Here is a 56,994-nt window from a genome sequence, read left to right as displayed (position 1 = left end):
AGCCAGACGCTGAAGGACGATACGGGTTCGTACTGGCACGGGATTATGCACCGTCGCGAGGGCGATTTTTCGAACAGCCACTACTGGTTTAACCGGGCGGGCCAACATCCAGCGATGGCGGCGTTGCCGGGCTATGACGGGCACGCGCTGGTGGACGAGGTGGCGGCGGCGCGGCCGGCGAATCCGCGGGATGTGGTGCGCAAGCAACAGGAAGAGTGGGCCAATCTCTTTGCCTGGTGCGCGAACCAGTGACCACAAGGGGAATGGATGGGGTCTCGGCGTTGTTCTTTCTTTATGAGGTCAATGACCTGTAATTTTCGTTATTTTTTAGCCGTCTGAAGTAGTCACCCTCGTCGCACCCAACGGTGGCGGCTCTCGGTGACCGAACACCGTCATCCCCACAAAAGTGGGGATCCAGAGAACATGCAACGTTAACCTTGCAAACCCTCTGGATTCCCGCCTTCGCGGGAATGACGAAGACATCCCGTGTAAGTAAGGCATCTCTCGTATCGGCGAACGCCTTACTTCAGACGGCTAGAGTATTACTAATTCTCCAATGTACCGGAGGTAATTTCCATGCCATCCTGGTTTTCCAAGGTGTTTAATACGGATGCCGACGAGGCGCCGGCGGCGGTTTCGGATGCCGTCGCCGAGCTGGACGACGATGAGCCGATGCCGGCGCCGCGCCGCGTGGTGAGCGCGCCGGTGATCGCGGCGGAAGGCGGATCTCGCGTGCCCGGCGACCAGATCGCCATCAAGGCGCGGCTTGAACCGCGCGCGAACGCGTGTATCCTGCTAGTTGACCGCCCGCTGCTTACGCGGATGTCGTTCTGGGCGCCGGAGGCGGACACGGCGTATGCCGCGTCGCCGCTGGCGGCGTCCCTGTTTGATCTGGGCGGTATCGGCACGGTGCTTATCCACGACATGACGGTGACGGTGACGCGGGATGGAAGCGATTTCAGCCCGTGGGAGGAATTCGCGAAGAAGGTGGCGGAACAGATCCGCGCGCACCTCCAGAGCGGTCTGCCGGTGCTGGATCCGGCGTACCAGGACTCGATTCCGAGTGAAGACGAGATCCGCACGCGGCTGCAACGGGTCATCGACGAGGAGATCAATCCCGGGATTGCGTCGCACTCGGGGGTAATCACCCTCAACCGCGTGACGGGCAACACGGCGTACATCACGATGGGCGGCGGCTGCCAGGGCTGCGCGGCGTCGACGATCACGCTGCGATCCGGCGTGGAAGGGGCGTTCCGGCAGGCGGTCCCCGAACTCGGGGCGCTGCTCGACGAGACCGATCACCTGTCGGGCACGAATCCGTATTTCAGTGAACTACCCGCCGGGATGGGGATGTAGGCGATGCCGCGACTCGATACGTTTCACGTGGTGCTCCGGACCGGCGAGGCGGGTCCGGGCGGCGTTCCCCAATACACCATCAACGGCTTCCCGCTGGACTTTGACGAGCAGAAGGGCGGGACGGGCCCGGGCGAGACGCTGGAGGCGACGGGGCATCCCCAGAGCTTCCCGCACACGCTCATTCTCAGCGGCCCGGAATCGGGCGACTGGGAGATCCTGGGCGGGGAAATCCGCTACCAGTGCGACGGCGAAGAATCCTACACGATCCGGCTTGGCGCGGTCACGCTGGATGATCGCGCCGACCTGAACCTGTGGTACGCCCGGCCGCCGAAGGTATTCGACGTCTGAGCGCGCAACCCGACAAGGAGGAACCCATGCTGGATGGATGTGAAGTGCTTGCCGCGAAGGATTGCGTTCCCTGCAAGGGCGGCGTTCCGCCGCTGAAGGGGCATGAACTGCACACCTACCATGCGCAACTCGGCAGCGACTGGCGCCTGGTGGAGGAACACCACCTGGAGAAGGAATACCAATTCAAGAATTTCCAGGAGGCACTCGATTTTACCAATCGGGTGGGCTATGTTGCGGAGGCGGCGAACCATCACCCGGACATTCTGACGGCGTGGGGCAAGGTGGTGGTGACGATCTGGACCCACAAGATAGACGGGCTCACCGAGAGCGACTTCGTGTTTGCGGCGAAGGTAGAAAAAGCGTACGAAGATGCCGTGTAGCGATATTACCGAGATCATGGACGTGACGGTGGATGGCCGCGATTGCCTGGTGGACTACCATTTTCGCAAGCGCACGTGCGGCCAGGGGGTGGGGGTGGAGAGCCTGTTGCTTGGCGCGTTCCAGGGCATGCCGGCGGAGGACCTGCTGGGCATTACGCCGGAAGTTTTTCTCGAATCGTGGCCCGTGGAGGATCCGCTGGAGGAATTTCTCGGGCTGAAGCACCTGATCGCGATCCAGTCGGCGCTGGCGGTGTTGCTGGGCCGGGAAAGCGGCGGTCCGGGGGAGATTTGCGCGGCGGCGGAGGTCAGTTGCGATGGGGACGCCACGACGATCACGGCGCGGATCGCCGTCGATCTCGTGACGGAGAAGATCAAATCGTGTGGGGGCTGCAAGGGCTGCGGAACCTCCCGCAAGGCGCGAAAGATGGTGGTCTTCAACTAGCGGGCGCCCCGATTGCCGGGGAATTCAACGCAACCGCAACACCCGCCCATGGCGGAATTCCATTGAGCCCGCGGCGGCGCTATGCGGGCACTCACCGCCGCAAATAGACCAGCTCCGCCTCGGGATACGAATCGAAATCGGTGTGGCTGTGAACGTGCGTGGCTCCGGACGCGAACTCCACAGCCACCAGGCGCTGCGGCGAATCTCGCGCCGGATCGCGGACTTCGGGATCGTCCTGCCGATATTCGATCCCGAATAGAAGAACGGCGGATTCCGCCCGCACAACCGAGTATACCCGGGTCAGTGGGAGCGCCGTTTCCCACACGGCGCGGCCATCCGGCCGGGTGACGCGAGCGAGGCGCAAGGCGGCGGTTTCGCCGAGGCGCTCCCGGTGAAGCACCAGCACGCTGTCTGGATCGGCGAGGTGAATGGGCGGGAGGCCCTCCAGCGTGCCGCACTCCCGAAGCAGCCCTCCATCCAGAAAATCGGGCGCGCCCGGAACGGGATTGAGATCGAAGTAATCGGGCAGCGCTCCGAAACTGTCGCCGGGGGGGTGGGAACGTCCGGCCCACAGGCCCCGCCGGGTATCGGAAGTGAGCCCACCCAGGGCATTGTTCTTCTCGAAGGTGACCGCTTCCTCCGGGGTCAGGAGGCCCATCCACTCACCGGGAGTGTCGATGCCGCGCACCAGGTGGCTCCAGGTGATCACCGTGGAATAGAACACGGGCGGAAACGCCGCCGCCGGAGTCGAAGACTCTGCTACATCCAGATGGGCCTTGAAGGTGTCCGGATCGAGACGCCAGTTTCGCGCGTCTGTGGCCGTAATCTGAAGGCCGTTCTTATCGAAGGCAAAATAACGCGTCTCGTCGGGAATCATCCCCGCAAGCTGGGGGTTGATCGACTCGAAATCCACGCGCGTGGCCTTCAGGGTCCCGCTCTTGGCGCCGAGCGCGATGAGTTCGCCGGACGCCAGCAGCCAGACCGTGTCGCCATGCACCCCCAGCAGCGAGCCGGAGGCGATTGTGGGAGGCTTTTCTTCTTCAAGCCGTTTTCGCCAGATTGTAGCGGCGTTGGCGGGGTCGATGGCCCACAACTCCACCCGTGGGTTTGAGCGAAAGAGCTTCGATTTTGGCTGCATGGCCGGCCGGAAGTAGGTCCGGTGACTTGTGAGGAGGTACATCCGTTCGCCGGCATCGATCCGGGCGTATACCGGGGGACTTTCAAGCTGAAGCGGGGTGTAGCCCGATTCCGAATAGCGCCACATGGCCGCAAAGAGCGCCGGCAGCACGAAGAAGAAGAAGGCCATCGCCCACGCGATATGCGGCGCGGCCTTTCCCAGACAGGCCTTGCCAGGCCGCTGGGCGGTCACTGCGAGGCGCCTCGCCTGGCCTCTTCCATAAAGGGAAAGCGGTGGATGGCGTGAAGGTGGGGGGATGGGGCGACGGGGCCAGCGTGGATCTGGACCGCGCGGCGGGCTTCGAGCGAGCGCAGGGTGAACTGCTCCCAGGGCGCGCGGCCCCGTTTGCGGCGCCAGTAGATGGTTTCGTCCTGACTGAGGCCCAGTCCGGTAGCCGGATCCACGAGGATTTCCCGGGTTGAGCCGCCGCGATAGCGGGTCCAGTCTGAATCGGCGGGGGGGTCGAATTCACCATCAATGCGGATGTAGTACTGATCGCCGCGCCGGTTGATCAGGCGGGTTTCCTCGGTGACGGGGAGGAAGGGCCAGGGGGCGTCGGCGTCGGGGGGCGGCCAGGTGTCCCCCAGGCGGACGGGGCCTTCGGGCAGGAATCCGTAGGCCTCGTGGATATGGCGGCGGATGGGGCGTTCGTCGATGTGCGCCATGAAGGCGCGGCGCCACGCATGCTGCTCGACGGGGTCCATGTCCGGGAAGGCGATATCGGCGCGGGAGATGACGCCCGCGATGGCGTTTTCCAGCGCGTTGAGGCCTTCCACGTGGGTTATCCGGCCATTGGCGCCGACGGTGAAGCGGAAGGGATGCAGGCGGATGGCCTCTTCCATGACCGCAAAGAGGTTTTGGACAGCGGGGGGGCGCTGGCGATCGCCGCGCGGGGTGACGACCTGATCCTTGACTTCGTAGATGTGCGGGGTGACGGAGAACTCGGTGTCGCCGGAGCGGCTGCGCTGGAGCGCGCGGAGTTCGTAGACGAAGCGGGTGAATCCCTCTATCCGGATTTCCTCGCCCATGAATTCATAGCGCCCGAGGGAGCGGGCGGAGGAATCCACCCGTTGGACGGCGCCCGCGGGCACGTTCACCCGCAGCGCGAGCGGCTCGCCCTTCCGCAGCGGCGGGCGCTCGCTGGCCTGGCACGCGGGAAGGCATGCGGCGGCGGCGAGCGCGATGGTGAGGAAAGCGAAGTGTCTCAAGCGAAAATCCCTGGTTCGTTGCCGGGCTCAGGCTACGCAATGGGGCCGGGGATAGTCAACCGTTTTCTTCAACCGGACTGGCGCAGGTCATAACACCGCAGGACATCGCCATGGCGCAGGTAGAGGCGTCCGCCCGCGATGGTGGGGTGGGCCCAGTGGGGTCCGCGGCCGGCGTTGACGCGAAACTCCGACGTGACCGCGTGTTCCCCGGGGATGGCGGGGACCAGCCCGAGCGCGCCCTTTTCACTGTAGCAGTAGAAGTGGCCGTCCGCGTAGGTGATGGAGCCTTTGCCGACGCCGCGGGCTTCGTATTGGAGGGCGCCATCCTCCGCCGCGAGGCAGACCCAGCGCCCGTTCAGCGTGGCGCCGTAGAGGTAGCCCTCCCGAAAGATCACGCCGCCGTGGTGGTTGTTCAGGATTTCGTCGCGCCAGCGCTCGGTGATGGATTGGCCATCGGGGGCGAGTTCGTATAGTACGCCGCCCTTTCGGTGGCCGCTGGTGGCGTAGAGGAGGCCGTTCTCGTAGACGGGGGCCACGGCGTGGTTTTGCAATTCTTCGTTTTCGTCGAAGGGGACGCGCCAGATCAGGGCGCCGGTTTCGGGGTCGAGGGCGGCCAGGGTCGCGGCGACGAGGGTGACGATCATGCGGGCGCCGCCGCGTTCGATCAGGATGGGGGAACAGTAGGCCGACTGGTCGCTGAGGCCGGCGCTGGTCCAGCGGGTTTCGCCGTTTTCCCGGTTGAGGGCCACGACACTGGCGTCGGGGCCGCCCGGCGTAACGATCACGTGATCGCGGTCGATCAGGAGGGACTCGGCGAAGCCCATGGCGGGGGCTTCGCCGCCGAAATCCGCCGCGATGTCCCGCTGCCAGATGATTTCGCCGGTGGCGGCGTCGATTGCGGTGACTACGCCGCGCCCGCTGAGGAGGTAGGCCCTGCCGCCGGCGAAGGTGGGCGGGTAGCGGGATCCGGGGTGGGCCTGATCCCATTCCGGGCCGTAGGGCGTGGACCAGCGGCGGTTGCCGTCGAGATCGAAGGCGTGAAGAAGGCCCTCGGCGCCGTCTTCGCGCATGCCGGTGACGTAGACGGTGTCACCCGACACGACGGCGGACGAGAAGCCCGCGCCGAGGCCTTCGGCGGTCCAGAGGAGGGGCGGGCCGGATTCGGGCCAGTGTGTGAGGAGTCCGGTTTCGGGCGATTGGCCGTTTCGGTCGGGGCCGCGGAATTGGGGCCAGTCGGACGCGCTGGCGGGGCAGGACGCGGCCAGAAGGGCAAGCGGAATGATGTACAGAGAGAAGCGTGTGGGGAATCGCACGTAATGATCTCCTTCCATCTCGAGGGCTGATCCGGCTTGTTTCGCCGGGTGGCGCGAGGTCCGGGGTGAATGATAGCGGGATCGTAGTGGCGGGGCAAATGTACGTGTGGAGGGGCTGGGATGGCGCCGCTCGCCGGCGCGTCTGGTGAGGGTCCGGGGGGGTTGGAACACGGGCACACGAATCGGCGTTGCCGAATCGCGTGGCACATGCCTGGGGGGCCAAAGGAGGTTGGCCGTCCTGGCCGACACAATGGGAGTCGAATGAACGGAATTATGCCGCTCGCCGGCGCGTCTGGTGGTGGTTCGGGGGGGCCTGGAACACGGGCACACGAATCGGCGTTGCCGAATCGCGTGGCACTTGCCGGGGGGGCTTCTTGCGGCTTGTCTTGCGGCAACTTTCCGGGACAACGTATCATAGAGGTAAGGCAGCGGCGCGTGAACCTTTCCCCGCATCCGCCCGCGCCGGCAATCCAGCACACCGCGCCCGGATGGGCCTTTGGAGTTCCCACGATGTCCCTCAGTCCCCGAAAAGAAACCATCGGCGTCAACGTTGGCGGCGTGCAGGTCGGCGGCGGCGCGCCGGTGGTGGTGCAGTCGATGACCAACACCGACACGGAGGACGCGGCGTCCACCGCGCGGCAGATTGTGGCGCTGGCGGAGGCGGGCTCCGAGCTGGTGCGCATTACGGTGAACACGCCGAAGGCGGCGGAGGCGGTGGAGGAGATTGTGCTGCGGATGCACGACGCCGGGGTGAACGTGCCGATCATCGGCGATTTCCACTACAACGGGCACCGGCTGCTGACGGGGAGCCCGTCGTGCGCGCGGCTGCTGGCGAAATACCGGATCAACCCGGGGAACGTGGGGAAGGGGCAGAAGCGGGACGAGCAGTTCGCGACGATCTGCAAAATCGCCATGGACCACCAGAAACCGGTGCGAATTGGCGTAAACATGGGCTCGCTGAACCAGGAGTTGGTGGTGGAGCAGATGCAAATCAATACCGACGCAAACCTCGGCAAGACCTCCGAAGAAATCATAAACGACTGTATGATTCTCTCCGCCGTCCAGTCCACGGAGCTGGCCCTGGCGGCGGGACTCCGCGAAGACCAGATCATCATCTCCTGCAAGACCAGCGTCCCGCTCTACCTCATCGACCTGTACCGCCGGCTCAGCGCGCGGACGCGCCAGCCGCTGCACCTCGGCCTGACGGAGGCGGGCATGGGGATGAAAGGGCAGGTCTGGTCCGCCGCGTCGATGGGCGTGTTGCTGGCGGATGGGATCGGCGACACGATCCGGGTCTCGCTCACGCCGCAGCCCGGCGGGGACCGGCGGGAGGAGGTGTACGCGTGCCAGGAGCTGCTGCAGGCACTGGGCATCCGGCAGTTCGCGCCGAGCATCACGGCGTGCCCCGGCTGCGGCCGCACCACGAGCACCACCTTCCAGGAGCTCGCCGCCGAAACCCAGGACTACGTGCGCCTGCGCATGCCCGCGTGGCGGAATGAATTCGAAGGGGTCGAGGCGCTCAAGGTCGCCGTGATGGGCTGCGTGGTGAACGGCCCCGGGGAATCGAAGGCGGCGAACATCGGCATCAGCCTGCCGGGGAACGGGGAAGACCCGGTGTGTCCGGTGTACGTGGATGGGGAGAAGTACGCGAGCTACTCCGGGACGAAGGACGAACTGGCGAACCAGTTCCGGCTGCTGCTGGAGGAGTACGTGGGGCGGACGTATAGCCGGAGGTAGGGTGTACTTGAAGGAGCATAGCGATGAGCTTGTCGCCGCATGGCAACAGCACTTTGGCGGTTGAGATCACCAATATTTCGGCCCATGGTGTCTGGATACGGGCGCGCGGTAGGGAACTGTTCATGTCCTACCAGGACTTCCCCTGGTTCAAGCGCCAGCCCGTGGAAGCTATCATCAATGTGGTCGAAGTGTCACCGGGACACTTCCATTGGCCTGATATCGACATCGATCTGACGGAAGAAATCATAGAACATCCCGAACGCTTTCCGCTCAAGGCGAATGGAACAGCGGAGTAGCACTGAGTGGGCTATCGCCCGGTGCAACACCTTCGAAGGCGGAAAGGCCCAAGAGTCGCCGCCCATACGTTTCGTGCAGCAGCAGCAAGTCGTCTCCCATCACTTCAGTCGCTCAAGCTGGCCTTTCCGCTTAACCAGGTTCCGGTAGTCCCATTGAATCTCCCTGGCCTTCTCCAGCCAGCGCTGTAGATCGCTCTTGTCGATTTCCAATACGTTGTTGTAAAAAATCGACGCATCCTTGAATTTCTTGCCTACTACGCTCAACCCCTTTTCTTCAAAATCCGCCCCGCTCCAGAACATCAATCGTATCCCCGGTTTCTGCTTGCTGTATCCGACCGTCGGATTGCCTTCCAGAAACCAGACCGGATGGGCGTGCCAGATCTTATTCTCAGCCTCGGGCAGATTTCGATCGATTTCACGGGCAAGCACACCGCATACATCCTTGTGGTCAGGCGCTTGCTGTTCGTTGTACCTCAGAATGTCTGGGTGCATCCCCTTCTCCACGTTGTATAACGGCTTGCGCTGGAGCAGCGTCCCACGACCGCTCCCTTGTTCGATGCCGCTTCAAACCGCGTCCTTTGCGAAGTGCCGTTGGAGGAAGTGTTCGGCTTTTGCGAGGCCTTCTTCGGTCAGGACCACGGACTTTGCTTTGCCCTTCGGGTCTCGTATCCAGCCGCGCTCATAGAGCATGTCCATGAGGTCCCAGTCCATCCCTTTCCAGGCGCGCATGACGGGGTCATCCTGAAAGGCGGTCAAACAGAGTATCGCCAGGGCCGCTTCGGCGAGTTTTTCTGCGTCGATATCGTCGGGAATCGCCATTTTCGTTGATCCATTCTTTCAGCCCGGCAGCGCCGGAACGCCGATAAGACAGGTGTTCTCCCACCACGGAGCGGAATAAGGCGCCTGATGGACTTTCCGATGCTCCCGTAGCGTTCCATCAGCTCCCTATTGATCGGAGGGAAACCGGGTGGGTGGGCGTCAGCCTCGGCGGCCCGTGTTATCCGCATCCCCAAGCTGGCGACTGCATGGGGCCGGAGCGCCGCGAAGCAATCCCTCCGTGCTCAAGTCTTCATCAAGATCCGGCCAATGGATGCCGTAGCCGCCACCCGCGACTTGCCAATTCTTCCGCTGGGCCGCTGTCGCGTTAAACAAGCGCGGATACCAGGCCAGCGGGACGGTGATGGTCCGCCCGTCCCGCAGTGCCACACTCAACGTGTCTCTTGCGAATTTTACGTCCGTGACGCGCTCGTCAGCCGTCAGCGCCAAGATGCCCATGCCAAGCCTCCAGGAATGCCGTTTGATGTTGAATGACCAGTTTCTGAAGCCGCCGCAAATCTCTGGGCGAGAAGCCGAAGTTCCGGGCGAGGCCAACCGGCTGCAACCAGAACTTGGCCGACAAATCGTTCCCGTCAACGTGAACATGCGGCGGCTCATTGGGTTCATGGCTATAGAAGTAGATGGGATATGGACCGCTTCGCAACACGGTCGGCACTAGCTACTTATCCTCCGCGCGCCAGGTTTGTACACCCAGATCCTCGTACGCTTGATCGCCTGTGATCAAGCGGATTCGCCCGCGCTGACGCCCTTGCTGAATCACGATACCATCTTACTGGCGGGCCATTCCAATCACTGCTGTTCGTGCTGCCGTCACACCCCGCTTACACCATCTCGAAGCGCACGACGTGTATTTCGTCCTCGTGCTTTCGGGCCTCGGCCAGATCATAGGCCGCCTGGAGACGCAACCACATATCGGCGTTCGACCAGCCGGCTTTTTCGAGCCGGATGGCCATTTCCGCCGATATGCCGGCGCGGCCGTTGATGATCCGGGAAAGTGTGTTTCGTGTTACCCCCAACACCTTGGCCCCATCCGTTACATTCAGCCCCAATTCGTCCAGGCAATCGTGTTTGATTACTTCGCCAGGGTGGGGGAGAGGCATATTGATTTTCATCGCTGCTTATCCTTTATTAATGGCAATCCACCAGATCGATGTCGAACACGTCGCCCTTCTCCATGCGAAATATCAGGCGGTAATTTCCCGTTATCCGAACCGACCAGAAGCCCTGTAAATCTCCCCGGAGGGGGTGCAGGTGATACCCGGGGATGTCCAAATCCTGGGGCGTGGTTGCCCGATCCAGCAGAGCAATCACACGAACGATTCGGGGGAGTTGTTCGGCATTCAGTCCGCTCCTATCGTTTCTTTGGACGAGCCTTTTAATTCCCTTGTGCCGTATCGTTCGTAGCATGCCTTAAGTGTATCGCGTAACGATGCGCGTTGCAATACAATGAATTGCGCCCCGCTTCTCCAAATCAGACTGCGGGCGCTGGCGCATGAGTTGCACGGCAAGCGAAAGCTGGTGGAGGAGTACGTGGGCGGACGTATGGGCGGAAGCGGCATGGGTACACATGGGGGCGCCATCCGGACTTCGAAGTCGCGCAGGCCATTGCTTGAGCCAGATCCCCAAGGATCGCGGGCGTTCGTGATTGCGTTAAGACTGGCCTTGCTCCAGCGGGTCCGATGAACCGGAGCAGAATACGGCGCCTGACTGCGGCAGCCGAACCGGGAATAGAAGCCAAACTCGCGCTAATTTCCCCGCAGCACATACCGCCCGCTCTTTTTTCCGCCGACCTTCTCGACGAGGCCGGCGTCCAGCAGCGGATTGAGCAGGTCCATCGCGCCCTGGCGCGAGACGCCGAGGGCCGCCCACAATTCCTTCGGCGCCATGCTCCCGTGGTCGCGCAGGGCATCTCGTGAGCCCAAGGATCGCGGACATTCTCGCCTCCGGCGCGTCTTCGTTTGTCCGCGGCAAGGTGCGCCACTGTGTGGAAGCACGCGTATGGCCCTGAGGAAGCCTTTCGGGGATGCGATGTTAGTCTTGGTACTCGGCGTGCGCGGCTCCGGTTCATCGTGCCCGTTGGAATTTGAGCGTGCTTTGCCGCGGAGTGTCCACGATCCTGCTATTCACGCCCGTCTTGACCGAGAATCGCCTCCAAGGCGGTGGGTGCTTCATTCCGCCAACGTGATACCATTTCCCAATTCGTGTGCGGTTGTGGTTCACCGGTCTTCAATTGCACGCGCGGGCGGCTTTCGGGCAATTTCGCGGTTTACGCCAGCGTGTGCGCCCCGTTTACGGCGATATTCTGGCCGGATACGTACGACGCCTCGTCGCTTGCCAGGAAGACCGCCGTGTCCGCGACCTCTTTCGGCACGCCCCAGCGTTTGGAGGGCAGCCCCGCCAGGTACTCGTCCTTCATCTCCTGCGGGTCCTTCTCGTGGCGCTCCACGGGAATCCAGCCGGGGGAAATCATGTTCACCGTGATCCCAAACGGCGCCAGCTCGCTCGCGAGGCTGCGGTTGAAGCCGTTCTGGCCGCCTTTCGCGGCGCAGTAGGCCGTGAAATTCGGGACGCCGCGGGTAAAGACTTCCGACCCGATGTTGATGATCCGGCCCCAGCGCTGGGCCTTCATATGCGGCAGCACGGCGCGCGTCAGGAGATAGGGGCTCTTGATAAAAAAGTCCAGCATGGACTGGTAGAATTCCCAGGTATATTCCTCGATCGGCATCTGCGGCTGATCGGGCGTCGCGTTCACCACCAGGATATCCACCGGCCCCAGGGAATCCGCGATTTCGCGGGCCATGCGGTTGACCTCGGCTTCCTCGATCACGTTGCCGCGCAGCAGGATGCCTTCGTGGCCGGCGTCCTGGAATTCCTTAAAGGTCTGTTCCGCTCGCGCCTGGTTGTTGGCGTAGTTCAGCGTCACCTTCGCGCCCGCCGCGCCCATCTGCATGGCCATGACCTTGCCCAGGCCCGTGCTGCTGCCCGTAATCCACGCCACCTTTCCCGCCAGGGAAAAGGGCTGCTTGGCGTTTGTTGTCATTGTGCTCCTCCGGAGATGTGTTTACAACATATCAAGAAAGAAGCCGCGCCGCGCCGATGCGGTCACGCAGCGGCCAGCTCGGCGTAATTCGTGTCTCTGCTGTCCCTGCCGTCTCTGTCGTCCCTGAAGCACGCAAGCGCCAGCCGGAATCCCGCACAGCTCACGACAGAATATCGTGCACCACGTGTCCGTGCACGTCGGTCAGGCGCATGTCGCGGCCGCTGTAATGATAGGAAAGTTTCGTGTGGTCGAAGCCGAGCAGGTGGAGCATGGTCGCGTGCAGGTCGTGGATCTCCACCTTGTTCTCGATGGCCTTGTAGCCGTATTCGTCCGTGGCCCCGTAGATGATGCCCGGCTTTACGCCGCCGCCCGCCATCCAGATGGTAAAGCCGAAGGGGTTGTGATCCCGGCCCACGGTCCCCTGCGCGAACGGCGTCCGCCCGAACTCGCCCGCCCAGACCACCAGCGTGTCCTCCAGCATCCCGCGGCACTTCAAATCCTTGATCAGGCCCGCGATCGGCTGGTCCACCGCCTTCGCGTTCAGGCTGTGGTTGCTCACCAGATCGCCGTGCGCGTCCCAGCGGTCCTGGCCGTCGATAGGCGGACATGTGAGCTCGATGAAGCGCACGCCACGCTCCAGCAGGCGCCGCGCGATCAGGCACTGCATGCCGTAGGCCCGGGTGTGCTCGTATTCCGCCTCCAGCCCGTAGAGCCGCTTCGTGGCGTCGGACTCACCGCGCAAATCGACCAGGTCCGGCACGGTCACCTGCATGCGGTAGGCAAGCTCGTAATTCGCGATGGCGGCCTCGAACGCGTCCAGCCGGCCCCGGTGTTCCAGCGCCGCCGTGTCCAGCCGATTCATCAGGTTCAGGCGCGCCTGCTGCGCGCCCGGCGCGGCCTCGGCGGGGGCGATGTTCGCCAGCGGGTGGTCCTGGGCCTTGAACAGCGACGCCTGGTAGGCCGCCGGCAGAAAGCCCGCGCCGAAATTCTCCACGCCGCCCGACGGGATCAGGCCGCCGTTGAGCACCACGAACCCGGGCAGGTTCTGGTTCTCGCTGCCCAGCCCGTAGAGCGTCCACGCGCCCATCGACGGGCGGCCCACCAGGCCATGTCCCGTGTGCAGGAAGTAGTTGGCCTGGTTGTGCTCGGAGAAGTTGGACACCATCGACCGGACAATGGCGAGGTCGTCCACACACGTCCCGATGTGCGGAAAGAGCTCGGAAACCGGCGCGCCGCTCTCGCCGTACCGCTTGAAGGCCCAGGGGCTTCCCAGCGTCGAGCCGTTGTTGTCGAACTGGGTCGGCTCCATAGTCATGGCGAAGGGCTGGCCGTTCTCGGCGGTCAGGCGCGGCTTCGGATCGAAGCTGTCCACCTGCGACACGCCCCCGTCCATATAGAGAAACACCACGCGCTTCGCTTTCGCCGCGTAGTGGGGCAGGCCCGGCGCGGTCATCTTCTCCGCCGCGCCGTACGCCTTGTCGGCCATCAACGCCGACAGGGCGACCGCCCCGAATCCATTCGCGCAGCGGCGCAACATGTCGCGCCGGGTCATCGGCGCGGGGCTCACGCGGGACCCGCAGGAACAGCCAGATTCATGATGCTTGTACATGCAATCTACTCCCGGCGCGCTAGCCGATATAGATGAATTCCTTGAGCATGAAAACGGTGTGGCAGAGATCCGCGAGGACCCGCGTATCGCGCCAGGCCTCCTCCGCCGCAACGCCATACAGCGCGGCCTGCGACTCGACAAATGCCGCCAGCGCGCCGCGCTCATCGTCTCGCGGCGATCGCGCCAGCGCGGTTTGGAACAGCGCCTCCATGATCGACGCTGGATCGGGATGATGCTCCAGGATCAGCCGCTCGCTCCAGACCTGCGCCTGCGACGTCACAAACGGGTCATTCATCAGGATGAGCGCCTGCGCCGGCAGATTCGAAACCGTCCGCGCGCCAATCGTCGTGTCGGGCACGGGCATGTCGAACACCGCCGCGATGGGCAGCAGGTGATTTCGCCGCACCTCCAGATAGATGGTGCGGCGCCGGTTTCCGTCCATCGGCCCCGAAGCCGGGCTGCGCCGGTTCGCCTCGAACGGGGGCACATAGGCCTGAATCGAGGGGCCGTACATGGTGGCGTCAAGATTACCCGCGACCGCCAGCAGCGCATCGCGAATGGCCTCTCCCTCCAGGCGCTGAACGCGCATCCGGTGCAGGTATACATTGGCCGGATCCGACGCCTCGGCGGCGGCGTCGATGGGCACGCCGCTCATTCGGTACGTCTCGGTCTCCATGAGAAACCTGATCAGCCACTTGGTGGACCAGCCTTCCTCCATGAAACGCGTCGCGAGGTAGTCGAGCAGTTCCGGGTGGGAGGGCGGCTGCCCCAACACACCGAAATTGTCGACCGACGGCACAATGCCGCGCCCGAAGAGGTGGTGGAAGACGCGGTTTACGTAGACCCGCGCGGTCAGCGGGTTTTTCGGGTCGGCAATGCGGTTTGCGAGATCCAGGCGCGTGGGCGTCGGCTGCGGTGTTTCGTGCTCAAGCGCCGCCAGGTAGCCGCGCGGCACTTCGCCCGACACGTTGCGGTGATCGCCCCGAATGAAGAATTCCGCGTCCTGCGGTGTGCCGGCCTCCATGGCCAGCGCCTTCAAGGGCGCCGCGATTCTCTCCCCGGAAGCCGCGATCTCGTCCCGCAGCTGGTCCCGCAGGCTTCGCGACTCGTCGTTCCACCAGAGACCGCGGCGGATCAGCATGGCGGACACCGGATCGCCCGCCAGCGCGGGAAGGGACGCCGCATGGTTGCGCCAGGCGAGGTGAACCATCCGCTCGTAGTTCTGCGCGAGGGCGTCGAGCAGGGCGCCCGGCTCGGTTACGTCGGCCGGGATAAGGCCATCCCGGTGAAAGCGCGCGCCCGGCGAAGGCGGCGTCGGATCGTCGCTGAAGACCACCGTATCGACCGCAATATAGCCATCGCTTTCGTCGATAAACTCGATGTACGCGGTGCGCCCGCGATATTTGCCCACCTGCTTGCCCATCGTGCGCCACGCAAAGGCCCCGAGCGTGTTGCCCACCTCCAGCAGGGTGTCGTCGAAGAGCAGGCCATTGTCAAAGCGGAGCTGATACCCGTCCACCACGAGCCGGATGCGCGTGTCGCGCCCGGCCACCCGGAAATGCATGTAGTCCGAATCGATCGTGAAGGTCGGCGATCGCAGAATGCCCTGCAATTTTCCGGAGACCAGCCCGCTGTGCGCCGCGCCGGGCGCCACGGGGGCGAGTTCGTTCTCCGGCGCGGCCCAGGCATCCGGTGTTGACGGCGCCGCGCCAAACGCGTCGCCCGACGTAAACCAGCCCTCGAAATCGGGGCCGTCAAACGTGGCGTACACCACGCCGGCGTCCGTTTCGGCGGTTGGGTCGGCCGGCGCCGCGGCCAGTTCCGCCGCGATGGCCTGAATCGCTTCCGGGGTCTCCGTGCGTGCGGCGCGGGCCAGCCGTTTCCACGCATGGAGTGGATGCGCGGGCGTGTCCGTGTCCGGTTCGCGTAACGCGGCCACCCAGCGGTGCAGGTGATCGGCGTCCAGCGCCATTTCCTCGGCCACTTTCTCCAGCGGGCGGCCGGCCTGGGGCTCGGGCGCCTTCCCGTCCTTCGCGGGCGGCGGCTCGACGCCATCGGAGGGGATGGGCGCGTCGAACAGGACACGCGCGGCGCCCTGAAGGTACGGCGCTACGGGCATTGCGTCGATATCGGGCGTATTCAGGATCGCCTCGCGCACCGCGCGCGCCTGCCGGCTCAGCAGGGCGCGGTGGGTGAAGGCCGCCGATTGGATCTTCTGGCCCGGATCCAGAAACGCAATGGATTGCCGCGCGCTGTACAGGTGTCCGGCCAGGGAATAGTAATCGCGCGCCGAGATCGCGTCGAACTTGTGATCGTGGCAGCGGCTGCACGACACCGTCATGCCGAGAAAGGTCTTCGACATCACGTCGATCTGGTTGTCGATGCGATCCGCCTGGTCGCGCTTCACGTCCACCGGCGCGTGCGTCGCCTGGTGCATGTACCAGAATCCCGTTGCAAGCACGGATTCGTTGATGTTCTGCTCCGGGTCCCGGCGGGGCTCTTCGAGCAAGTCGCCCGCAAGATGCTCGCGGACAAACTGGTCGTAGGGCACGTCGTCGTTCAGCGCGCGGATCACGTAGTCCCGGTAGGTCCACGAATGCCGGATCGGGTAGTCGCCCTCGTGGCCGTGCGTATCGGCGTAGCGCACCAGGTCGAACCAGTGCCGCGCCCAGCGCTCGCCGAAAGCCGTCGAGTTAATCAGGCGATCGAGGAGGCGGAGGTACGCGTCGGGACTTGTGTCTCGCTCGAAGGCGTCCACAACTTCCGGCGCGGGGGGGAGGCCCGTCAGCGCGAAGGCCGCGCGCCGCGCCAACACCCGGCGATCCGCCTCCAGTGCAGTCGCGAGCCCGCGTTCCTCGCGTTCCGCCTGCAGAAACCGGTCCACGGGATGGGCGGCGAACCGGGCGTCCCGCACCGCCGGCGGCTCGGGGTTCGTCACCGGCTGCCAGGCCCAATGCTCCTGGCGGCGTTGCTCCAGGTCAAAAACTTCCGCTGCCCCCTCCTGCGGGAGCGGTTCGTCCGGCCAGACCGCGCCGCGCTCGATCCACTGCTGTATCGACGCCCGCGCTTCCTCGGGCAGGATGCCCTTGGGCGGCATCTGCAGGTCGACGTTCTCGTAGGATATCGCGTTCCAGATCCGGCTGGCGGCTGGATCGCCCGCCACGAGCCCGGGACCGGAGTCGCCGCCCGTGCGAATGAATTGCCCGTGGTCCATGCGAAGGCCGCCGGACTGCTTTTCGGCGCCGTGGCAGCCGTAGCAATACTGGCTGAGCACGGGCCGCACCGCGCGCTCGAAGAATTCGAGGTCCTGGGGATTTGAGGGCTCGACGCCCCCGGCCAGCCCCGCCGCCACGGCGATCACCCCAACGATGGTACAGCGCAGGAATGGAAGAACGTTCATCGAATGCATACCGCCTTGTTCATAAATGCTGCTCTCGCCCGCCAGTGTACAACAGAGCCCCCGCCGGATCCTACCGCAATGTAATCCGCTACAGGTCCCGGTAGAATCCCGGTGTTTCTTCTCTTCATTCGCGTCAATTCGTGTTCATTCGCGGTTCAAACAATTCAGATTGCGTTCAATCGCTGCGCCGCGAACAATCCGACGCTAGAGCCCATTCGCCATCAAGCGGCCCTCAATGAACTCCTTCGCGCGGGGCACATCGGACTCATCGAGGTGTTCGATGATGATCGGGATATTCGGATGCTTCCGCGCCAGCCGTTGCAGGTACAGGTCATAGTTCAAGACGCCCTTGCCCGGCGGCGGCAGTTCGATCATCCCCACCCCCTGAAGCGCGTGTCCCTCGCCCGCGTCGATATCCGAAAGGACCACGCCCTGGTCGCGCTCCGCCAGCTTTACGTCCTTCGCGTGCGCGATCCGGATCTTGTCCGAGAGCGCATCGAAAATCGCGTTCAACTGGGCGTCCATCTGACCGATATTGTGGGTCTCGAAGTAGTTGGTCGGGTCCATCAGGAGGCCCAGGCACGGATCGTCGATGTCCGCAAACAATTGCAGCGTTTCCTCGATGGATCCAATCACGTTGTTCACATACGTCTCCACCAGAAACACCGCGCCGTGCTCCCGGGCGCACTGCACGAGATCCCCGATGACATCGCGGCACACCTCGTAGCCCTCGCGCGTCTTGTTCTTCGGGTGGTGCACCCAGTCGCTGTCCGGGTCGAAGGTGCCGGTCTCGCTGATCACGTATGGCGAACCCAGCTCGCGCGCGTGGCGGATGATCTGCTTGAGCATCGTCAGGTTCGCCCGCCGCCGGTCCGGATCCGGATGTATCAGGTTGGTGTAGCCGGAAATACAACAGATGGGCAGGTTATGGCGCCGGAAGGTGTCCCGGATGGTCCGGCACTTCGCCGAATCAATCGCGTCAACCCCGAGGTCCATGTCTTTGAACACGAGGTCGAGCTGGACCGTGTTGAAGTCGAGCGCGCGAATGCGCCGGGCGCTTTCTTCGAGCGTGTAGGGGAAGTAGGCGTTCAGTATCCCAACCTGAATCATGATGTCCTCCGGTGGTGTCGTGGTTACCGCGGCATACGCCGTATCGTCCCGGGAATCTGCGGAGCCCGCGTTTCCGCGCTCGCGAGCGCCGCAAAGCACAGCGACAGGCTCTCCAGGTTTTCGCGCGCGCTGTTGAACGGCGCCCGGTCCGCATCGATCGCGCAGAGCAGCTCCGCCATCGTCCCGATGAAGCCCTGCTTGAACCATTCGCCCTCCAGCCGCGGCCGCGCAATGCCTTCGGCGGTGTAGACCGTAAGCGTCTGGTGGCTGATGTCCGCGCCGCTGCTGTGGAGCGCGCCGGACGTTCCCGTAACGTACGTCGTGTCCAGCGCGCCGTACCGGGTGAGCGCATCGAAGACGATGGTCGCCTGCGCGTCCTCATACTCCACGGCCACCTGCGCGAGCATGGGCGGCTTGTTCGTCTGCGCGGCCGTCCGCGCGGTGGAGGCGTACACCCGCACCGGACGGTGGCCCCGCAAGAAGCAGTGCAGCATGTCGAACCAGTGAATGGCGAAATCATAGAGGATCAGGTGCGGCATCTCGTTGAATACCGTCGATTCGGTCCACGAGTGATCCCAGTGCACCGCCAGGTGCGCCGCCTGCACATCGCCGATGAGGCCGCTCGCGATGGCGTTGCGCATGTAGCTGAAGTGGGGGGCCCACCGCCCGTTCTGGTTCACGGCCAGCTTGAGGCCGCGCGCGTCCGCCAGGTCCGCGAGGCGCTCGCCTTCGGCCAGGTCGAGGGTAAACGGCTTCTGGCTCAGTACGTGCTTGCCCGCGTTCAGGGCCGCCTCGATAATGGGGCTCCGGATCTCCACGTGAGTCGCGATATCGACCACCGCGATCGCGGGGTCCGCCAGCAGCGCCTGGTAATCCGTATACACCGCGCCCTTCGGGTTGTAGGCGTCCCGGCGGGCCTTGGCGGTCGCCTCGTCGATATCGCAAAACCCCGCCACCACAAATCCCGCATCGCGATACGCGTCCAGGTGATACGGCGTGATCGCGCCGCAGCCGATCAGGCCGATAGGCGGGGGATTGGATGGAACCGGCGGGCGGTACGGAAGCGCCGGCGCCTCGATTTCCGTGTCAGGCTGTTGGGAGGATACAGTAAGGTCAGCGTCGCCCAAAGTCCAGCGCTCCATTAATTGAAGAAAACGGTTTCACGGCTTGCCCATGCCGGTCAGTGTACACCAATTGCGCAAGTGCCCCGCAATAAACTGGGCGCCGCAAAATGAAAAGCGCCCCGGGAGGTCGCTTGGAGGTAAGCCCGGGGCGCCCGCGTCCACGAGGACGTTGGGGTCAAATTCAGCCTATCGGCGTGCTCGCACTGTCGGCGTCCGCCATGTCGGCATAGCGGATCACGCCCGATGTATCGGTGTAGAACCCGCGATTGCCCGTCACGCCGTACTGTTTCGCGTTGGCGTTCAGTGTGAAGCTGTGGTCCGTGCCCACCAGCACGTACAGGTAACCGCCGTTCGCCGGATCCCAGCTCCCGTCCAGGAACGCGGGGTTGCCGGCGGTCAGTTCGGCGAAATCGGCCGCGAATCGCTGGTTCGCGGTCTGGAACACGGTCTGCGCACCGATCACGGTGCGGATGTTCTGAATCGCGGCGGCCTCGTTGCTCTGCACCCGGGACCGGAGCAGGTTGGGGATGGCGACCGCTGAAAGTATCGCGATTATCCCCACGACGATCATCATCTCGATCAGGGTAAAACCATGTTGACGCTTCATTTTGGAATCTCCTCGCCACGCGCGGTGGCGCGCTGAATTGCTTGTGAGCACGCAAGAAACCACGCATTGACCGTGCCAGAATGCTAAAATGTTGTAATAAAATGATTTACGATAAATGAAGTTGGCTTGAATTGCGCCACGGGCCTGCTGAAGCGGTAACGATGTGACAATTTTTGTCACCGCCGAGAACTTCTTGTCGCAATCCGGAAACTTGAGCGCACCGCCGCACCCTGTGCTACTGTATCGCCCGCTTCCACCGCGGCCGTGCGTGCGCATGCGGTGGTGAAATGCAAGCAGTTTCGTTCCCGACTTCTCTACTGGCTGGTGTTCCCCTCGCATGACCCGAAATCTCCTGACTGACCCCTGCTGGCGCGCCGACGACCTGGGCGCGCCGCTGCCCGATTCCCCCCACGCCACCTCGGTGGCCCTGCCGTGTTGGGATCACGTGGTCGGTTATGAGGAGGGGCGCCCGGAGATCGTGGAATCACTCCAATTGGGTTACCCCCGTTTTGTTTTGCATCCCCAGGTCGCCGAGCTCTTCGCGACCCTGGAGAACCGCCTCGGCCAGCCGGGGGAGCGCTGCTTCGCGTTTCCCTCGGAGAAGGTGGCGGAGCGTTGCGCCCATTTCCTGGCCGTGCGGGGATGGGAGGGGGTGCGGCAGTGTCCCTGGGAAAGCAGCGGGGTGCATGCCGTGTTCTTCCCCGAAGCCGCCTTCCGGGACGCCAAAGCCTTCTGGCAGCACTTCGGGAAGGTGATCAGCTCCCGGCGCGCCGAGGCCGCCCTGTCCCACCGTCCCGCCCCGGCCCACGGCCTGGCCGCCCGCGAAACGGTCCGCCAGCGGATCGCGGCGCTGACCGGCGTCGATGCCGCCGGCGTATGGCTGTTCCCATCCGGCATGGCCGCCGTCAGCCGCGCGCTTCACATGGCCCAGGAACGCCGCCCGGAAGCGCGCAGCATCCAGCTCGGCTTTCCCTACGTCGATGTGTTCAAGATCCAGACCGTGGAAGGCCCCGGCAACTACTTTGTCCCGGACTACAATCTCGACGAAGTGCGCAGCCTCCTTGAGCGCGGCCCGGTATCCTCTATCGTCTGCGAGTTCCCGGGCAATCCGCTCCTGCACGGCTGCGATCTCGTTGATCTCGCGGCCCTGGCCCGCAAGCACGAAGTCCCGCTCATCGTGGACGATACCGCCGCGACCTGCGTGAACATCCAGCCGTTTCCGCACGCGGATATCATCGTCACGAGCCTGACCAAGGCCTTTTCCGGCGTGGGCGATGTCATGGCGGGCGCACTCGCGCTCAATCCGGGCAGCGCGTTCAATGTGCCTTTTCAGATGCACATGGCGCGGCATTTCGAGGACCTCCTCTGGGCCGAGGATGCGGTGGTGCTGGAGCACAATTCGCGGGTCTTCGAAGAGCGGGTGCGCGCGATGAACGCCACGGCGGAGCAACTTTGCGACTGGCTCGCGGCGCAACCCGCCGTCGACCGGGTCTACTACCCGAAATTCACCATCCGCGCCGCCTACGACCGGATCCGCCGCGCGGATGGGGGCTATGGCGGACTTTTCTCTCTGCTGCTGAAGCACCCGGAGGCCAGTGCGCCAATCTTCTATGATCGCCTGCGCATATCGAAGGGCCCGAGTCTGGGCAATGACTTCTCGATGGCGTGCCCCTACACGCTCCTCGCGCACTTCGACGAACTGGAATGGGCGGAAAGCCACGGCGTCTCCCGGTGGCTGGTCCGGGTTTCGATCGGCCTGGAACCGACCGATGACCTCATCGCGCGTTTCGCCGAGGCGCTCGACGGCCTGCCGGCCTGACGCGCGTCCGCCGGGTTGCAGTTCCGCGCTTGAGCGGGTACTATACCGCCTTCACCGGGCGTGGCCGCACGACGGGCGAAGCGCGCACGCGCTTCGGTTGGGGAAACACGCCGCTCGAATTGTCCAGGCGCCGCGCCGGTTCGCGTAGTGATCGCGCGTTCCAGCGTCACGGCCCCTGACCGGGAGTATAGCGTGTCCGTTGCCCTGAAGCCGCTGAATCGCGACCAGCATATCTGGCGCATCAAGATTCTCCTTTCCACCTACCTGGCCTACGCGGGCTTCTATCTGGTCCGCAAGGTGTTCGGTTCCGCCAAACCCGTATTGATGGATGCTGGAGGCGACTACGGCTTCAGCGTGCACGGCGTCGCCTACATCTGGACCGCCTACCTCGTCGCCTACATGATCGGCCAGTTCGTCAACAGCTTTGTCGGGCGAAAATACGGCCCGCGCGCCCTGCTGCTCGGCGGGCTGGGCCTCTCGATCGCGATCAACGTCGTCTTCGGCTTCGCGAACTCCCTCTCCACGTTCATTGTGTTCATGTTTTTCAATGGCCTGGTCCAGGCCGCGGGCTGGCCGGGCGCCGTGGGCGGCATCGCCGAATGGCTGCGCAAGAAAGAGCGCGGCACCATCATGGGCTTCTGGTCCACAAGCTACCTCCTCGGCAACCTGGTGGTAAAAGCCATCGCGGGATACATGCTCTACCACTACGGCGTGCCCTACGCCTTCTGGGGATGCACCCTGGCCGCCTTTTTCGTCTGGTGGATCGTCTATTTCTGGCAACGGGACAAACCGGAAGACGTTGGGCTCGATCCCATCGTCAGCCATGGCGAGGGCGACGAGGACAACGCGGTGCAGGCGTCTACGGAAGAGTCCGTGACCTTCCGCGACTATCTCCACATCGTGATCAACCCCATCGTGCCGATGATGGGCATCGCCTATTTCTGCATCAAGTTCCTCCGCTACGCGCTGGACTCCTGGCTCCCGACCTTCCTGTATATCCAGGGCATGGAGGTCGACAAAGCCTCCTACTACTCCGGCATCCTTGATTTCGCGGGGCTCGGCGGCGCGATCGTCGCGGGCGTCGCCCTGGACTGGCTCTTTCGCGGGCGCTGGGAGCGCATCACCCTCATCATGGCGGTCGGGCTCGTCGCCGGCTACGTTACCGTCCTGCAATTTGGCGCCAACCCCATCATGCTGGCAATTTGCTTCGGGCTCGTCGGCTTCATGCTCTACGGTCCGGACACCCTGCTTTGCGGCGCCGCGGCCGTCTCGGTGGCCGGCGAACGCAACGGCGTGGCGGTAGCCGGCCTGGTCAACGGCATCGGCAGTATTGGCCCGGTGGCCCAGGAACTCGTCATCCCGTATCTGATGGAAGGGCGGGCGCCCGCCGACCAGATTCGAAACGTCAATATGCTCGGGCTCAGCATGTCCGTATTGTTTGTCGTGTTGATGATCTTCCTCTGCTGGCAGATCCAGCGCATTCACACCCGGAACGATCGCCGCCGCAGCGACGCGGCCTCCGGCTGACGCGAACCCCGCCTGAAAAGGCGCCGCCCGCGCGGGCGGAAACGGATTGGACCATTCGATGGCGAAAACTGTCCTGGTAACCGGAGCGAGCGGATTTGTCGGCGGGAGCGTGTTGCACCATGCGCCCGCGGACTGGACCATGCACACGTGCAGCCGCGGCCCGCTCCCGCAACCGCTCGCCAACGTTGTTCATCACGCGATGGACATCTGCGACCGGGCCGCCACCGCCGATCTGGTGGCCGCCGTGAGGCCCGATGCCATCCTGCACATCGCCGCCATCGCGAACATCGATTACTCGGAGGCGCACCAGGCCGAGGCCGCGGCGATCAACACCGAATCCACCCGGCGACTGGCCGCGCTCGCGGCACTGCACGGCGCGCGATTCGTATTCTGCTCCACGGACAACGTGTTTGACGGGAAGGAGGGCCTCTACAGCGAAAACGCGCCCGTGAATCCCGTGAACTTCTATGGCCGGACGAAAGTGGCCGCGGAGGTCCTCGTGCACGACGCCCTGGAGAATCACGCCATCGCGCGCGTGGCGCTCGTCATCGGTCTTCCGCTGGGCGGCGCCGGAAACTCGTTCCTCGCCAAGATGGAGGCAAGCCTGCGCCAGGGCGACGAGATCCACATCCCGGAAAACGAAGTTCGCTCCCCGGTCGATGTCATTACCCTCGGCAAGTCCCTCGTCGAGCTGGCCGAGAACGATTTTCGCGGCGTGATCAACCTGGCTGGATCGACGCGGCTCAACCGCTGCGACATGGCGCGGCAGATCGCCCGAAAACTCGGTTGCAGCGAGAACCTTGTCGTCCCGATCAACTCCAACGACTTCGAAGGCCGCGCCCCCCGGCCCGATGACGTGTCGCTGGACAACGCCCTTGCCAGAGACGTGCTGAAGACCCCCATGTGCGACCTCGACCGGGCTCTCAACCTCATCTTCGGGAATTGAAGCGACTATGCGGGACGAACTCACCATCAAGTTCGGGAGCCAGTACGGCCCGGAAGAGGAAGCGGCCGTGCTGCGCGTATTGCGCGAGAATGCGCCGACCAGCGGGAACGCGTGTGTCGCCTTCGAGAAGGCTTTCGCGGAGTATTGCGGCGTGGAATACGCCCGCTGTGTCAGCAATGGCACCGCCGCCCTGTTCCTGTCCCTGGTGGGCCTCGACATCAAGCCGGGCGATCGCGTAATCACGACTCCGATAACGTGGATTGCGACGGCCGCGGCCCCGGTCACCCTCGGCGCCGAAATCGATTTCGTTGACGTGGACCCCGTTACCTACAACATCAATCCGGCCGAGATCGAAGCCGCGATAACGCCCGCCACGAAGGCCATAGTCCCCGTGCATCTCTACGGCCAGTGCGCCGACATGGACCCGATCCTTGCCATCGCGGAGAAGCACGGTGTACCTGTCATAGAAGATGCCTGCCACGCGATTGGAGCGCGATACCGCGGGCGCGCCGCGGGCTCGATGGGGACCACCGGCTGCTTCAGCTTCCACGAGCAGAAGAACATCTCCACCCTGGGAGAGGGGGGGATGGTAGTAACCAATGACCCCGCGATCTTTGAACGCGTCGCCCTCTATCGCTCCCACTGCACCCGGGTGCACGGCGGGAATACGAAGTATTGCGCGCTCGACCCCGCGAAGTTTCCCATGGATAAAAAGTTCTGGTGGCAGGATTTTGACGATTGCGGCTACAACTTTCGTATGACCGATATCCAGGCCGCGGTGGGCCTCGAGCAGCTCAAGAAACTTGACTGTCTGAACCAACGGCGCATCGACAACGCCGCGTACCTCTCCGAGGCCCTGGGGGATATCCCCGGCCTCTCACTACCTGTGAGCCGCCCGGATTGTACGCACGTGTTTCACCTGTACCCCGTCTGCATCGATCCCGAGCTCTTCGGCCTCACGAAGGAAGACTTTATCTATCGCATGCGCCATGAGCACGATATACAGATTGGATTCCATTACATCCCGCTGCACTGGTCCACCGCTTTCCAGAATCGCGGCTACCGCCGCGGACAGTTCCCCGTGGCGGAACGCCTCGCGGAGCGCCTCGTTACGTTCCCGATAAACCCGCGACAAACGCGCGATCACCTCGATTGTCTGATCGATGCGGTGCGTTCGTTGCGGACGTAGCCTCCAAATCGGGTTTGACGCCTCCCGACAGTGCGTGGTACTGTTTCGCCAGCAGTAGGCCGCGCTTGCCGGACTATCCCCGAGCTTGCGCGGCAACATTCAGGAAGACGAAGGACTTGAGATGCAAAAAGAATGCATTTTTTCTCCCAACGGCAGCCCGGCGGGGGGGCCGTATTCCCACGCGGTTCGCGCGGGCAACCTCCTTTTCGTATCGGGGCAGGGCCCCATGGCGAAAGACGGCAGCGGCGTTGTGCCCGGCACGCTGGAGGAGGAAACGCACCTCACCCTCGACAACCTGCGCGCGGTCCTGGAAGATGCGGGATCCGGCCTGGAGCACGTTATCAAGACCACCTGCTTCCTGAAGGACATGAACAACTTCAAGCGCTTCAACGCGGTCTATTCCACCTACTTCACCGAGAATCCCCCGGCCCGCTCCTGCGTGGAAGTGGCCCGGCTTCCGCTGGACTTCCAGGTGGAAGTTGAGGCTGTCGCCATCATTCCCGAGGCTTAGCGCGCATGCGCCCCGCCGCGATTGGCCTGTTGCTCCTCGCGTTTGCGCCCGCCGCCCTGGCGCGGACGGCGGTCGAGTTCAATAAGCTCGGCATAGACGCCTACGAGGCGGGCCGCTTCACGGAAGCCCTGGCGTATTTCGAAGAGGCCTACGAGCTCGCGCCGGACAACGACACGATCCGCCACAACCTGTGCAATGCGCACCAGGAGGTTGCCCGCGAGTTCGACCTGGCGGGCAAGATGGCCGAGGCGATCCGCCACCTTACCCTCGCGATAGGCATTCACCCGCAGAATCCTTCGCCGCTCGTGCAGGTGGGTTCCTATCACCTCAAACTCAACGAGGTGTCCAACGCCATTTTCCGCCTGGAGGAAGCTATAGAGCTGAAGCCGGGCCTGCTGGATGCGCATTTTCTGCTGGGCGAGGCCTATTACCAGGACAACGACCTTCCCTCCGCGCGCGTGCAGTGGGATTACGTCCTCGAAGTGAAACCCGATTGGCCCGGGCTCCAGGAGAAATACGAAAAGCTTTTTCGCGAGGTGAATGTCGAGCAGCACTTCAACAGCTCCGCCACCCGCCATTTTCAATTGAGTTATCCCGAAGGCGTCACGCAAAGCGCGCGCTTCAAGATTCTATCCATCCTGGAGCGCGCCTACGCCGACATCGGGCGCAAGCTCGGCGGCGTCTATCCGCCGGAAACGGTCAAAGTCATCCTCTACAGCGCCGAACAGTTTGCCGAGGCGACCCAGCTCGACAGCCATGTGGGGGCCGTCTACGACGGCAAGATTCGCGCGCCCATCACGGACGAGAAAGGGCAGTGGCTGGACGAAGAAGAGTTGAACCGCCGCCTCACCCACGAGTACGTCCATGTCGCGCTGCGCCATCTTGTGGGGCCGAACATGCCGTGGTGGCTGAACGAGGGGCTCGCGGAGACGCTTTCGCGGCGTCTGGACGCCCCGCGCCTGGACCTGCTTCGCCGCGCCTACGCCGAAGGGCTCGACTTCAAACTGGCCGACCTGGAGGGGAGCCAGTTAAACCGCCTCGGCCCCGAAGCGCTTACCCTCGCCTACGCGCAGGCCCATGCGACCGCGAACCTCCTCTGGACGCGCTACGGGGGCCAGCGGGTTGTGCCCATGCTAAACCGGCTCAAGGAGGGTATGCCGGCGCAGGACGCGCTGGAAAAGACCTTCCGGAAGCGTTACGCCGCGCTGGAGCAGGAAGTCGCCAACGCCTGCCGCTGAGCGCTCAGGTGCGGCGATCGTAGCATGTCGCGGATCCGCGGATAGACTTCGCGTATTTTTTCACCTGGGCCGCGCGCGCGCTGATATCCGCCACGTGCCGGATCGTGTGGGCCGCCGTGTCCACCACCGCAATCGAGCAGGTCATCAGCGAAAAGACCGTGGCGTTTCCCTGCCGATCGATCGCGTGTATCGCGCCCCGGATCCGGTCCTCCTCATCATAGAAATTCGGGATCAGGAGGTCGAAATTGCGCGTGATCTCGTCACAGGCCGCGCCGATCTGGTCGGAGGCGGCGATCAGCACGAAATCATCTCCGCCCACGTGCCCGACGAAGGAGGCCCCGCCACGGATCGAACGCGCCGCGTTCACCACAATGCGCGCCGTCATCCGGAGCACCTCGTCCCCGCGCAGAAAGCCGTATTTGTCATTGAACGGCTTGAAGTGGTCCAGATCGAGGTAGGCCACCGCAAACGCGTCGCGCCGTTGGAGGCGGGCCTCTATCTCGCGGATGATGGCGATGTTGCCGGGGAGTCCCGTCAGGGGGTTCGCGTTCAGATCGCGCTGCGCGCGCGCCAGGCAGATCTTGACGCGCGCCAGCCATTCCCCATCGGTACAGGGCAGGATGACAAACTCGTCCGCCTGCAATTCCGCCCAATCCAGCCCCTCAAGCCGTTCCGCCGGGAGCGCCGTAATGGCGGGGAGATGCCCGTAGATGCTGTCATTCTTCAGTTCCCGCACGAGCGGCATGTCGCCATCCCGCCCCTGTAGTTCCAGCGGCACGATGAGGCAGGCCGGCAGGACCTCCTGAATCATCGGATGGATCTGAGAGGCATGCTCCGTTACATCGACCGCGAACCCCGCGTCGCGCAGGAGTTTCACGGCATGTGCGAGCGCGTCAAACGGGTCGATAACGAGCAGATGGACCGGTTTCTTTTTGGGCATCTTATACGCCGCCCCCCACGACGAACACGTCCGCCCCGCGCCGATACTGCTCCGCCGCGTCATTCAGGATCGTCTCGATTTGTTCGAGGCTCAGCCCGAGTGAGTCAAACGCCGCGTGATCCAGGGGAGGCATCGTGCCATCGCCCGATTCGCCATAGTTCTCCGCGCGGGCCAGGATATCGGCCAGGTGCACAATAGCGGCCATCTGCATGCCCTCTCGCGCGCGGGAGGGGGTGTGGTGCCAGGTCAGCGCGTTGGTCAGGCGCTCGGGGAGGTTCCAGCGCAGCGCCAGCCACATTGCGACCCGCGTATGGTCCACGCCGAACACCTCGCGCTCCACCTGCGCGATGTGCCGCCCGCTCTCGTGGGCCGCCGCGATCGCGCGGACGTAATCTTCCGGGGCCAGGTGCGACAGAATCACTTTGCCCAGATCGTGCAGCAGGCCCGCGATCATGCACTCCTCCGGATCGAGCGCGCCGATTTCCGTCGCAATGCGGCGGCTGAGCAGCGCGGTGGCCAGGCTATGCTTCCACAGGCCGCTCGTCTGGCGCGCCAGCTCCCCGAAGACCGCCGTCGAGAGCACCAGCCCCTTCACGACGTTAAAGCCGAGCAGGACCAGGGCGTGCGTCACCGACGAGATGCGCCGGGGAAAGCCGTATACCGGGGAATTGACCAGCTTCAGGATCTTTGCGCTCAGCACCTGATCGCGCTGGATAACCTCGGCGATTTCCTGCGCGCTTGTCGTGTCATCCTCCACCATATTCGTGATGGCCGTCACGAAGGCGGGAAGCGTGGGAAGATTCGACAGATCCTCCACTTTGCGCTTCAGCAGTTCTGGTGACATGGCCATCGGTGGCAATCCTGTTTGCGCGCGCGGCAAGCCGCCGGGCAGGCGAGGTTTGGGCGTTTCTCCGGAGCGCCCCGAGGGGCTGGCCGGGCAACGACGCCCGTTACGCGTGTTCTGGGGTAATAGGGAGGAGCGTGGGCCCGCGGTTGTCCCGTCCGCGATCATCCACCATATTCTTCAAGAAACCGTTCGTAGCGCCGCCGGATAAGGGCGCGAATTTCGAGGAGGACCGGGTCTTCCACACCGTTAAAGCGCCGGTCCAGTTGCGTAAGCGACTCCGTGACGTCCACGGGCGGCCTGGCGCTGCCCTCGATCCAGACGCTCTCGATCCGCGCGTTTTCGAGACGTTCTATAGCCTGTTCCGTCAGTGTATACCCGAGCGGGCAGAGTACCGCGCCCGCCGCGTTGCACACCCGATCGGCAAGAACCTGACCGGGACGGAGAAACTTCACATCCACTTGTCGCACGCGTACTCTCCTGTCTGCCCGGGCATTGTAGGCAAGGGGCGCGCCCGGGTTCAATCCCGCCCCGCCGCGAACTTGGATAGCGCGCCCCATTTTCTATACGATGTGGCGCAGCACCTCTGAAGGAAGCGACATGACATCACTCTTACTGGTGGGCGCCGTGTTGTCCGCCGCGCTGGGCGCCTCCACGATTGAAGGCCGCGTTGTGGACGCGAACAATCAGCCGGTCGCGCACGCCCAGGTCTTCCTGGAGCCCGGGCTCGGCGGCGCCTTGCTCGATACCATCACGCCGGAGAGCGGCGCCTTCCGATTCGACGCGGTGGAACCCGGGCCCGCGGGCGTATTCGCGGTCGCCCCGGGCCATGGAATGGGCGGGCGGCACCTCGATCTCAGCGTGGGCGATGTGGTGCCCCCGTTGACGATCACCCTCGGAAAACCCCGCGAGATCTCCGGAACCATCGCCGATCCCGGTGGCAAGCCCGTCGAGGGAGCACGTATCACCCGCATTGGCCTGAAATCGGCCCACAAGGTGGGGATTCCGCTGGCCAAGTTGCGCCAGTTTGGCTATCCGGAGCCGGTGAGCGACGCCGCGGGGCGTTTTACTCTCACCGGACTCCCGGAGGGCGCGCTCATTGACCTTAAGGTCGGGCACGCCAGCTACGCGCAAGAAGGTATCATGGACGTCCCGGTTGGCCAGCAGGGCGTCAAGATCACGATGCATCCCGGTGTTCTGGTCGAAGGCTTGATCTTCGCGCGGGCCAACCAGGCCGCCGTGGGACAGGCCGCCATTCTCATCAAGAACGCGCAGCCCCCCTTCGATACCACGACCAACCGGGCCAACCTGTCCGGCAAGTTCACGATTCGCTTGAAGCCGGGCGTCTATCTCTACCGCGCCGAGGGGGCCGGGCTGCGCACGCCGGGTTGGGAGCGCCTGGTGATTACCGGGGAGCGCCCGATCGAGCAGATGCGCGCCTATGTCGCCGGCACCGGTACGATACGAGGGAACGTGCGGGATGCGCTCAGCGGAGAGCCCGTCCGGAACGTTCGTGTGGTCCTGTCAACCAACGACGCCACCGCCGCCGTTGTTCGTACCGGGCCGGGCGGAGACTTCGCCTTCACCGCCGGCGAAGGAGACAATATTATTCGTATCGACGCGACCCCGGGCTATTTTCCGCCCGATAACCAGAACGTGAAGGTCAGCCTCGCCGAGGGCGCGGATGTCGCGCTTCCGGGGATGTGGCTCAAGCCCCTTCCCGCATACGGAATTCAGGTGCTGGACAGTGCGGGCGCCCCTGTCCCCGGTGCGATAGTCACGCTGCTCCGGCCGCGGCAGCTTGGCTGGTATACCGCCGACGGCGACGGCCGCACAAGCCTTCGTGTACAACACTTTCCCGAAGAGGGCGCTTTGCTCGGGCGCGCCGAGCATCCCGACCGCCCCGAAGTGGCCCTGTTCCGTCTTGAAAAGAGCCAGGATGCTCCGGGATCCGTGCAGTTGTTTGCGGCCGCTTCCGTGAACGGGAAAGTCGTGAACCGGCGTGGCCGGGGGCTTCCGGGAGCATCGATCGGCGCGTTCTTCCCGGGTGAATCCGCCTCGGACGCCGTTTTACTATGGCAGACCTTCAGCGGCCCGGACGGAGCGTTTCAGTGGGAGGCCGTGGCCCCCGGCGTGCCCCAGCGCCTTGCCGCGCGCGATGCGTCCGGCGCGAGCGCCGAGTCCGAAACCTTCAACCTGGCTCCCGGCGAGATCAAGACACTGGGCGACATCCCGCTGGACGGCCCCGGCAAGGGCAAAAGCGCTCTTGGGTCCGAACTCCCTTGGCGGAGTTGGGAATTGCGCTGCGGGCAACTCCCGGCGGGTTCCGGCGAAGCGGCGGCTCGGGCGTTGCTCGTCTTCGCCGGCGCCGCCGAAGCACCCATTTATCTGGAGGCCCTGACCCAGCTCCAGACCCTGGCCGCGGCTCCGGATCTGGTCATCGCGCTGGTCACCCTGGCCGATATTCCCTGTGAGGATTCGCCGCTGCCCGTGTTGGCCGGCGCGGCGCCCGGCGATGCTTCTGTTCTGATGCTGGACACGGCGGGGCGCGTCGTCTTCGAATCCAATGCGCTGCCGCCGCTGTTCTTGTTGCGTAATCGTTGAGCCGCCACACCCGTGGCCGGCAAAGCCTGGACCCGATTCCCATGATTAGAGTTTCCCCGAAATGCCTGCTGCTCGCCCTGGCGCTCCTCTGGGGCGCCGCCGGCGCGGCGTCCGCCGCCACCCTCACTGGAACCGTCCGCGACGAGGCCGGCGCGCCCATCGCCGGGGCCGCCGTCTGGGTGACACAGAACCGCCAGGTGAACAAGTCCACGACCGGCTCCGACGGGCGCTTTAAAGCCGCCGGCCTGGAGGTGGCGCTTACGGAGGTTGTCGCCTACAAGGACGGGTATGCGCTGGGGGGGAGCGCCGCGCCGTTTCACCGCGATCAGGACATTACCATTGTTCTTCGCCCCGCGGACATTATCTCGCTGAAGGTGATCAATATCGATTCGGCCCCGGTGGCGGGGGTGAAAGTGCGCTCCATGTTGATCGAGCGCCGGACCCTGGTGTCGGTGGACGACCTGGAGCCCCACGGCTTCCCCACCATTCGCAGCACCGACGCGGGCATTCTTGTCATCCCCAACCTTCCCCCGGACGGATTCATCCAGCTTGCGCTACAGCACCCGGATTACGCGGATTCGTCCATTCGCTACCTGCCCGTGGACGACGAGCAGCGCAATATCGTCATGGAGCGCGGCGGGCGGGCGAATGGCCGTGTCACCATCGGCGGCAGGGGGGTCGAAAACGCCCGCGTATCCATCTTTAAGGTGGGCCCCCGTGGCCAGAAGGAGTTTGCGGAAGTCTTGACCGATCGCGAGGGGTTCTACAGCGCGCGCATCGCGCCGGGCGAGTATCAGGTCGCCGCGCAACACCCCGAATACGCCTCGCCGCCGCCCGCCGCGCTCGTGGTGCGTTCCCTGGAGGATTCGGAACCGACTTCCCTCGAAATGCTGGAGCCGCGCTTCGTCACCGGGAAGGTGCTGTTGCCCGACAAAAGCCCCTGCCCGGGCGCCGGGGTTCAGTACCGGCTGGGAAGCACGATCTACGAGAATGCCGTGACCGGCTCCGACGGCGTGTTCCGGCTTCGCGTTCCGGGAGGAAAGGGCGCCATCACGATACAGCCCCCGCCAGGCTACATGACGCCGAACTTCGGGCCCATTGGCGTCGACCCGGGGGACCTGCGCAAGATCGATCTCACCCCCGTGGTGCTTGAACGGCTCCCGGTAATTACGGGGACGGTGCGCGATTCCGATGGCCGGGAGCCCGGGGTGACCCTGGTCACCGCGCTGAACCTGCCGGTTCCCCTGAGTATTATCACGGATGTGCCCGTTCCCTTCAGCATCTTGACGGACGCCAAAGGCGACTTTGAATTGCCGCTCACGTTTATGCCCCCCGTGGAGGAGCTGAACTTTCGCGCCGAACACCCGCTCCGTTTCCAGCGCGCGGATTTCTCCGTCAAGATCAAGAACCCCAAGCCCGCCTCCGTGAAGCTCAGCCAATTCACGCCCGATCTGGAAAGGCGTCCGCCCGCGCCCGGGGCCAACAACCTCGCGGGCCTGCTTGATCAGCCCGCGCCGGCGCTGTCCGGCGACAAATGGATCCGCGGCGATGCGGTCAGCCTGGCGGATCTGAAGGGGAAGGTCGTCGTATTGCTGTTCTGGGCCGGTTTCGACGAGTCGATCGGGCCGATCATGCTGCGCGAGCTCCACGTCCTCCACGAACTTCTGAAGGGCGTTGAGGATGTCGCCTTCATCAGCGTTCACGACGCCATCAGCAGCGCCGAGGAAATCGAAGAGTACATCGACTACTTCAATATTCCCTATCCCGTGCTCCGGGATTCAGACGAGCAGACGACTTTTTCCACGTACGGCATCGTCTTCATACCGCAGTTGGTCCTGATCGACAAGAAAGGCGCGCTGCGCTACTACCAGACCGAGGGGCGGCTGCTGGAGCTCATTAAGGGGTTGCGCCGCGAGTAAATGCGAAAACGCAGCCGCCAGTGAGGTGCTGGCGGCTGCGCGGAGTAAACTTGTGGGAACGGGTCAGGAAGACGCCGTTGCTACGCGGTGCTGGATGGACGACTTCTTGCGGGCGGCGCTGTTACGGTGGATAACGCCCTTCGCCGCGGCGCGGTCGATTGCCGAAAGCGCGGCCGGCACCGCCGCCTTGATCTTTTCCGCGTCCTGGGATTCGATCGCGGTGAGCGCGCCCTTGATCATCGTGCGCATCCGCGAGCGCACCGCCATGTTTCGCTGGCGGGCCTTTTCGTTCGTGAGAATTCGTTTCTTCTGGGACTTGATATTGGCCATTGGGGTAAAGACTCTCGCTGAATTTGTTGGCTTGCAAAATGCACAGAGCCGGAAGTATAGCAAACGGTCAGGGCCGGATCAAGGACAAAAATGTCGTTTGAATCGTCCGGGCGCCGCGTTCGCCTCGGCCCCGCCCGTTTGTTAGAATGCATGTGACGCCGCCCGGCGCAACCTCCGTCCAAATCACATCAATCCCCCGGAATCAGGAGCACCGTAACCATGTCCGAGACCGAAATCGTTGACAGCTGGATACGGATCGCGGAACTGGTCCAGGACGCCAACCGCGAATCCCTGCACGAATATCTGGACACCCTGTCGCCCGGTGAAATCGCGCGCGCGCTTTCCCGATTGCCCGAGCAGACGCGCACCGATCTGTTTGTGCTGCTAGGACCCGAAGCCTCCGCCGACCTGATCGAGGGCCTTTCCGATACCCAGGGTTCCGACCTGATCGAAGTGCTGGAGGCCGCGGTGGCGGCGGCAATTGTCGATGAACTCGAAAGCCAGCACCGCGCCGACATTCTCGGGGAGATGGACGAGGAGGACGCCGAGGCCATCCTTCAGGCCATGGACCCGGAGGAGGCGCTCGACGCGCGGAGCCTGCTCCGTTACGACGAAGAGGCCGCCGGCGGCATCATGGTCACCGAGTTCGTGCTCTACCGCGCGGACACCCCGGTCTGGAAGGTGCTGGAGGATCTCCGCGCCAATGCGGAAACCTACAGCGACTATGGCGTTCAATATGTTTACGTTGAAAGTGAGCGCGGGACCCTGATCGGGGTCGTGCGGCTGCGGGATCTTGTGCTTTCGGCGGGCGAAAAGCGCCTCCGGGACATCATGATAGGGAATCCGCTCTACGTGCTGGCCGATACCGCGCTGGAGGAGGTTGTTCAGTTTTTCGACCGTTACCCCTTCTATAGCGTCCCCGTGACCGACGAGAGCCAGCGCATGGTGGGCGTGGTCCGGCGGGCGCACGTCGAAGAGGCGGTGGGGGAGGGGCACGAGCGGAACTTGCTCCGATTCGGCGGCATCATCGGCGGCGAGGAGCTCCGCAGCATGCCCGCGCGCGAGCGGGTGTCCCGGCGCCTGGTGTGGGTCGGGGTGAATCTACCGTTGAGCATGCTTGCCGCCACGACGCTGCCGTTTTTCGAGGCGACCATCCTGGGGCTGCCAGCCATTCTGTTCTTCATTCCGATCATCGGCAATCTTTGCGGGTGCAGCGGCAACCAGGCCGTGGCCGTCAGCATACGCGAGCTGGCCCTGGGGCTCATCAAGCCCGAGGACGGCTGGCGCGTCATCGGTAAGGAGCTACAGGTGGGCCTCGTCAATGGCGCCGTGCTTGCCCTGGCGATAACCTGTGTCGCCCTGGGCATGGACTACGTACGCGGCTATCAGGCGCCCATCGTCGCTCTCCTTATTGGCCTGGCCTTTCTGATAAATACCGTCAACGCGGTGTGCCTCGGCGGCATCGTCCCGCTCGCGCTCCGGCGCCTCAAGCTCGACCCCGCGCTGGGCGCCCCGCCGATTCTCACCACGCTCACGGACATGTGCGGCTTCTTCATCCTGCTTACCCTCGCCACGCTCGCGATTCGCGGCGGCTTCGTCGGGACCGCACTGCCGTGAACTCCGCACCGACACCCGCCGCCCTGCTTCTGGCGCGGGAACGCCTCCGGGCCGCGGTGGAGGCGGGCCGGGACGCCTTATTTGAGGATAGTGATGCCGCCGCACAAGCCGCGCTCCTGCGCGATCTCCTCGGCGGCGGCGCTGAGCGGATTGGGCTGTTTATCGCGGCGGATTTGGCCGGCCCGCTGGCGCTGCGCGTCCGGGATGATGGCCGTATCCCCACTATCCTCGTCCCGCCGGACATGTCCGAAGCCGCGCGGCGCGAGCTGGGCGTCGCCCTGAAGCAGAAGACGTTGCAATTAATCGCCGTCACGCCGGATCGGCTGTCTCAGCCGCGTTTTATCCAGTTCGTGCGCGCGCAATCGCTGGCCTTCGTCGCGGTTGGCGCCGCCCAGCGCCTGCTCCCCGACAATGCCGCCTACCATGCCCCCTACGAATCCCTGCGGGCGTTGCGAGCCCTCTTTCCGGACACGCCCGTACTCGCGCTTGCCGATATGCCTCTCACGCCCGAAGAGCGCCGCGACCTGGTTTCGGCGCTGGGCCTCAGACTGGAGGAGAACGCGGCGCCGCAGCCCGATTCCGAGCCAGCCCCGGAACCGCCCGCACGATGGGCCCCGCCGCCCCCGGCGCTCCCCGAATCACCACGGAAGCCGGCCCCGGAGACGCCCGCCGCCCCCTCCGGCCCGACCGTCGCCACTCCGCATGTGCACGAAACCACGGCGCCTGAACCGCCCGCGGCGCCCACTCGATCCGCGCCCGTGCCGCCGCAAACCTCGGCGATTTCCGAAGAGTTGCGCGCGGTCTTCCCGCTTTTTGACGCGGGGAAGACCCTCGCCGAGGTCGCCGGGGCGGCGTCCCGCCCGGAAGCCTGGGCCTGCGAGGCCCTGGCGGCCTACATTGCCCATACCCGGCGCCCGCATCCCTTCCCATGGATCAGCAAGCCCGATTACCTCCGGGTTTCCATGGCCGCGGGACAGGCGGAGACCGTGGATCCGCGCCTGATCCGGTCCGTACTCGGCCGTGAAGTCGACCCCGGCATTATCCATGTCGTCCTGGCGGCCCTCCGAAACCGCCAGTCTCCGAACCCGCCCGGATCGCGCTAAGTAGGCACTTTTCTTGATTTTATGCGCGCCAGACTGCTAGAGTCACGGCCCGCTTTCGCGGTGAGCGCAGGGCATCCATAGAGGAATTACCAGATGATTCAAGAAGCACTCGCGCGTGTCGTGCGCCGTGAAAACCTCAGCCGGGAAGACGCCGCCGCCGTGATGCGGGAGCTGATGGGCGGCGAAGCCCCCCCGAGCCTGGTTGGCGCGTTTCTCACGGCCCTGTCCATGAAGGGGGAGTCGGTCGAGGAGATCACGGGCATGGCCGAGGTCATGCGCGAGCTCGCCACGCCTATCCCGGCGACCGCGCGCCCGCTCGTGGACACCTGCGGCACGGGCGGCGACCACGCGGGGACTTTCAATATCTCCACCGCAGCCGCCTTTGTTGTGGCTGGCGCCGGGGTCGCCGTCGCCAAGCACGGCAACCGGAGCGCCAGCAGCCTCTGCGGCAGCGCCGATGTGCTGGAGAGCCTGGGGGTCAACATCGAGATTGCCCCGGACAAAGTGGCGGAGTCGATTGATACGATCGGTATCGGATTCCTCTTTGCGCGGGCGCTGCACACCGCCATGCGCCACGTTGGCCCGATTCGCGCCGACCTGAAGCTGCGCACCGTTTTCAACGTGCTCGGTCCGCTGACCAATCCCGCCCGCGCGGACGGACAGGTCATGGGGGCCTACGACCAGTCGCTGATCCCATTTCTCGCGGAAGTGCTGATCAATCTCGGCAGCCGCCATGTCTTCGTGGTGGCCGGCGCCGATGGGCTCGATGAGTTGACCCTCACGGGCCCCAGCCTCGTGGCGGAAGGCACGTTCGAGGGCGTGAAGACCTACGAAGTAACCCCCGAGCAATTGGGCCTTGCCGCCGCGCCGCCGGAATCGCTCAAGGGCGGTGACGCCGCCACAAACGCGGCCATTTTGCGCGATATCCTGGCGGGCGAACGCGGCCCCCGGCGCGATATCGTCGTGCTGAACGCCGCGCCCGCCCTGGTGGCGGGAGGCGCCGCGGCCACCCTGGAAGAAGGCGTTCAGTGCGCGCAGGCGGCCATCGATTCCGGGGTCGCCCTGAATAAACTGGAAGAATTGATTCGCAAATCCCATGATTCTTGATCCCATACTGGAAAACAAGCGCTTGGAAGTCGCCGCGCGGAAAGCCGCCGTCCCGCTGCGCGATCTTGAAGAGCGCATCGGGATGAACCGCCCGCCGCGCGATTTCCGCGCCGCCCTCCGCCAGGAGGGCATCAGCCTGATCGCGGAGATCAAGCGCGCGTCCCCCTCGAAAGGCGATATCCTGCCCGGTGTCGACGCCGTGGAAATCGGCGCCCTGTACGAGCAGTGCGGGGCCCGCGCCATTTCCGTGCTCACCGATGACAAGTTCTTCAAGGGGAAGCTCGAAGACCTGACCAATGTACACCGCCACGTGCGCGTGCCCTGCCTCCGCAAGGAATTCATCGTCGACGAGTACCAGGTGTATGAAGCGCGCGCCGCGGAAGCCGACGCGATCCTGCTCATCGTCCGATGCCTCGACGACGCGGAGATCAAGGCCTTCTACAGGCTCGCCCGCTCCCTCGAAATGGAGGTGCTTGTCGAAACCCACACGGCGGGCGAAATCGAGCGCGCGCTCGAAGCCGGTGCGCATATTATCGGTATCAACAACCGCGACCTCGACACCCTCGAAGTGAACGTCAACCGCAGTATCGAGCTGAAGAAGCTCGTCCCGGGCGGCAATGTTCTCGTGAGCGAAAGCGGCATTTACACCCGCGCGCAGGTGCAGCAACTCGAAGATGGCGGCGTCGACGCCATCCTGGTGGGCGAATCCCTGCTGACGAGCAACGACATCCGCGCGAAAATGCAGGAGTTGCTCGGTCATGGTGAAGGTTAAAATCTGCGGCATCACCAACCTGGACGACGCCCTCGCCGCCTGTGACGCGGGCGCGGACGCGCTCGGGTTTGTGCTCGCGCCGGAAGCGAAAAAACGCAATCGCTACATCGAACGCGACGCCGCACTGGAGATCATCGCCCAGTTGCCGCCCTTCGTAAAGACCGTCGCGGTGACCGTGAACGAATCCATGATGGCGCTGGCCGGGCTGCTGACCTACTTTGACTGCGTGCAGCTGCACGGGGAAGAGCCCCCGGAAGAGTGCCCGCCGGCCCATGTGACCATTAAGGCCTTTCGCCCGGGGCCCGGCTTCTCGCTCAGCGACATGACGCAATACGACGCGCGGGCCTACCTGCTCGACGCCTGGTCGGCCCAGGGCCGCGGCGGCACGGGCGAAACCGGCGACTGGGAGTTCGCCCGGCTCGCCGTGGGCACGGGCAAGCCGATCATCCTGGCCGGCGGGCTGACGCCCGATAACGTGGCCGAGGCCGTGCGCGCCGTGCGGCCCTATGCCGTCGATACTTCAGGCGGGGTGGAAGCAGCCCCGGGAAAGAAAGATCATGACCGAATTCGCGCATTCATCCACAACGCAAAAACATCCCTGGCCTGACGCCCGCGGCCGTTACGGGGAGTTCGGCGGGCGCTTCGTCCCCGAAACGCTCATGTACGCGCTCGACGAGCTGGAGCAGGCCTACAACGCCGCGAAAGACGACCCGGCCTTCACCGCCGAGCTCGAAGATCTGCGCAAACACTTCATCGGCCGCGAAACGCCGCTTTACTACGCCAAACGCCTTACGGAACAACTCGGCGGCGCGAAAATCTATTTTAAACGCGAGGATCTGGCCCACACCGGAGCCCACAAGATTAACAACGCCCTGGGGCAATGCCTCCTCGCGCGCCGGATGGGCAAATCCCGCATTATCGCCGAAACCGGCGCCGGACAGCACGGTGTGGCCACCGCCACCGCCTGCGCCCTGCTGGGCCTGAAGTGCATCGTCTACATGGGCGCCGAGGACATCGAGCGCCAGAAGCTGAACGTCTTCCGCATGCGCCTGCTCGGCAGCGAAGTCGTCTCGGTCAAGTCTGGCAGCAAGACCCTGAAGGACGCCATCAACGAAGCGATGCGCGACTGGGTAACCAACGTGGGGGATACCCATTACGTGCTGGGAACTGTCCACGGCCCACACCCCTTCCCCATGATCTGCCGCGACTTCCAGAGCGTCATCGGCAGGGAAGCGCGCCGCCAGATCCTCGAGATGGAAGGACGCCTCCCCGACGCCCTCGTCGCCTGCGTCGGCGGCGGAAGCAACGCCATCGGGCTCTTCTACGACTTTATCGGCGATGAAAACGTCGCCATGATCGGCGTCGAAGCCGGAGGGCGCGCCATCGTGCCCGGCGAGCACGCCGCGCGCTTCGACGGCGGCCACTTCGGCATGCTCCACGGGGCCGTCAGTTATGTCCTGCAGGATGAGGACGGCCAAATCGGTTCGACCCACAGCGTCTCCGCGGGCCTGGACTACGCCAGCGTTGGCCCGGAGCACGCCTTCCTCTTCAAGAGCGGGCGCGTGAAGTATACCCACGCAAGCGACGAGGAGGCCCTGGACGCCTTCCAGGCGTGCAGCAAGCTGGAGGGCATTATTCCCGCCCTCGAAAGCTCACACGCCATCGCCCACGCCATCAAGGCCGTCCCCGGCATGCCGAAAGACCATATCGTGATTATCAACCTGTCCGGGCGCGGCGACAAAGATGTCACGCAGGCCGCCCGCCTTATCATGCCCGACGAGGAGATCTAGCGTTGAACCGCATCGACAAACGCTTCGAGGAACTTAAGGCCGCGGGTAAGACCGCGTTCATTCCCTACATTACCGCGGGCGATCCCACCCTCGATCAGACGGAGCGCATCGTGTACGCCATCGAGGCCGCCGGCGCCGACATCATTGAGTTCGGCGTGCCCTTCTCCGACCCCATCGGCGACGGCCCCGTCAACCAGGAGGCCGCCCTGCGCGCCCTTAAGAACCACGTCACCCTGCACGATGTCATCGCCCTGGTTCGCCGCATTCGCGAGAAGTCCCAGGTCGCGATCATGCTCTTCACCTACTACAACCCCGTCCTCGCCTATGGCATCGAGGCCTTTGCCCGGGACGCCGCCGACGCCGGGGTGGATGGCGTGCTCTGTGTAGACTTGCCCCCCGAGGAGGCCGGCGAGTACAAGGCCGCCCTCGACGCCAGCGACCTGCGCACCATCTTCCTCCTCTCGCCCACGAGCACCGAGGCCCGCATCCAGCTCATCGCGAAGCAGTCCTCGGGATTCATCTACTACGTCTCCCGCCTCGGCGTCACCGGCGAACAGGCCGATCTCGCCGCCGACCTGGAGCAGGCCGTCGCCAACGTCCAGCGCCACACCGACACCCCCGTCGCCGTCGGTTTCGGCATCTCCACGCCCGACCAGGCCCGAAAAGTCGCCGGCATGGCCCGCGGCGTCGTCGTCGGCAGCGCCATCGTCCGCATGATCGGCCAGCTCGGCGACGCGCCCGAAACCGCCGAAAAAGTCGGCGCCTTCGTAAAGACCCTCGCCGACGCCACGAAAGGGTAGGGGGGGACTGACAACCGCGACAGGACCCACCCCGGCCGCGCAAGCGCCGCGATCACCCCGGAATCGCGGGCGCCTGCTCCGAAAAAAAGCGCCTCAGCATCACCACAACTGCCTCATACAAACCAGATTACAGTTTCTCAAACAATGAAGCGGCAAAGGCTGGGAGCGCAGGCGTCCCCGCCTGCCAGGCGGCGAAGCCGCCGTCCATTTTCATCCTTAGCGGGTGACGCAACGCGTCATAAGCGGCTGCTCCGAGATTTCAAAGCAAGCCACGGGCGCCATCCTCCTGCGGCGGATCTCCGACGTTCAAGCTCCGCGGCTCCGCCGCGAAGGCTTGAGCGTGCGTGACTGCAGAATTGCGCCAACAGTCAGCGGCCGTGTTTCATCCTTTATCGGTGGCGCAGCGCGCCATCAGCCCCTGTGCCCCCAAGATTGGCCTACCCCCCAACAGACTGATAAATCACAGGCCGATACGAAGGCGCGGGAATCGGCTTTCCTTCCGCCCGCGCCGCATCCAGCCACAGCGACTTTGCACGTTGCACCTCGCGCAACGCCTCCTCCGCCGTTGCGCCGAACGCTGAACAGCATTCCAGGTCGGGAAGATCGGCGATGTAGCCCCCGTCCTCCTCCGAGTAGAATATATTGATGTGGTAATCACGCATCAGTCGGACTCCAATGGACGTTCAACGGCCACCTCCACCAGAAAATCCACCCGCCACGTTCGATTCTACACCATCCGCCCGCTTCAGCCCCACGCCCGCCGCCCTCACGCCCCGCTTGGCGAAATCCGTCCGCCGTGCTACAATGAGCCCTGCGAACAGTCGGGGGATTGTTCGCTAGAAGGGGGATGCCACGATGCATCGACGCACGGTATCCATTATGCTCTCGCTGTCCACCCTCGGAACCGGACTCGCCATGGCCGAAAGCCTCGACCGCCCGCGCGAGCAATTCGCGGACCCGCCGCGCGAGTTCGCCTCCGGCCCGCTCTGGGTCTGGAACGACGACCTCACCGAGGAACAGATCGTCGCCACGCTCCACGATCTGGCGACCCAGAAGGTCAAACAGGCCTTCGTGCACCCGCGGCCCGGCCTCATGACCACCTACCTCTCGGACGACTGGTTCCGGCTCTGGAAAAAGTCCCTCGAAACCGCCGAAGAACTGGATATGAATATCTGGATCTACGACGAGAACTCCTATCCATCGGGGTTCGCGGGCGGTTACGTGCCCGAGGCCATGCCCGAATCGCGCGGGCAGGGCCTGCGCATGGAGTCGGCGTCTTCGCCGCCCGCCTGGTCCGACGATATCCTTGACGTCCACGACACCGCCGGCGACGCGTGCGTCCGCGTCACGGATCAGGTCAAGAACGGCGCGTCGCTGCCCGAAGGCGCCTATACCACCGTCCGCATTGAGCTGGCGAAGGAATCGCCCTGGTACGGCGGCTGGTGGTACGTCGATCTCCTGCGCCCCGGCGTCACCGAGAAGTTCCTCGAAATCACCATGGGCGCCTACGAGCGCGAGCTCGGCCAGCACTTTGGCAAGCGCCTCCCCGGCGTCTTCACGGACGAGCCGCACCTCCGCCCCGCCGGCCAGTTCCACTGGACGCCCGATCTCCCCGAGGTCTTCCAGCGGCGCTGGGGCTACGACCTGCGCGAACACCTGGCCAGCCTTTCGCAGCCTGTCGGCGACTGGAAGCGCGTCCGCCACAACTACTACCACACGCTGAACGACCTCTTCGTCGAGCGCTGGGCCCGGCCCGTGTTCGAATACTGCGAGGCCAGGGGGCTCGATTTTACCGGCCACTACTGGGAACACGAGTGGCCCAATTGCACCACCGTGCCGGACAACATGGCCATGTACGCATGGCACCAGCGCCCGGCCATCGACACGCTCTTCAACCAGTACAGCGAGGATGTGCGCGCCCAGTTTGGAAACACCCGGGCGGTGATCGAGCTCGCCAGCGTGGCGAACCAGCTCGGCAGGAAACGAACCCTCTGCGAGGCCTATGGCGGCGCGGGCTGGGAAACCCGCCTCGAAGACATGAAGCGTATCGGCGACTGGCTCTACGTCCTCGGCGTCAACACCATGAACGAGCACCTGTCGCGGATCTCCATGCGCGGCGCGCGGAAGGCGGATTACCCGCCATCCTTCTCCTACCACAGCCCCTGGTGGGAGGCGTACCACGTCCCGGCGGCCTACTTCACGCGCCTCTCGGCGGCGCTGTCGAGCGGGCGGCAGGTCAATGAGATTCTGATCATCCAACCCACCACCACCGCCTGGATGTACCAGGGCGAACCCGCGGACCCGCGCAAGGCCCTGGGTGACGCGTTTCAGGCGCTCGTGGTGGATCTGGCGCAGGCCCAGGTGGAGTTCGACATCGGCTCGGAAGACATCATCGAGGATCACGGCAAGATCGAGGGCGGGCGTTTCGTCGTGGGTGAACGTTCCTATTCCGCCGTCGTGCTGCCGCCGCTCCTGGAGAACCTCAACAGCCCCACCGTGGCGCTCCTTTCGGAGTATGTCCGGCAGGGAGGCCTCGTGTACGCCTGTATGGATCCCAACACGACCCGGGCCGACGGCGCCCCCATGAACTGGGGCCAGAAACTCGCCAACGAGGCATCCTGGCAGTTCGCAGCGCCGGATGCGCTTCGCGAGGCCCTTCAAGTTCGCACCGCCGCGACCGGTATGGCCGTCCACCGCGAGGCCAATGACGAGGGCATCCTCTACCACCACCGCCGCCGCTTCGACGACGGCGAGTTGCTCTTCCTGGTGAACACCAGCCTCACGCATCCGTCGCGCGGCCGGATCGCCCACACCGGCAAGCCCGTGTACCGCTGGGATCCGGAGACCGGCGCGATCACCCCGCACGCCAGCGGCGTGGGGGAGATCCCCTTCGAGCTGCCGCCCGCCGGCAGCCTCCTGCTGGAGTGGCGCGATGGCGCCCCGGCGATTGATCCCGACCCTGAACCGGCGCCGGGCGAACCCATCGCGCCGTCCGGTCCCACGGAAGTCCACCGGGACGTTCCCAACGTGCTGGTCCTCGATTTCCTCGACGTCACGGCGGGCGGCGAGACCCTGGAGAAGGTCTACTACCACCGCGCCGCGGAGTTCGCCTTCCAGAAGCACGGCCTGGATCACAACCCCTGGGATCACGCCGTACAATTCAAGGACAACCTGGTCAGCCAGACCTTCCCCGAGGAAAGCGGTTTCACCGCGACCTACCGCTTCACCGTTCAGGGCGCGCCGGTTGAATCCCTCAGCGCCGTGGTGGAGCGGCCGGACCTCTTCACGATCACCTGCAACGGCCAGCCCGTCGCCGCCACGCCCGGGCTCTGGTGGTTCGACCGGTCCTTCGGCATTCTGGATATCAGCCAGGCCGTCCGGGAAGGCGAAAACACGCTGACACTGGTGGCTCGCCCCTTCACGATGTTCCACGAGATCGCCGCAATCTATATTATCGGCAACTTCGCGCTCGAAGCCGCGGATGCCGGCTTCCAGATCGCGGCCGCGAAACCCCTGAGCCTCGCCCCCTGGAACCAGCAGGGCATGCCCTTCCTCGGCTGCGCGGTCGAATACACCCAGACCTACACACTCGAAACGCCGGCCGACGCCTACCGCGTCTCCCTGCCCAACTGGTACGGAAGCGTCGCCGAAGTTCGCGTGAATGACCAGCACGCCGGCTACATCTGGCGGCAGCCGTGGCGGCTCGATCTTGCGGGCAAGATGCAACCCGGCGCCAATCGCGTCACCGTCCGTGTCATCGGAACCCCGCGCAACAGCATGGGGCCAAACCACGGCAACCACGCCCCGGGACTCGCGGGCCCCGGCCACTTCCGCACCGCCCCCGATACCGGACCACCACCCGGATCGGAATACGAATCCCTGGCCTACGGGCTGTTTGCGCCCTTTGAGATGCGCCCCCTGTCCCGTTAGCGCCGCGTACAACCCCCGTGGAGGAACCCTCATGAACCGCCGAAACTTCCTCAAGCATCTGGGCGTGGCCACCACCGTCGCTGGCGCGGGTGTTTCCGTAAACGCCACCGGCGCCAACGAACGCGTCATCATCGGCTTCATGGGCTGCGGCGGCCGCGGCCAGTTTCTTCTGGAGGAGTTCGCCCGGCGCGACGATGTCGAAGTTCGGTGGCTGACCGACTGCGACGCCAACCGCCTCGCCGGGGCCGCCAAGAAGCTGGAGGAAATCACCGGAAAGTCCGCGAAAACCTCGCAGGACTTCCGGCACATGCTCGACGACCCGGAAGTGGATGGCATCGTGGGCGCCCTGCCCGACCACTGGCACGCCCTGGCCACCGTCCTCGCGTGCCAGGCCGGCAAGGACATGTACATCGAGAAGCCCACGGCCCATAGCATCTGGGAGAGCCAGAAGATGATCGAGGCCGCCCGCAAGTACGATCGCGTGGTCCAGGTCGGCGCCCAAAACCGCAGCAACGAATACGCCTACGCCGCCTTCGAATACATTCGCTCCGCCGAGTTCGGCGATGTCCACTTCGTGCGCGTCCTCAACAGCAAACAGCGCGGCAGTATCGGCCGCCCGGAGGACAGTGAAGTCCCGGAAGGCGTCGACTACGACATGTGGCTCGGGCCCGCGCCCATGCGCCCCTTCAACAAGGCCCACTTCCATTATCACTGGCACTGGCTCTGGGAATACTCCGGCGGCGATATCATCAACGACGGCGTACACCAGATTGACGTCGCCCGCTGGATGATCGATCGCGACTACCCGCGGTCCGTCTCATCCGCCGGCGGCCTGTTCCACTTCGACGACGCCCAGGAGGCCCCCGACACCCACAGCGTCATCTGGAACTACGACGGGCTGACCATGGTCTTCGAGCAGTGCAACTGGGCCCCCTATATGCAGAAAACCGCCCTCAGCGTGCGCGATACGGACACCTTGCCCACGTGGCCCTTCTCCGGAACGCGCATCGAAATCTACGGCACGAAGCAGATGATGTATTTCAGCCGCCACGGCGGCGGGTGGCAGTGTTTTGATGCCGACGGCAACTCCGCGAAGATCCATCACGGCCGCTTCAGCGCCTCCAACACCGCACACATCGCAAACTTCATCGATTGCATCCGGTCGCGCCAGCGACCGACCGCGGATATCGAAATTCTGCACAAGTCCACCCTGCTCTGCATGTACGGCAACGCCGCCTACCGAAGCGGACAGACCCTGACCATCAATCCGGAAACCGAAGTTTTCAACGAAGACGCCGGAAACCAGTACGTCAAGCGCACCTACCGCGAACCCTGGGCCGTCCCGGAGGTGGTGTAGCGCGGAGACTGCCTTCCTGTTCGCCACAACCCGGCGCCGCTGAACACGGGCGGGAGGCCCGCCTCCGGCGCGTCATGGACCTGTGCCACTTTCTTTTCAAGGTGGTTCTGGTGGGGAGGGAAGGTGAATTTTTAGAGGTGGGTTCACGTTGCCGCGGACAGGCCGAAGGTCCGCCGTGGCGGAAATGCCCGCGAGCGCACTTGAATTTGCCCTCCGGCAGGCGCACACTGGTGTTAGTCTCCGGGGGATCCCCGGGGGCGGCTGGGGATCCACGGAGGGCTTGGCATGGTTCGGATATTGGGAACGGGGCTTGTGTTGGCGATGGCGATGGGCTTTTGTTCGGGGGCGTTCGCATCGTGGCTGCCGGTCAGCAATGTCCGGACTTGGAGCGAACCCACGGAACTCGGGGGACCGAAAGTTATCATCGAGTACGATCTCGATGTGGAAGACCTCAGCGAAAGCGCGCCTGCGTGGGTCTTTCTCCGGGCGCGCGCCGCGGAAGGGAAAGCGTGGCGGCTGCTCAATGCGGAGCGCCTGGAGGGGATCGGCGCGGGCGTCGTCGCTACGGGTGGGCGGAAGCAGGTGATCTGGTGGGGCGCCGACCAGACGGACACCCTCGATCCAGGCACGGTGGAGGTGCGCGTCCGCGCATTGCGGCTGGTGCGCGTGCCGGGGGGGACCTTCAGCCTGAAGAGTCTGCCCGGCGCCGGGCGCGATCAATCCGGCCGCTCCGCGCCGTCCTCCGATCTTCCGGAATACTACATTGCGCGCGATGAAACGACCGTATCCATGTACGCAGACTACCTGAACGAGCGTGCGGATGGCGTGGGCTACCACGAGCGGATGGCCAACGAGGAACGCTCCGGCCTCCTCCGTGATGAAGACGGCGCATACACGGTGCTGCCCGGCAGAGAAGACTATCCCGTCAGCTATGTGTCGTGGTATGACGCGCTGTCGTTTTTGCGGTGGAGCGGGCTGCGTCTCCCCACCGAGGCCGAATGGGAGAAGGCGTACCGTGGCGGGCACTATCTGGATGGCGACGACACGAAGGCGATACCGAACCCGAATCCCGAGCGCGCGTTCCCCTGGGGCGACGAGGCGCCGAATGCGGATGGGGTTTTCCGGTGCAACCACGACGGCGCCGACGATGGCTTTGCGAGTCTGGCGCCGGTGGGCAGTTTCGCGGAGTACAGCAGCCCTTACGGCGCGCGGGACATGGCGGGGAACGTGAATGAGTGGACGCTCGATTGGTACACGACGCCGTACCACGCGGGGCTCGACGGCTACCGGGTGGTGCGCGGCGGATCGTGGCTGGATATGCCGGAGGGCTGCGACGCGGTTTCGGGGGCGACCCTGCTGCCGATGAAGGAAGGCCCCACCATGGGAATGCGAGGTTTGTACGCGCCCCCCGCCCGCTGACGCGGCGCCGGAGGGCCGTCTTAAAGGAGGTATGACAATGAGTATGATGAAGCGCAGGAGTTTTCTGAAGGGATCGCTGGGCGCCGCGGCCGGCATCGCGGCGCTGCACGCGGGCGCGGGCGCGCAGGCGAGTGAGAAGGTGATCGCCGGCGTGATGGGCCTCGGCGGGCGGGGCCGGTCCCTGCTGACGAGCCTGGTGAAGCTGGACGATGTCCACATCAAGTATATCTGCGATGCGGACACGCGGACGGCGGGCGCGGCGGCGGAGATTGTGATTGAAGGGCACGACTACCGTCCCGAATTCGTGCAGGACTTCCGGAAAATGCTCGACGATCCGGAAGTGGACGCGATCGTGGTGGCGACATCGGACCGGTGGCACGCGCTGGCGACGATCATGGCGTGCCAGGCCGGCAAAGACGTCTATGTGGAGAAGCCGCACTCCATGAGCATCTGGGACGGCCAGCAGATGATCGCGGCGGGCCGGAAGTATGAGCGGTTGATCCAGGTGGGCATGCAGACCCGCAGCGGCCCGTATCTTCATACGGCCCTCGACTACATCAACAGCGGGAAACTGGGCGATATCATGCTTGCGCGGGTCTACCTGATGCAGGCGGGGGGCCCGAACATGCCCGCGCCGGAGCAGCCGGTTCCCGAGGGGCTGGATTACGACCTGTGGTGCGGCCCGTCGCCGATGCTGCCGTATCGCCCGGGGCGCTGGTTCCAGAACTACTGGGATTTCTACAACGGCGAGCTTACGGGCGACCTGATCCACCAGGTGGACCTTGCGCGGCTGCTTATTGGCAAGAAGGCGCCGAACAGCGTCTTCAGCGCGGGCGGCGTCTACCGCTTCAACGATGGCCGCGAGCAGCCGGACACCCAATTCACTACGCTGGAATTTGACAAGGCCACGATGATGATCGAGGGCGGGTTCTGGTGCCCCTACAACCACCGCATCGTCTCGCTTCCCGACAAAACCAAGTTTCCCGACTGGCAGTTCAGCGCGACGAAGATCGAAGTTCTGGGCACCGAAGGGATCATGTTCTTCGGACGCCACGGCGGCGGCTGGGAAGTGTATGAGGGCGACGCGAAGGCGCACGCCTCCAAGCCGGTGGCCTCGGACATCTCCCAGTATAAGTGGGATGAAATGACCCCGGTGCACTTCGCCCACTTCTTCCAGTGCATCCGCGAACGGAAGGCGCCGAACGCCGATGTGGCCGACAGCCATCTTTCAATGAACCTGTGCCACCTGGCGAACCTCTCCAACCGCCTGGGCAACCAGAAGCTGAACTGGGACGCGGCGAACGAGCGTTTCATCGACAACGACGACGCGAACAAGCTCCTGCGGGCGAACTATCGCGAGCCGTGGGTGATTCCCGAGACCGTGTGATTGGCGTTTCCACCACCAGGACGCCGGGCGATAGCTATCGGCTATTGTCCGGCGTCTTTTTTCGGCGGCGTTCGATTCCACACGGCGAGTTTTGGTTTCCCGCTGTTGCCGAAGTCCCCGTGGAAGTCCAGCCAGCCCCCGGCCGCGGACGGATCCGGCGGGAGGGTGATTCGGAGCGGTAGCGATGTTGATTGTCCCGGATCAAGCTGCACGTCCCACGCTAGTGGGGCCGCCTCCCAGCCCGGCGGCGCGTTATTCAATTGTACGGTACCGGCAGCCGGCTGGTCGCCGAGGTTGTAGGCGGTAATCGTTGCGTCCACGGTCGTTGAGGGCGCGAATTCGTAGGCTGCCTCGGGACTCCAGCCGATCATGCGCTGGACGGGCGGATGATCGGGCGCGCTGAACTGGAGCACGATTGGGCTGGCGCCGCCCTCGCGCAGATTTGTCCGGGGTGTTTCGCTCAACGCGAGCTTATGCGATTCCCCTTCTGGGAGCACAAGAAACATTGCGACCGGGCTGAGTTCGGAGGGTGGTTTCGCCTCAAGCGGACGGCCCAGATAGTCATACGCGGCCTCTACGCGGAGCGGATCGACGATGGGCCAGGGCGCGCGCGTCTTGCCGCGTTCCGGCCAGTCCCCGGGGCGCTCCGCCCAGGCGACGAGGACATCACGCGCTTCGCCTCCGGGTTTCGCTCGAAACGCGTAGAGGTGCACATTCGGATCGCCCGGCACGACATAGCGCCCGAGACAAGTCGCGCCCGCAAGTAGTCGTCCCAGGGCCGCCAGCGCCACGTAGGACGGCCGCGGCGTAAGATCTTCGCGGAGCAGCCCGAATTGCGTGCGGCCATCGCCCTCCGTGTAGGGGCCGAGGATAAAGTGGAAATGGCGCGCGGCGCCGTTGTAGAGGCTGCGCACATATGATTGCGCGATGAATTCGGCCTTGCGGCGGTCGTTTTCGGGCGTGAAGTCTGCGATCGGCGAATCGGGGTCCGCGGTCATGCCACGATCCGCCTCGGTAACCCAGATGGGCCGCCCGCTCGCCGCGTCGCGCGCGTGGATCCAGAGGTCCTCGAAGGATTCCGGCCAGTCATAGGAATGAATGCTGTAGATGTCGTAGTAGGGCCAGGTTTCGTTGCGGAGGATCACCTCGGTCTGACTCTTTATGTTCACGCCGCCGAGGGGATTCCAGCAGACAGTAACATCGGGGTCGCCGGCCTTGAAGCCGAGCCAGGCCGCTTTCTGGAGGCTGCACAACTCGTCCATCGTGAGGCCGCCGAAATTGGCCGCGTTTCCCTCGTTCCACGGCTCCCAGGCCTGTACCCGGCCCTGGAAGCGCTCGGCCAGTCCCTGGCAGAAGCGGTATAGCTTCGCCAGGTCGAGTTGCGGGCGATGTGGATCTGTTCCGGGCAGCAGCGCCCACTGCGGACGCGTGTGGAAGACTTGCAGAATCCGAAGATCCTCGGCTGATTGGATGACGGCGCTGTCATCATACTTCGTGTGGTCCAGAAAGGGGCCATCCTCCGGTTGGATTTCGCGCCAGTGGATGCGATCCCGCACCCAGCGAACGCCCGCAAGCCGCGCAAGTCTCGCGTAGCGCGCCCAGTCGCCCTGATCCTTTGCGCCCAGCCACGACAGCGCGATATCCACCGCAATGGGAGTATCCTCCGGCGGGGGAGTGGTCAAGGGCTCGAGGACCGCGGCGGTGGTGTGTGCGAGTACGGAATTGTCATGGGCCAGGAACTCCACGCGGTACCAACCGACGGGCAACGGGCCGAAATCGGCGCGCGCGTTCGCGATCGCTACACGACCAAACTCTTCCAGACGTTCGTCGAGTGCGCGAGCCCGCGTCGATATCCCGGCGGCGTCGTCCGGCACGGCAACGCGGACGGTGTCGCCCTGAATGAAAACGTGGGATTCCGTTTCCGAACGGGTAGCGGCCGCGGGAACTCCGATAGCGAGAATCAGGATGAGGCAGCGGATGGATGTGCTTCCTGGAAACATAGACTTCTCTCCTGTGCGGCCTGTTACGCGCGAAACATGAAATGGGCGACCACCGCGCTGGCGATCGACCAGGCGAAGAGGATTCCCACTGCTATATAGAACGAGCGGGTGCTGCGCTGGCTTACGATGTAGGCAATGGTAGCCGCGGCGCCGGTAAGGCTCCAGATAGCGATAGCGAACACGTATTCGTTTGGATAGCGGATGAATACGCCCGGCACGAAAGCGGGCAATCCCGGGAAGAAGCGCAGCCAGTAGATGCGGTAGTCGTTCCAGGGGTAGTCCATCGTGAAATACCAGAGCTGCGGCGCATACAGGGCGATGGCGATGGCGCCTATGGCCCCGCTCCGCCGTGTGGGCTTCCGATTCTCCGCGGGCTCGCGGGCTTCCCGCGCATCACTCATGGCGTGTATCATCCGCCAGCACAAACAGAATGTTGGGCTGTTTCGCACTGGCTGTGAAGGCGATGATAAGCGCTGCAAGTATGGTGAGAGCTAGAATCTTCACGGCTGTACCTCATATTTTCCGGGACATTCTTGTGCTTCAGCCATCATACCGCAAATAGATGTCTGATTCCCGCCGGGGGCCATGAACAACCCAAGCGCACCGCCTACACCCCGCCCGGGGCAATCGCGTTTATACTTTCTGACGGAACCGAGCGCCATACGAACCACCTGAAATGTTAGAAAGGGCGCGTGTTGGAGCGCGGGCATTTCGCCTGCGGCGAATCCCTAACCTTGCCGGCAGAGATGCCGGCGCTCCAGCTTGCTCACTTTCCTTGATTCAAGGCGCCCAATCAACTCAAGCTTACGCCCATACGCCGCGATCGGGTTTAAATGCGATTGCCCCGCCAGCCCTGAATGAAACGGCGCAGCGCGGTGTACAATAGAAGCGGGAGCACAATCCCGAACGCGAGGCGCGGTTTTCCCGATGGCGGAGGACTTCGCATGAACAGCCCTGTGACCGTGATTCTGCTGGCGCTCCCGGCCTTTGCCTGGGCGGCGCTGCAGGTGCTGTATTTCTGGCCGCGCCTGCCGGACCGTATCGCCAGCCATTTCGATTTCCGCCTGGAGCCGGACGCCACCATGCGGAAGGGGACCTTCATGGGGCTTTACGCGGTCATGATGGTGGGTACCGGCGCCCTGACGCTCGTGTTCACCCCGTTCCTGTTGCCGGCGCTCTATTTGATGCCGGCCGTCTTCCATTTCGTGTTTGACTTCAGCGCGCGCCCGGGACAGACCCATCTGAGCCTGTGGTTCTGGGCGATCCTGGCGGTCTTTCTTTTTGCTACGATCTACCTGACTTCGTTCCTCCAGGGGCCGGGATCATGAGCGGAGCGCGGTTTCAGCCGAACGTAAAGGGCCGGTTCAATTCCAGCACACGCTCCGCCGCATCGTACCACCCTACAGGCTGGTATTGGTCCGTGTGCAGGTAGCACTGGACGCGCACGCGGGTGCTGCCTTCGGTAAAGGTGAGGAGGCGGCTCATGGGGACCGTGTGGCGTCCGACGTGGTGTTTCGTGAGGGCGGACACATTGGCGAAGTGGACGCCCCATTTCTGTTCGATGTGGGAGCGCCCGTTGATGCGCTCGTCCGGGCCGAGGTGGGAGTGTCCGCCCAACCAGAGGCCGATGGCGCCCGGGTGCTCGGCAAGGTAGCGCTCGAAGGCCTGCGCATCGGGCTGATCGTCGAGCCAGTAGAGGTAGGATGCGCCCATCGGCCCGCCTTCGGGGTAGTAGCCGTGGATATTGGATTTCCAGTTGCCCGCTTCGTCCTTCACGAAGCCCTCCCAGGGGCCCGAGGCCACGGTGGTCTCCTTGAGCATGTGGTGGTGGGCGGAGACGATGATCGCGTCGGGATTGGCCTCGACCTGCGCCTTCCACCAGGCAAAGGTTTCGGAGGTCACGGCGCCGGCCGGGTAGCCCCCGCGCTCTCCGCGGCCGACAGGCGGCCCCACGTCATTGCGATCGCTCATCATGAGAAAGAGCAGGTTGCCCACGCGAAACGCGTAGCGCTCCCACGTCCCCTCGACCGCGTAGGGGCGTTTTTCCGGATCCACCCCGGAGTGGGCGGTATGTTCGCCTGTGGGGTCGATCCATTTTCGAAACCACCACTGGGTCTCCTCATGCGCGAAGGTGGCGTCGTGGTTGCCCGCGAGCCCGTAGATCTGTTCGCGCCGGTGATCCCGCAGGGCGCCGAACTGGCGCACCACTTCCTCGCCCTCCTCGTCCTGTGGCGCGCCCTGGTTCCCCGAGAAATCGCCCAGGCATACCGCAATGTCCCACGCAAAACCGGGCCCCGGGCCGCGTCCCTCGCTCTGGGCGATGGCCTCCGCCAGGCTTTCCCGGTTGTGTTTCAGGTCGGTTCCGACGTGCGGGTCCGACATGGCCCACAGGCGAAACTGGCGCGGCGCCGGTTCTTCCGCGATTCCCCGGGGCGAAGTGAGCGCGCCAAAGGCCAGCGCCCCGGCGGCGGTACGCGCGAAATCGCGGCGGGTGAGGGTGTCGGCCGGGCGGCGCATGCGGTGGATATCGTCGGGCATGATGGATTCCTGTCGGTCGAACGGCTTCGCTTCGCCCCTGCAGCATGGCCCTGTAGCCCGGCGAATTCAACATCGGTATGCGCCGGACCTCAACCCGGGTCCAACGAATTTCACCGAAGCCATGCAGCACGGATTCGTTGCTGCAGTGCAATCGCATTCAAACTTACTGTCGGAGCCCTGCGCCATACGAACTACCTGGAATGCAAAAAAGGATGCGTGTTGGAGCGCTGGCATTTCGCCTACGGCGAATCCCTGACCTTGCCAGAGATGCCGGCGCTCCAACAGGCTCGCGTTCATTGATCCAAGGCGCCAAATCAATTCAAGCTTACGCCCAAACGCCATGATCGGGTCTAAATGCGATTGCCCTGTTCGGCACTGGCAATACGCGGCGGGAAGGTATAGGATATAGCGAGGACGGGTGGCGCGTTGGTATCGCCGGGGCCGTCCCGCGAAGCGCCTCCCGCGCGGGCCTCGTTGTTCTTTGGGGGATTTCGAGGCCCGATACGACCCATGGATCCAGGAGGTCCCACCATGCGTATGCTTACCCTTGCCATATTCGCGCTCGCCGTCCTCGTTTTCGCACCCGGGAACACCCCGCCAGGGGAGTCCGGTGAGATCATCGACCTGTTTAACGGGGAAAACCTGGACGGCTGGTCGCATGTTCTGGTGGATGATGCGGTGGCCAGGGAGGACGTGTGGTCCGTAAAGGACGGGGTCCTGATCTGCACAGGGACGCCGATGGGCTACCTCCACACCGACGCTTCGTACCAGGATTTCCGGCTGACGCTTGACTGGCGATGGGCGCCGGGCCAGGAACCGGGCAACAGCGGCGTGCTGCTGCGCATCAACGGAGAAGCCGTGTCTTTCCTTCCGCAGTGCGTAGAGGCGCAGTTGCGGCACGGAAGCGCCGGGGACATCTGGGCTTTCTACGGCGCCGCCGTCACCGGCGACGAAGCGCGTTCCACCGCCGTGGTGGGGCACGATCCGCTGGGCGACTTCAAGGGCGTCCGCAAGACTGAGGACGCGGAAAACGCGCCCGGCGAATGGAACCACTACGAAATCGTGGTGCGCGGCCCGTCGATGGAACTGTCCGTGAACGGCAAACGCGTCAACGAGGCTCAAGGGCTTGACGTGCGCTCCGGCCCGATTGGTCTGCAATCCGAGGGTGGAGAAATCCACTTCCGGAATATCCGGCTGGAGAAGCTGTAAACGAGATTTGCGCGGGGAGGTCTCCGCGCCCTGCAAATGCGCCGCCCAGAGCCGGCGTGGCGGTCGAATTCCGCTGGGGGGCGGACCTTTGGGAATATTGTGCTATGCATCAGGTCAGGCATTAGACTCGGTTTCGCGTTATACTTGGTTCATCCGGTTTGAGCGTACGGGACAATTCACAGGCGTTTCTCCGTGCCCGATTTATCCGGAACCGTCAATGTATGCCGGTAAGAGCCTCTGTTGGCGAAATCGATTCCTCTGGTCTTTCGGCCCGAAGGGCCAGTGCAGCTCCCAGCCCTGGGCAGCGCCCAGGGAACACGGGGACACCACCTTCCACGCCCTGAAAGGGCAGCGCAGTGGTGAGCCAGCCCAGCGTTTCTGAAATTCGACTGCGCTGCCCTTTCAGGGCGTATAAGAAACACACCACTCAAACCCCGGGCGTTGCCCGGGGCTGAAAACTGCATTGGCCCTTCGGGCCGAAAGCGTGCGCTGGCATCCAGTTCTGCTGCCGAATATACCGTCTGCGCTACAGACCAGGCCCAAGGAATCTTGTATTCGCATATAGCATCGCCGCCCGGAAAAGAGAACCGAGCAAACTACTCCTATTTGCCGCCATCGTTGCCGATGTACCTTCAAACCGGATGAGCCTTATACTTTAGCCGTCTGAAGTAAGGCGTTCGCCGATACGAAATGCTTTAGTCACACTGGATGTATTCGTCATTCCCGCGAAGGCGGGAATCCAGAGGGTTTGCGAGGTTAACGTTGCATAGTCTCTGGATCTCCACTTTCGTGGAGATGACGGTTTTCGATCACCGTTAGTCGCCACCGTTACATGCGACGAGGGCGACTACTTCAGACGGCTAAAGAATTACGGTTTCGCCAACAAAACTTGCCTCGCGGCGAGCCACGGCTTTCCCAGTGCGCGGTCCTATACCGGATTCAATGTACGTGTTTCAGCAATCGTCCCGGAAGAACCGCGCAGCGCGCGGCATTGGGCCGTTCGCGATCCACAGCCCTCAGGAAGTGGTACATTATGAAGAGTGAAGCAAAGCCCTTCGATTGCATAGAAATGATGGATCGGGGATCCCTGCGTATCTACGAAGAGACCAGGGACATGAAGGTGGAGAGGAAATTGGCCTGCTGGCGCCGCTCGGCAGACAGAGGCCTTGCAAGCGCTTAAGCAGGCGCCCGAAAAGCGCCCGACCGGGCATTGATGGGCATTGGCTTGCCACCGCCTTTACTGCGGGAGCTTGCTCCCATGCCCGACAGCACCACCCGCCGCCGCGAGCAAGCTCGCTGGGGGAGAGCGCAAGCTTGTGCAGTCCAATGCAGAACCCTTTACTACACGGTATCTGATTACGAGGGGTGCGTTTTTCTCTGGATTTTTCCGATTGGTTATGGGCCCAAGGCAAACGTTATCATCAAGACGTGTTTCGGAATTTTCGGTATACCGGCCCTTCCGTTGCGAAAAAGCGTGGTGGTTATTGGAGGCATTCATGAAAGCACAGGCGGTCTACTGCGTAGCGTTGATTTTTATTGCTGGGTGTGGTCGGGAGCAGCGTGAGCCCCCTGCCGGGTCTGATGCATTGTCTCTCCACGTAGTCGAAGGTGTCGGTCAAATTGAAGCCGGTACTATGGAGCCTCGCAACGTTGCGGAAGATAGCGCTCCGAGCCCGGTTGAAAGGACGTTGCTTCCAACGAAGGTCAAGCTGTTTTACAAAGACTACGAAGCCGACCCGGAACTGCGAAACTATGAGGCGAACGCCTTCGTATTGGCCGATCTGCCACCTTCGAAATTTCCCCTGCGGGACACGTTGAACCTCCTTCACGCCGAAGTCATCGGGGAGGCGGGACAGACCGAGAGTCCGACTGCCCGGGAATACCAAAGCAAGCGTTTCCGGCTTGTCGATGTAAAACTGGACGGGAACAGGGCGCTCCTGACCTTCGAAGACCCCGCCTTTTTTACCAGTGGAGGTTCTGCGCGGGTTCTTCCGATGCGGGACCGGTATGTGAAAACCGCGTTGCAGTTTCGCGAGGTTGCGACCGTTGAGATACAGCCAGTGGATGTGTTTCAACCGTAGGGGAGATTCTGTCAAGCTCTCGGGTGCCGAAAG

The 56,994-nt window shown here is 64.1% G+C and carries 53 protein-coding genes (1 of these 53 only partly in view); 29 read left to right on the top strand and 24 right to left on the bottom strand.

What is annotated here, in order from left to right; all coding sequences use genetic code 11:
• From KF886_09270 to KF886_09250, 5 genes are all read left to right on the top strand, one after another.
• A protein-coding gene (locus KF886_09270) for a hypothetical protein (GenBank protein MBX3177539.1) crosses the window boundary here: on the top strand, positions 1 to 252 show its 3' portion. It extends 219 nt beyond the left edge of the window; 252 of the gene's 471 nt are visible here — the last part of the coding sequence; its start codon lies off the left edge, out of view; its stop codon occupies positions 250 to 252.
• 324 nt (positions 253 to 576) lie between these two features.
• Positions 577 to 1,356 carry a NifU family protein gene (locus KF886_09265; GenBank protein MBX3177538.1) on the top strand — a complete coding sequence of 260 codons (780 nt, stop codon included), beginning with the start codon at positions 577 to 579 and terminating at the stop codon, positions 1,354 to 1,356.
• 3 nt (positions 1,357 to 1,359) lie between these two features.
• Positions 1,360 to 1,704 carry a hypothetical protein gene (locus KF886_09260; GenBank protein MBX3177537.1) on the top strand — a complete coding sequence of 115 codons (345 nt, stop codon included), beginning with the start codon at positions 1,360 to 1,362 and terminating at the stop codon, positions 1,702 to 1,704.
• Positions 1,705 to 1,730: 26 nt separating this feature from the next.
• Positions 1,731 to 2,084, top strand: a complete 354-nt coding sequence (locus KF886_09255; GenBank protein ID MBX3177536.1) for a 4a-hydroxytetrahydrobiopterin dehydratase — start codon at positions 1,731 to 1,733, stop codon at positions 2,082 to 2,084.
• The gene (locus tag KF886_09250; GenBank protein ID MBX3177535.1) at positions 2,074 to 2,526 is read left to right on the top strand and encodes a hypothetical protein; all 453 of its coding nucleotides are present in this window, start codon (positions 2,074 to 2,076) and stop codon (positions 2,524 to 2,526) included. The genes KF886_09255 and KF886_09250 overlap by 11 nt, the downstream gene beginning before the upstream one ends.
• A gap of 91 nt (positions 2,527 to 2,617) precedes the next feature.
• On the opposite strand, the gene KF886_09245 is transcribed toward KF886_09250, so the two are convergent.
• The 3 genes from KF886_09245 to KF886_09235 all read right to left on the bottom strand — a co-directional run bounded on the left by KF886_09245 (position 2,618) and on the right by KF886_09235 (position 6,224).
• Positions 2,618 to 3,895, bottom strand: a complete 1,278-nt coding sequence (locus KF886_09245) for a hypothetical protein (GenBank protein MBX3177534.1) — start codon at positions 3,893 to 3,895, stop codon at positions 2,618 to 2,620.
• Positions 3,892 to 4,911, bottom strand: a complete 1,020-nt coding sequence (locus KF886_09240; protein MBX3177533.1) for a hypothetical protein — start codon at positions 4,909 to 4,911, stop codon at positions 3,892 to 3,894. The genes KF886_09245 and KF886_09240 overlap by 4 nt, the downstream gene beginning before the upstream one ends.
• 68 nt (positions 4,912 to 4,979) lie before the next feature.
• On the bottom strand, positions 4,980 to 6,224 hold the full coding sequence (locus KF886_09235) for a PQQ-binding-like beta-propeller repeat protein (GenBank protein MBX3177532.1): 1,245 nt from the start codon (positions 6,222 to 6,224) through the stop codon (positions 4,980 to 4,982).
• 510 nt (positions 6,225 to 6,734) lie between these two features.
• On the opposite strand from KF886_09235, the gene ispG reads away from it, so the two are divergent.
• Both ispG and KF886_09225 read left to right on the top strand, forming a co-directional pair.
• Positions 6,735 to 7,961, top strand: coding sequence for a flavodoxin-dependent (E)-4-hydroxy-3-methylbut-2-enyl-diphosphate synthase (gene ispG, locus KF886_09230; GenBank protein ID MBX3177531.1), 1,227 nt, complete (start codon positions 6,735 to 6,737; stop codon positions 7,959 to 7,961).
• A 23-nt stretch (positions 7,962 to 7,984) separates the two neighbouring features.
• The gene (locus tag KF886_09225; GenBank protein MBX3177530.1) at positions 7,985 to 8,257 is read left to right on the top strand and encodes a DUF2442 domain-containing protein; all 273 of its coding nucleotides are present in this window, start codon (positions 7,985 to 7,987) and stop codon (positions 8,255 to 8,257) included.
• Between the two features lie 99 nt (positions 8,258 to 8,356).
• Here KF886_09225 and KF886_09220 read toward each other — a convergent pair whose 3' ends face one another.
• From KF886_09220 to KF886_09160, 13 genes are all read right to left on the bottom strand, one after another.
• Positions 8,357 to 8,749, bottom strand: a complete 393-nt coding sequence (locus tag KF886_09220; protein MBX3177529.1) for a DUF1801 domain-containing protein — start codon at positions 8,747 to 8,749, stop codon at positions 8,357 to 8,359.
• 72 nt (positions 8,750 to 8,821) lie between these two features.
• Positions 8,822 to 9,076: a hypothetical protein gene (locus KF886_09215; GenBank protein ID MBX3177528.1), complete on the bottom strand. Its 255-nt coding sequence runs from the start codon at positions 9,074 to 9,076 to the stop codon at positions 8,822 to 8,824.
• A gap of 159 nt (positions 9,077 to 9,235) precedes the next feature.
• Positions 9,236 to 9,532, bottom strand: coding sequence for a DUF2442 domain-containing protein (locus KF886_09210; protein ID MBX3177527.1), 297 nt, complete (start codon positions 9,530 to 9,532; stop codon positions 9,236 to 9,238).
• A complete protein-coding gene (locus tag KF886_09205) occupies positions 9,507 to 9,749 on the bottom strand; it encodes a DUF4160 domain-containing protein (GenBank protein ID MBX3177526.1) in 243 nt (80 codons plus the stop codon). Before KF886_09205 ends, KF886_09210 begins: the two co-directional genes overlap by 26 nt.
• A 166-nt stretch (positions 9,750 to 9,915) precedes the next feature.
• Positions 9,916 to 10,206, bottom strand: a complete 291-nt coding sequence (locus tag KF886_09200; GenBank protein ID MBX3177525.1) for a HigA family addiction module antidote protein — start codon at positions 10,204 to 10,206, stop codon at positions 9,916 to 9,918.
• 16 nt (positions 10,207 to 10,222) lie between these two features.
• Complete coding sequence (locus tag KF886_09195; protein MBX3177524.1) at positions 10,223 to 10,501, bottom strand: type II toxin-antitoxin system RelE/ParE family toxin; 279 nt, start codon at positions 10,499 to 10,501, stop codon at positions 10,223 to 10,225.
• A gap of 338 nt (positions 10,502 to 10,839) precedes the next feature.
• Positions 10,840 to 11,016 (bottom strand): MarR family transcriptional regulator, encoded by a 177-nt coding sequence (locus tag KF886_09190; GenBank protein MBX3177523.1) that lies wholly within the window; start codon positions 11,014 to 11,016, stop codon positions 10,840 to 10,842.
• Positions 11,017 to 11,360: 344 nt separating this feature from the next.
• Positions 11,361 to 12,134, bottom strand: a complete 774-nt coding sequence (locus KF886_09185; GenBank protein ID MBX3177522.1) for a 3-oxoacyl-ACP reductase FabG — start codon at positions 12,132 to 12,134, stop codon at positions 11,361 to 11,363.
• Positions 12,135 to 12,294: 160 nt separating this feature from the next.
• Positions 12,295 to 13,671, bottom strand: coding sequence for a DUF1501 domain-containing protein (locus tag KF886_09180; GenBank protein ID MBX3177521.1), 1,377 nt, complete (start codon positions 13,669 to 13,671; stop codon positions 12,295 to 12,297).
• Between the two features lie 91 nt (positions 13,672 to 13,762).
• Positions 13,763 to 17,143 (bottom strand): PSD1 domain-containing protein, encoded by a 3,381-nt coding sequence (locus tag KF886_09175; GenBank protein MBX3177520.1) that lies wholly within the window; start codon positions 17,141 to 17,143, stop codon positions 13,763 to 13,765.
• 204 nt (positions 17,144 to 17,347) lie between these two features.
• Entirely contained in the window at positions 17,348 to 18,253 is a 906-nt protein-coding gene (locus tag KF886_09170) for a sugar phosphate isomerase/epimerase (GenBank protein MBX3177519.1), read from the bottom strand.
• A gap of 23 nt (positions 18,254 to 18,276) precedes the next feature.
• Positions 18,277 to 19,395 carry a Gfo/Idh/MocA family oxidoreductase gene (locus KF886_09165; protein MBX3177518.1) on the bottom strand — a complete coding sequence of 373 codons (1,119 nt, stop codon included), beginning with the start codon at positions 19,393 to 19,395 and terminating at the stop codon, positions 18,277 to 18,279.
• Positions 19,396 to 19,558: 163 nt separating this feature from the next.
• Positions 19,559 to 19,984, bottom strand: coding sequence for a prepilin-type N-terminal cleavage/methylation domain-containing protein (locus KF886_09160; GenBank protein MBX3177517.1), 426 nt, complete (start codon positions 19,982 to 19,984; stop codon positions 19,559 to 19,561).
• Positions 19,985 to 20,321: 337 nt separating this feature from the next.
• On the opposite strand from KF886_09160, the gene KF886_09155 reads away from it, so the two are divergent.
• From KF886_09155 to KF886_09130, 6 genes are all read left to right on the top strand, one after another.
• On the top strand, positions 20,322 to 21,803 hold the full coding sequence (locus KF886_09155; protein MBX3177516.1) for a PLP-dependent transferase: 1,482 nt from the start codon (positions 20,322 to 20,324) through the stop codon (positions 21,801 to 21,803).
• Positions 21,804 to 21,995: 192 nt separating this feature from the next.
• Entirely contained in the window at positions 21,996 to 23,330 is a 1,335-nt protein-coding gene (locus KF886_09150) for an MFS transporter (GenBank protein ID MBX3177515.1), read from the top strand.
• A 58-nt stretch (positions 23,331 to 23,388) separates the two neighbouring features.
• On the top strand, positions 23,389 to 24,276 hold the full coding sequence (locus KF886_09145; GenBank protein MBX3177514.1) for a sugar nucleotide-binding protein: 888 nt from the start codon (positions 23,389 to 23,391) through the stop codon (positions 24,274 to 24,276).
• Positions 24,277 to 24,283: 7 nt separating this feature from the next.
• Positions 24,284 to 25,465: a DegT/DnrJ/EryC1/StrS family aminotransferase gene (locus KF886_09140; protein ID MBX3177513.1), complete on the top strand. Its 1,182-nt coding sequence runs from the start codon at positions 24,284 to 24,286 to the stop codon at positions 25,463 to 25,465.
• 121 nt (positions 25,466 to 25,586) lie between these two features.
• Positions 25,587 to 25,976, top strand: coding sequence for a RidA family protein (locus KF886_09135; GenBank protein MBX3177512.1), 390 nt, complete (start codon positions 25,587 to 25,589; stop codon positions 25,974 to 25,976).
• A gap of 5 nt (positions 25,977 to 25,981) precedes the next feature.
• A complete protein-coding gene (locus tag KF886_09130; protein ID MBX3177511.1) occupies positions 25,982 to 27,214 on the top strand; it encodes a tetratricopeptide repeat protein in 1,233 nt (410 codons plus the stop codon).
• A 4-nt stretch (positions 27,215 to 27,218) separates the two neighbouring features.
• Here the strand turns inward: KF886_09130 and KF886_09125 are convergent, their stop codons facing one another.
• From KF886_09125 to KF886_09115, 3 genes are all read right to left on the bottom strand, one after another.
• Positions 27,219 to 28,154: a diguanylate cyclase gene (locus KF886_09125; protein MBX3177510.1), complete on the bottom strand. Its 936-nt coding sequence runs from the start codon at positions 28,152 to 28,154 to the stop codon at positions 27,219 to 27,221.
• Position 28,155: 1 nt separating this feature from the next.
• The gene (locus KF886_09120; GenBank protein MBX3177509.1) at positions 28,156 to 29,004 is read right to left on the bottom strand and encodes an HDOD domain-containing protein; all 849 of its coding nucleotides are present in this window, start codon (positions 29,002 to 29,004) and stop codon (positions 28,156 to 28,158) included.
• A gap of 158 nt (positions 29,005 to 29,162) precedes the next feature.
• On the bottom strand, positions 29,163 to 29,468 hold the full coding sequence (locus KF886_09115) for a hypothetical protein (protein MBX3177508.1): 306 nt from the start codon (positions 29,466 to 29,468) through the stop codon (positions 29,163 to 29,165).
• 130 nt (positions 29,469 to 29,598) lie between these two features.
• Here KF886_09115 and KF886_09110 point away from each other — a divergent pair, with 130 nt between their 5' ends.
• Together KF886_09110 and KF886_09105 are read left to right on the top strand one after the other, a co-directional pair.
• On the top strand, positions 29,599 to 31,602 hold the full coding sequence (locus KF886_09110; protein ID MBX3177507.1) for a carboxypeptidase regulatory-like domain-containing protein: 2,004 nt from the start codon (positions 29,599 to 29,601) through the stop codon (positions 31,600 to 31,602).
• Positions 31,603 to 31,643: 41 nt separating this feature from the next.
• On the top strand, positions 31,644 to 33,521 hold the full coding sequence (locus KF886_09105) for a carboxypeptidase regulatory-like domain-containing protein (GenBank protein ID MBX3177506.1): 1,878 nt from the start codon (positions 31,644 to 31,646) through the stop codon (positions 33,519 to 33,521).
• A 63-nt stretch (positions 33,522 to 33,584) separates the two neighbouring features.
• Here the strand turns inward: KF886_09105 and rpsT are convergent, their stop codons facing one another.
• A complete protein-coding gene (gene rpsT / locus KF886_09100; GenBank protein ID MBX3177505.1) occupies positions 33,585 to 33,851 on the bottom strand; it encodes a 30S ribosomal protein S20 in 267 nt (88 codons plus the stop codon).
• Between the two features lie 219 nt (positions 33,852 to 34,070).
• Here rpsT and mgtE point away from each other — a divergent pair, with 219 nt between their 5' ends.
• The 7 genes from mgtE (at position 34,071) to trpA (ending at position 41,040) form a co-directional block, all read left to right on the top strand.
• Positions 34,071 to 35,468 (top strand): magnesium transporter, encoded by a 1,398-nt coding sequence (mgtE, locus tag KF886_09095; protein ID MBX3177504.1) that lies wholly within the window; start codon positions 34,071 to 34,073, stop codon positions 35,466 to 35,468.
• Complete coding sequence (locus KF886_09090; protein MBX3177503.1) at positions 35,465 to 36,571, top strand: hypothetical protein; 1,107 nt, start codon at positions 35,465 to 35,467, stop codon at positions 36,569 to 36,571. The genes mgtE and KF886_09090 overlap by 4 nt, the downstream gene beginning before the upstream one ends.
• A gap of 93 nt (positions 36,572 to 36,664) precedes the next feature.
• Positions 36,665 to 37,678 (top strand): anthranilate phosphoribosyltransferase, encoded by a 1,014-nt coding sequence (gene trpD / locus KF886_09085; GenBank protein ID MBX3177502.1) that lies wholly within the window; start codon positions 36,665 to 36,667, stop codon positions 37,676 to 37,678.
• A complete protein-coding gene (trpC, locus tag KF886_09080; GenBank protein MBX3177501.1) occupies positions 37,668 to 38,450 on the top strand; it encodes an indole-3-glycerol phosphate synthase TrpC in 783 nt (260 codons plus the stop codon). Before trpD ends, trpC begins: the two co-directional genes overlap by 11 nt.
• A complete protein-coding gene (locus KF886_09075) occupies positions 38,437 to 39,057 on the top strand; it encodes a phosphoribosylanthranilate isomerase (GenBank protein MBX3177500.1) in 621 nt (206 codons plus the stop codon). The genes trpC and KF886_09075 overlap by 14 nt, the downstream gene beginning before the upstream one ends.
• Positions 39,008 to 40,240 carry a tryptophan synthase subunit beta gene (gene trpB / locus KF886_09070; protein MBX3177499.1) on the top strand — a complete coding sequence of 411 codons (1,233 nt, stop codon included), beginning with the start codon at positions 39,008 to 39,010 and terminating at the stop codon, positions 40,238 to 40,240. The genes KF886_09075 and trpB overlap by 50 nt, the downstream gene beginning before the upstream one ends.
• 2 nt (positions 40,241 to 40,242) lie before the next feature.
• On the top strand, positions 40,243 to 41,040 hold the full coding sequence (gene trpA / locus KF886_09065; protein MBX3177498.1) for a tryptophan synthase subunit alpha: 798 nt from the start codon (positions 40,243 to 40,245) through the stop codon (positions 41,038 to 41,040).
• Positions 41,041 to 41,477: 437 nt separating this feature from the next.
• Here the strand turns inward: trpA and KF886_09060 are convergent, their stop codons facing one another.
• The gene (locus KF886_09060) at positions 41,478 to 41,702 is read right to left on the bottom strand and encodes a type II toxin-antitoxin system HicB family antitoxin (protein MBX3177497.1); all 225 of its coding nucleotides are present in this window, start codon (positions 41,700 to 41,702) and stop codon (positions 41,478 to 41,480) included.
• 193 nt (positions 41,703 to 41,895) lie between these two features.
• Here KF886_09060 and KF886_09055 point away from each other — a divergent pair, with 193 nt between their 5' ends.
• From KF886_09055 to KF886_09040, 4 genes are all read left to right on the top strand, one after another.
• Positions 41,896 to 44,970 (top strand): hypothetical protein, encoded by a 3,075-nt coding sequence (locus tag KF886_09055; protein ID MBX3177496.1) that lies wholly within the window; start codon positions 41,896 to 41,898, stop codon positions 44,968 to 44,970.
• Between the two features lie 31 nt (positions 44,971 to 45,001).
• Positions 45,002 to 46,327: a Gfo/Idh/MocA family oxidoreductase gene (locus KF886_09050; GenBank protein ID MBX3177495.1), complete on the top strand. Its 1,326-nt coding sequence runs from the start codon at positions 45,002 to 45,004 to the stop codon at positions 46,325 to 46,327.
• A 285-nt stretch (positions 46,328 to 46,612) separates the two neighbouring features.
• Positions 46,613 to 47,746: an SUMF1/EgtB/PvdO family nonheme iron enzyme gene (locus tag KF886_09045; protein MBX3177494.1), complete on the top strand. Its 1,134-nt coding sequence runs from the start codon at positions 46,613 to 46,615 to the stop codon at positions 47,744 to 47,746.
• 37 nt (positions 47,747 to 47,783) lie between these two features.
• Positions 47,784 to 49,133, top strand: a complete 1,350-nt coding sequence (locus tag KF886_09040) for a Gfo/Idh/MocA family oxidoreductase (GenBank protein MBX3177493.1) — start codon at positions 47,784 to 47,786, stop codon at positions 49,131 to 49,133.
• Between the two features lie 41 nt (positions 49,134 to 49,174).
• Here KF886_09040 and KF886_09035 read toward each other — a convergent pair whose 3' ends face one another.
• Together KF886_09035 and KF886_09030 are read right to left on the bottom strand one after the other, a co-directional pair.
• Positions 49,175 to 51,133, bottom strand: a complete 1,959-nt coding sequence (locus tag KF886_09035; protein MBX3177492.1) for a hypothetical protein — start codon at positions 51,131 to 51,133, stop codon at positions 49,175 to 49,177.
• 23 nt (positions 51,134 to 51,156) lie between these two features.
• Entirely contained in the window at positions 51,157 to 51,534 is a 378-nt protein-coding gene (locus tag KF886_09030; GenBank protein MBX3177491.1) for a hypothetical protein, read from the bottom strand.
• A 543-nt stretch (positions 51,535 to 52,077) separates the two neighbouring features.
• Between KF886_09030 and KF886_09025 the strand changes: the two genes are divergently transcribed.
• The gene (locus KF886_09025; GenBank protein ID MBX3177490.1) at positions 52,078 to 52,461 is read left to right on the top strand and encodes a DUF1648 domain-containing protein; all 384 of its coding nucleotides are present in this window, start codon (positions 52,078 to 52,080) and stop codon (positions 52,459 to 52,461) included.
• Between the two features lie 13 nt (positions 52,462 to 52,474).
• On the opposite strand, the gene KF886_09020 is transcribed toward KF886_09025, so the two are convergent.
• A complete protein-coding gene (locus KF886_09020; GenBank protein MBX3177489.1) occupies positions 52,475 to 53,515 on the bottom strand; it encodes a hypothetical protein in 1,041 nt (346 codons plus the stop codon).
• Positions 53,516 to 54,202: 687 nt separating this feature from the next.
• On the opposite strand from KF886_09020, the gene KF886_09015 reads away from it, so the two are divergent.
• Positions 54,203 to 54,880 (top strand): DUF1080 domain-containing protein, encoded by a 678-nt coding sequence (locus tag KF886_09015; GenBank protein MBX3177488.1) that lies wholly within the window; start codon positions 54,203 to 54,205, stop codon positions 54,878 to 54,880.
• Positions 54,881 to 56,376: 1,496 nt separating this feature from the next.
• Complete coding sequence (locus KF886_09010) at positions 56,377 to 56,961, top strand: hypothetical protein (GenBank protein ID MBX3177487.1); 585 nt, start codon at positions 56,377 to 56,379, stop codon at positions 56,959 to 56,961.
• Positions 56,962 to 56,994 lie beyond the last annotated feature (33 nt).

The organism is Candidatus Hydrogenedentota bacterium (assembly GCA_019637335.1).
In the GTDB taxonomy this organism is placed as follows: Bacteria; Hydrogenedentota; Hydrogenedentia; order Hydrogenedentales; family JAEUWI01; genus JAEUWI01.
Note: the sequence above shows the minus strand (reverse complement) of the source record. Positions and strands in the feature narration are given on the sequence as shown.

Excerpts from the sequence above, each read along its gene's own strand:
- trpC (MBX3177501.1), top strand. The coding sequence starts at position 37,668 with ATGATTCTTGATCCCATACTGGAAAACAAGCGCTTGGAAGTCGCCGCG.
- KF886_09015 (MBX3177488.1), top strand. The coding sequence starts at position 54,203 with ATGCGTATGCTTACCCTTGCCATATTCGCGCTCGCCGTCCTCGTTTTC.
- KF886_09265 (MBX3177538.1), top strand. The coding sequence starts at position 577 with ATGCCATCCTGGTTTTCCAAGGTGTTTAATACGGATGCCGACGAGGCG.
- KF886_09210 (MBX3177527.1), bottom strand. The coding sequence starts at position 9,532 with ATGGGCATCTTGGCGCTGACGGCTGACGAGCGCGTCACGGACGTAAAA.
- KF886_09045 (MBX3177494.1), top strand. The coding sequence starts at position 46,613 with ATGGTTCGGATATTGGGAACGGGGCTTGTGTTGGCGATGGCGATGGGC.
- KF886_09195 (MBX3177524.1), bottom strand. The coding sequence starts at position 10,501 with ATGCTACGAACGATACGGCACAAGGGAATTAAAAGGCTCGTCCAAAGA.
- KF886_09215 (MBX3177528.1), bottom strand. The coding sequence starts at position 9,076 with ATGGCGATTCCCGACGATATCGACGCAGAAAAACTCGCCGAAGCGGCC.
- KF886_09025 (MBX3177490.1), top strand. The coding sequence starts at position 52,078 with ATGAACAGCCCTGTGACCGTGATTCTGCTGGCGCTCCCGGCCTTTGCC.
- KF886_09055 (MBX3177496.1), top strand. The coding sequence starts at position 41,896 with ATGCATCGACGCACGGTATCCATTATGCTCTCGCTGTCCACCCTCGGA.
- KF886_09075 (MBX3177500.1), top strand. The coding sequence starts at position 38,437 with ATGGTGAAGGTTAAAATCTGCGGCATCACCAACCTGGACGACGCCCTC.
- KF886_09140 (MBX3177513.1), top strand. The coding sequence starts at position 24,284 with ATGCGGGACGAACTCACCATCAAGTTCGGGAGCCAGTACGGCCCGGAA.
- KF886_09155 (MBX3177516.1), top strand. The coding sequence starts at position 20,322 with ATGACCCGAAATCTCCTGACTGACCCCTGCTGGCGCGCCGACGACCTG.
- KF886_09035 (MBX3177492.1), bottom strand. The coding sequence starts at position 51,133 with ATGTTTCCAGGAAGCACATCCATCCGCTGCCTCATCCTGATTCTCGCT.
- KF886_09040 (MBX3177493.1), top strand. The coding sequence starts at position 47,784 with ATGAGTATGATGAAGCGCAGGAGTTTTCTGAAGGGATCGCTGGGCGCC.
- KF886_09250 (MBX3177535.1), top strand. The coding sequence starts at position 2,074 with ATGCCGTGTAGCGATATTACCGAGATCATGGACGTGACGGTGGATGGC.
- KF886_09260 (MBX3177537.1), top strand. The coding sequence starts at position 1,360 with ATGCCGCGACTCGATACGTTTCACGTGGTGCTCCGGACCGGCGAGGCG.
- KF886_09010 (MBX3177487.1), top strand. The coding sequence starts at position 56,377 with ATGAAAGCACAGGCGGTCTACTGCGTAGCGTTGATTTTTATTGCTGGG.
- KF886_09145 (MBX3177514.1), top strand. The coding sequence starts at position 23,389 with ATGGCGAAAACTGTCCTGGTAACCGGAGCGAGCGGATTTGTCGGCGGG.
- KF886_09110 (MBX3177507.1), top strand. The coding sequence starts at position 29,599 with ATGACATCACTCTTACTGGTGGGCGCCGTGTTGTCCGCCGCGCTGGGC.
- KF886_09020 (MBX3177489.1), bottom strand. The coding sequence starts at position 53,515 with ATGTCGGACCCGCACGTCGGAACCGACCTGAAACACAACCGGGAAAGC.
- KF886_09135 (MBX3177512.1), top strand. The coding sequence starts at position 25,587 with ATGCAAAAAGAATGCATTTTTTCTCCCAACGGCAGCCCGGCGGGGGGG.
- KF886_09175 (MBX3177520.1), bottom strand. The coding sequence starts at position 17,143 with ATGAACGTTCTTCCATTCCTGCGCTGTACCATCGTTGGGGTGATCGCC.
- KF886_09105 (MBX3177506.1), top strand. The coding sequence starts at position 31,644 with ATGATTAGAGTTTCCCCGAAATGCCTGCTGCTCGCCCTGGCGCTCCTC.
- mgtE (MBX3177504.1), top strand. The coding sequence starts at position 34,071 with ATGTCCGAGACCGAAATCGTTGACAGCTGGATACGGATCGCGGAACTG.
- KF886_09185 (MBX3177522.1), bottom strand. The coding sequence starts at position 12,134 with ATGACAACAAACGCCAAGCAGCCCTTTTCCCTGGCGGGAAAGGTGGCG.
- rpsT (MBX3177505.1), bottom strand. The coding sequence starts at position 33,851 with ATGGCCAATATCAAGTCCCAGAAGAAACGAATTCTCACGAACGAAAAG.
- KF886_09160 (MBX3177517.1), bottom strand. The coding sequence starts at position 19,984 with ATGAAGCGTCAACATGGTTTTACCCTGATCGAGATGATGATCGTCGTG.
- trpB (MBX3177499.1), top strand. The coding sequence starts at position 39,008 with ATGACCGAATTCGCGCATTCATCCACAACGCAAAAACATCCCTGGCCT.
- KF886_09130 (MBX3177511.1), top strand. The coding sequence starts at position 25,982 with ATGCGCCCCGCCGCGATTGGCCTGTTGCTCCTCGCGTTTGCGCCCGCC.
- KF886_09060 (MBX3177497.1), bottom strand. The coding sequence starts at position 41,702 with ATGCGTGATTACCACATCAATATATTCTACTCGGAGGAGGACGGGGGC.
- trpD (MBX3177502.1), top strand. The coding sequence starts at position 36,665 with ATGATTCAAGAAGCACTCGCGCGTGTCGTGCGCCGTGAAAACCTCAGC.
- KF886_09225 (MBX3177530.1), top strand. The coding sequence starts at position 7,985 with ATGAGCTTGTCGCCGCATGGCAACAGCACTTTGGCGGTTGAGATCACC.
- KF886_09120 (MBX3177509.1), bottom strand. The coding sequence starts at position 29,004 with ATGGCCATGTCACCAGAACTGCTGAAGCGCAAAGTGGAGGATCTGTCG.
- KF886_09170 (MBX3177519.1), bottom strand. The coding sequence starts at position 18,253 with ATGATTCAGGTTGGGATACTGAACGCCTACTTCCCCTACACGCTCGAA.
- KF886_09030 (MBX3177491.1), bottom strand. The coding sequence starts at position 51,534 with ATGAGTGATGCGCGGGAAGCCCGCGAGCCCGCGGAGAATCGGAAGCCC.
- KF886_09180 (MBX3177521.1), bottom strand. The coding sequence starts at position 13,671 with ATGTTGCGCCGCTGCGCGAATGGATTCGGGGCGGTCGCCCTGTCGGCG.
- KF886_09050 (MBX3177495.1), top strand. The coding sequence starts at position 45,002 with ATGAACCGCCGAAACTTCCTCAAGCATCTGGGCGTGGCCACCACCGTC.
- KF886_09125 (MBX3177510.1), bottom strand. The coding sequence starts at position 28,154 with ATGCCCAAAAAGAAACCGGTCCATCTGCTCGTTATCGACCCGTTTGAC.
- ispG (MBX3177531.1), top strand. The coding sequence starts at position 6,735 with ATGTCCCTCAGTCCCCGAAAAGAAACCATCGGCGTCAACGTTGGCGGC.
- KF886_09220 (MBX3177529.1), bottom strand. The coding sequence starts at position 8,749 with ATGCACCCAGACATTCTGAGGTACAACGAACAGCAAGCGCCTGACCAC.
- KF886_09200 (MBX3177525.1), bottom strand. The coding sequence starts at position 10,206 with ATGAAAATCAATATGCCTCTCCCCCACCCTGGCGAAGTAATCAAACAC.
- KF886_09165 (MBX3177518.1), bottom strand. The coding sequence starts at position 19,395 with ATGGAGCGCTGGACTTTGGGCGACGCTGACCTTACTGTATCCTCCCAA.
- KF886_09255 (MBX3177536.1), top strand. The coding sequence starts at position 1,731 with ATGCTGGATGGATGTGAAGTGCTTGCCGCGAAGGATTGCGTTCCCTGC.